The 54,437-nt window shown below is 74.0% G+C and carries 55 protein-coding genes and 1 tRNA gene (2 of these 56 only partly in view); 30 read left to right on the top strand and 26 right to left on the bottom strand.

Annotated features, from left to right (window positions below; all coding sequences use genetic code 11):
* The 4 genes from Sya03_RS01640 to Sya03_RS01655 all read right to left on the bottom strand — a co-directional run.
* Positions 1-561, bottom strand: partial view of a hypothetical protein gene (locus Sya03_RS01640; protein ID WP_203936315.1) — the 5' portion only. Its footprint begins 57 nt before the window's first position; 561 of the gene's 618 nt are visible here — the first part of the coding sequence; its start codon is at positions 559-561; its stop codon lies off the left edge, out of view.
* Positions 558-1,034, bottom strand: coding sequence for a hypothetical protein (locus tag Sya03_RS01645; protein ID WP_203936316.1), 477 nt, complete (start codon positions 1,032-1,034; stop codon positions 558-560). Before Sya03_RS01645 ends, Sya03_RS01640 begins: the two co-directional genes overlap by 4 nt.
* A gap of 80 nt (positions 1,035-1,114) precedes the next feature.
* The gene (locus Sya03_RS01650; RefSeq protein ID WP_203936317.1) at positions 1,115-1,597 is read right to left on the bottom strand and encodes a hypothetical protein; all 483 of its coding nucleotides are present in this window, start codon (positions 1,595-1,597) and stop codon (positions 1,115-1,117) included.
* Positions 1,598-2,230: 633 nt separating this feature from the next.
* Complete coding sequence (locus tag Sya03_RS01655) at positions 2,231-2,824, bottom strand: LysE/ArgO family amino acid transporter (protein ID WP_203936318.1); 594 nt, start codon at positions 2,822-2,824, stop codon at positions 2,231-2,233.
* Positions 2,825-2,892: 68 nt separating this feature from the next.
* Between Sya03_RS01655 and Sya03_RS01660 the strand changes: the two genes are divergently transcribed.
* The gene (locus Sya03_RS01660; RefSeq protein ID WP_203936319.1) at positions 2,893-3,759 is read left to right on the top strand and encodes a LysR family transcriptional regulator ArgP; all 867 of its coding nucleotides are present in this window, start codon (positions 2,893-2,895) and stop codon (positions 3,757-3,759) included.
* Between the two features lie 49 nt (positions 3,760-3,808).
* Positions 3,809-4,447, top strand: a complete 639-nt coding sequence (locus tag Sya03_RS01665; protein ID WP_203936320.1) for a G5 domain-containing protein — start codon at positions 3,809-3,811, stop codon at positions 4,445-4,447.
* 7 nt (positions 4,448-4,454) lie between these two features.
* On the opposite strand, the gene dapD is transcribed toward Sya03_RS01665, so the two are convergent.
* Entirely contained in the window at positions 4,455-5,390 is a 936-nt protein-coding gene (dapD, locus tag Sya03_RS01670) for a 2,3,4,5-tetrahydropyridine-2,6-dicarboxylate N-succinyltransferase (RefSeq protein ID WP_203936405.1), read from the bottom strand.
* A gap of 108 nt (positions 5,391-5,498) precedes the next feature.
* On the opposite strand from dapD, the gene dapE reads away from it, so the two are divergent.
* Positions 5,499-6,584 carry a succinyl-diaminopimelate desuccinylase gene (gene dapE / locus Sya03_RS01675; protein ID WP_203936321.1) on the top strand — a complete coding sequence of 362 codons (1,086 nt, stop codon included), beginning with the start codon at positions 5,499-5,501 and terminating at the stop codon, positions 6,582-6,584.
* Positions 6,585-6,638: 54 nt separating this feature from the next.
* Positions 6,639-6,776, top strand: a complete 138-nt coding sequence (locus Sya03_RS01680; protein WP_203936322.1) for a hypothetical protein — start codon at positions 6,639-6,641, stop codon at positions 6,774-6,776.
* A gap of 271 nt (positions 6,777-7,047) precedes the next feature.
* Here the strand turns inward: Sya03_RS01680 and Sya03_RS01685 are convergent, their stop codons facing one another.
* Positions 7,048-7,197 carry a hypothetical protein gene (locus Sya03_RS01685; protein ID WP_203936323.1) on the bottom strand — a complete coding sequence of 50 codons (150 nt, stop codon included), beginning with the start codon at positions 7,195-7,197 and terminating at the stop codon, positions 7,048-7,050.
* A gap of 189 nt (positions 7,198-7,386) precedes the next feature.
* Between Sya03_RS01685 and Sya03_RS01690 the strand changes: the two genes are divergently transcribed.
* Both Sya03_RS01690 and Sya03_RS01695 read left to right on the top strand, forming a co-directional pair.
* Positions 7,387-8,211, top strand: a complete 825-nt coding sequence (locus tag Sya03_RS01690) for an LOG family protein (protein ID WP_203936324.1) — start codon at positions 7,387-7,389, stop codon at positions 8,209-8,211.
* Positions 8,212-8,793 (top strand): LOG family protein, encoded by a 582-nt coding sequence (locus Sya03_RS01695; protein ID WP_203936325.1) that lies wholly within the window; start codon positions 8,212-8,214, stop codon positions 8,791-8,793.
* A gap of 33 nt (positions 8,794-8,826) precedes the next feature.
* Here the strand turns inward: Sya03_RS01695 and Sya03_RS01700 are convergent, their stop codons facing one another.
* Complete coding sequence (locus tag Sya03_RS01700) at positions 8,827-10,233, bottom strand: glycosyl hydrolase family 18 protein (RefSeq protein ID WP_203936406.1); 1,407 nt, start codon at positions 10,231-10,233, stop codon at positions 8,827-8,829.
* A gap of 195 nt (positions 10,234-10,428) precedes the next feature.
* On the opposite strand from Sya03_RS01700, the gene Sya03_RS01705 reads away from it, so the two are divergent.
* Together Sya03_RS01705 and Sya03_RS01710 are read left to right on the top strand one after the other, a co-directional pair.
* Positions 10,429-14,004: an ATP-dependent helicase gene (locus Sya03_RS01705; RefSeq protein ID WP_203936326.1), complete on the top strand. Its 3,576-nt coding sequence runs from the start codon at positions 10,429-10,431 to the stop codon at positions 14,002-14,004.
* Positions 14,001-17,267, top strand: a complete 3,267-nt coding sequence (locus Sya03_RS01710; protein WP_203936327.1) for an ATP-dependent helicase — start codon at positions 14,001-14,003, stop codon at positions 17,265-17,267. The genes Sya03_RS01705 and Sya03_RS01710 overlap by 4 nt, the downstream gene beginning before the upstream one ends.
* Here the strand turns inward: Sya03_RS01710 and Sya03_RS01715 are convergent.
* Positions 17,264-17,722: a MarR family winged helix-turn-helix transcriptional regulator gene (locus Sya03_RS01715; protein ID WP_203936328.1), complete on the bottom strand. Its 459-nt coding sequence runs from the start codon at positions 17,720-17,722 to the stop codon at positions 17,264-17,266. The genes Sya03_RS01710 and Sya03_RS01715 overlap by 4 nt on opposite strands.
* 40 nt (positions 17,723-17,762) lie before the next feature.
* Positions 17,763-18,170, bottom strand: a complete 408-nt coding sequence (locus Sya03_RS01720; RefSeq protein WP_203936329.1) for a pilus assembly protein CpaE — start codon at positions 18,168-18,170, stop codon at positions 17,763-17,765.
* A gap of 221 nt (positions 18,171-18,391) precedes the next feature.
* On the opposite strand from Sya03_RS01720, the gene cspE reads away from it, so the two are divergent.
* The 3 genes from cspE to Sya03_RS01735 all read left to right on the top strand — a co-directional run bounded on the left by cspE (position 18,392) and on the right by Sya03_RS01735 (position 19,898).
* Positions 18,392-18,595, top strand: a complete 204-nt coding sequence (gene cspE / locus Sya03_RS01725) for a transcription antiterminator/RNA stability regulator CspE (RefSeq protein WP_203936330.1) — start codon at positions 18,392-18,394, stop codon at positions 18,593-18,595.
* A gap of 181 nt (positions 18,596-18,776) precedes the next feature.
* Positions 18,777-18,962: a hypothetical protein gene (locus Sya03_RS01730; RefSeq protein WP_203936331.1), complete on the top strand. Its 186-nt coding sequence runs from the start codon at positions 18,777-18,779 to the stop codon at positions 18,960-18,962.
* A 54-nt stretch (positions 18,963-19,016) separates the two neighbouring features.
* Complete coding sequence (locus tag Sya03_RS01735; RefSeq protein ID WP_203936332.1) at positions 19,017-19,898, top strand: hypothetical protein; 882 nt, start codon at positions 19,017-19,019, stop codon at positions 19,896-19,898.
* On the opposite strand, the gene Sya03_RS01740 is transcribed toward Sya03_RS01735, so the two are convergent.
* Genes Sya03_RS01740 through Sya03_RS01760 form a run of 5 tightly spaced genes read right to left on the bottom strand, consistent with a single transcriptional unit; the run spans position 19,895 to position 23,780 of the window.
* Complete coding sequence (locus Sya03_RS01740; protein WP_203936333.1) at positions 19,895-20,662, bottom strand: TSUP family transporter; 768 nt, start codon at positions 20,660-20,662, stop codon at positions 19,895-19,897. The two genes, Sya03_RS01735 and Sya03_RS01740, sit on opposite strands and share 4 nt — an antisense overlap.
* Positions 20,662-21,561, bottom strand: coding sequence for an ABC transporter permease (locus Sya03_RS01745; RefSeq protein WP_203936334.1), 900 nt, complete (start codon positions 21,559-21,561; stop codon positions 20,662-20,664). Before Sya03_RS01745 ends, Sya03_RS01740 begins: the two co-directional genes overlap by 1 nt.
* Positions 21,551-22,270: an ABC transporter ATP-binding protein gene (locus Sya03_RS01750; RefSeq protein WP_239107052.1), complete on the bottom strand. Its 720-nt coding sequence runs from the start codon at positions 22,268-22,270 to the stop codon at positions 21,551-21,553. Before Sya03_RS01750 ends, Sya03_RS01745 begins: the two co-directional genes overlap by 11 nt.
* Positions 22,271-22,296: 26 nt before the next feature.
* Positions 22,297-23,361, bottom strand: coding sequence for an ABC transporter substrate-binding protein (locus Sya03_RS01755; RefSeq protein ID WP_203936336.1), 1,065 nt, complete (start codon positions 23,359-23,361; stop codon positions 22,297-22,299).
* Positions 23,358-23,780, bottom strand: a complete 423-nt coding sequence (locus Sya03_RS01760) for an RrF2 family transcriptional regulator (protein ID WP_203936407.1) — start codon at positions 23,778-23,780, stop codon at positions 23,358-23,360. The genes Sya03_RS01755 and Sya03_RS01760 overlap by 4 nt, the downstream gene beginning before the upstream one ends.
* 146 nt (positions 23,781-23,926) lie before the next feature.
* On the opposite strand from Sya03_RS01760, the gene Sya03_RS01765 reads away from it, so the two are divergent.
* Genes Sya03_RS01765 through nudC form a run of 3 tightly spaced genes read left to right on the top strand, consistent with a single transcriptional unit; the run spans position 23,927 to position 27,458 of the window.
* Positions 23,927-25,234 carry a M16 family metallopeptidase gene (locus Sya03_RS01765; protein ID WP_203936337.1) on the top strand — a complete coding sequence of 436 codons (1,308 nt, stop codon included), beginning with the start codon at positions 23,927-23,929 and terminating at the stop codon, positions 25,232-25,234.
* The gene (locus Sya03_RS01770; protein ID WP_203936338.1) at positions 25,231-26,538 is read left to right on the top strand and encodes a M16 family metallopeptidase; all 1,308 of its coding nucleotides are present in this window, start codon (positions 25,231-25,233) and stop codon (positions 26,536-26,538) included. Before Sya03_RS01765 ends, Sya03_RS01770 begins: the two co-directional genes overlap by 4 nt.
* Complete coding sequence (gene nudC, locus Sya03_RS01775; RefSeq protein WP_203936339.1) at positions 26,535-27,458, top strand: NAD(+) diphosphatase; 924 nt, start codon at positions 26,535-26,537, stop codon at positions 27,456-27,458. Before Sya03_RS01770 ends, nudC begins: the two co-directional genes overlap by 4 nt.
* Here nudC and Sya03_RS01780 read toward each other — a convergent pair.
* Positions 27,448-27,690 (bottom strand): mycoredoxin, encoded by a 243-nt coding sequence (locus Sya03_RS01780; RefSeq protein WP_203936340.1) that lies wholly within the window; start codon positions 27,688-27,690, stop codon positions 27,448-27,450. The two genes, nudC and Sya03_RS01780, sit on opposite strands and share 11 nt — an antisense overlap.
* Positions 27,691-27,764: 74 nt before the next feature.
* Between Sya03_RS01780 and Sya03_RS01785 the strand changes: the two genes are divergently transcribed.
* The 3 genes from Sya03_RS01785 to Sya03_RS01795 all read left to right on the top strand — a co-directional run bounded on the left by Sya03_RS01785 (position 27,765) and on the right by Sya03_RS01795 (position 30,804).
* Entirely contained in the window at positions 27,765-29,921 is a 2,157-nt protein-coding gene (locus tag Sya03_RS01785; RefSeq protein ID WP_203936408.1) for an ATP-dependent DNA helicase UvrD2, read from the top strand.
* A 135-nt stretch (positions 29,922-30,056) separates the two neighbouring features.
* A complete protein-coding gene (locus Sya03_RS01790; protein WP_239107053.1) occupies positions 30,057-30,323 on the top strand; it encodes a hypothetical protein in 267 nt (88 codons plus the stop codon).
* Between the two features lie 118 nt (positions 30,324-30,441).
* On the top strand, positions 30,442-30,804 hold the full coding sequence (locus Sya03_RS01795) for a WhiB family transcriptional regulator (protein WP_203936341.1): 363 nt from the start codon (positions 30,442-30,444) through the stop codon (positions 30,802-30,804).
* A gap of 279 nt (positions 30,805-31,083) precedes the next feature.
* Here Sya03_RS01795 and Sya03_RS01800 read toward each other — a convergent pair whose 3' ends face one another.
* The 3 genes from Sya03_RS01800 to Sya03_RS01810 all read right to left on the bottom strand — a co-directional run bounded on the left by Sya03_RS01800 (position 31,084) and on the right by Sya03_RS01810 (position 34,254).
* Positions 31,084-32,430 (bottom strand): ABC1 kinase family protein, encoded by a 1,347-nt coding sequence (locus Sya03_RS01800; protein WP_203936342.1) that lies wholly within the window; start codon positions 32,428-32,430, stop codon positions 31,084-31,086.
* Positions 32,431-32,498: 68 nt separating this feature from the next.
* Positions 32,499-33,854: a ThiF family adenylyltransferase gene (locus Sya03_RS01805; protein WP_239107054.1), complete on the bottom strand. Its 1,356-nt coding sequence runs from the start codon at positions 33,852-33,854 to the stop codon at positions 32,499-32,501.
* A 235-nt stretch (positions 33,855-34,089) separates the two neighbouring features.
* Positions 34,090-34,254 carry a DUF5679 domain-containing protein gene (locus Sya03_RS01810; protein ID WP_203936343.1) on the bottom strand — a complete coding sequence of 55 codons (165 nt, stop codon included), beginning with the start codon at positions 34,252-34,254 and terminating at the stop codon, positions 34,090-34,092.
* Between the two features lie 470 nt (positions 34,255-34,724).
* On the opposite strand from Sya03_RS01810, the gene Sya03_RS01815 reads away from it, so the two are divergent.
* A complete protein-coding gene (locus Sya03_RS01815; RefSeq protein ID WP_203936344.1) occupies positions 34,725-35,258 on the top strand; it encodes a M48 metallopeptidase family protein in 534 nt (177 codons plus the stop codon).
* Positions 35,259-35,326: 68 nt separating this feature from the next.
* Complete coding sequence (locus Sya03_RS01820; protein ID WP_203936345.1) at positions 35,327-35,926, top strand: hypothetical protein; 600 nt, start codon at positions 35,327-35,329, stop codon at positions 35,924-35,926.
* Here the strand turns inward: Sya03_RS01820 and Sya03_RS01825 are convergent.
* Positions 35,906-37,090: a zinc-dependent metalloprotease gene (locus tag Sya03_RS01825; RefSeq protein WP_506347054.1), complete on the bottom strand. Its 1,185-nt coding sequence runs from the start codon at positions 37,088-37,090 to the stop codon at positions 35,906-35,908. The genes Sya03_RS01820 and Sya03_RS01825 overlap by 21 nt on opposite strands.
* 158 nt (positions 37,091-37,248) lie before the next feature.
* On the opposite strand from Sya03_RS01825, the gene Sya03_RS01830 reads away from it, so the two are divergent.
* From Sya03_RS01830 to Sya03_RS01845, 4 genes are all read left to right on the top strand, one after another.
* A complete protein-coding gene (locus Sya03_RS01830) occupies positions 37,249-38,274 on the top strand; it encodes a YlbL family protein (RefSeq protein ID WP_203936347.1) in 1,026 nt (341 codons plus the stop codon).
* A gap of 127 nt (positions 38,275-38,401) precedes the next feature.
* Positions 38,402-41,368, top strand: coding sequence for a UPF0182 family membrane protein (locus Sya03_RS01835; protein WP_203936348.1), 2,967 nt, complete (start codon positions 38,402-38,404; stop codon positions 41,366-41,368).
* Positions 41,369-41,501: 133 nt separating this feature from the next.
* Positions 41,502-41,575, top strand: a tRNA-Met gene (locus Sya03_RS01840).
* A gap of 66 nt (positions 41,576-41,641) precedes the next feature.
* On the top strand, positions 41,642-42,106 hold the full coding sequence (locus Sya03_RS01845) for a pyridoxamine 5'-phosphate oxidase family protein (RefSeq protein ID WP_203936349.1): 465 nt from the start codon (positions 41,642-41,644) through the stop codon (positions 42,104-42,106).
* Between the two features lie 10 nt (positions 42,107-42,116).
* Here the strand turns inward: Sya03_RS01845 and Sya03_RS01850 are convergent, their stop codons facing one another.
* The 3 genes from Sya03_RS01850 to Sya03_RS01860 all read right to left on the bottom strand — a co-directional run bounded on the left by Sya03_RS01850 (position 42,117) and on the right by Sya03_RS01860 (position 44,630).
* Positions 42,117-42,662 (bottom strand): hypothetical protein, encoded by a 546-nt coding sequence (locus tag Sya03_RS01850; protein ID WP_203936350.1) that lies wholly within the window; start codon positions 42,660-42,662, stop codon positions 42,117-42,119.
* Positions 42,663-42,776: 114 nt separating this feature from the next.
* Complete coding sequence (locus tag Sya03_RS01855) at positions 42,777-43,649, bottom strand: alpha/beta hydrolase (RefSeq protein WP_203936351.1); 873 nt, start codon at positions 43,647-43,649, stop codon at positions 42,777-42,779.
* 9 nt (positions 43,650-43,658) lie between these two features.
* Entirely contained in the window at positions 43,659-44,630 is a 972-nt protein-coding gene (locus Sya03_RS01860; protein WP_203936352.1) for an IS481 family transposase, read from the bottom strand.
* 131 nt (positions 44,631-44,761) lie between these two features.
* Between Sya03_RS01860 and Sya03_RS01865 the strand changes: the two genes are divergently transcribed.
* Positions 44,762-44,974 (top strand): hypothetical protein, encoded by a 213-nt coding sequence (locus Sya03_RS01865; RefSeq protein WP_203936353.1) that lies wholly within the window; start codon positions 44,762-44,764, stop codon positions 44,972-44,974.
* Here the strand turns inward: Sya03_RS01865 and Sya03_RS01870 are convergent.
* Both Sya03_RS01870 and Sya03_RS01875 read right to left on the bottom strand, forming a co-directional pair.
* Complete coding sequence (locus Sya03_RS01870; protein WP_203936354.1) at positions 44,971-46,215, bottom strand: DUF1501 domain-containing protein; 1,245 nt, start codon at positions 46,213-46,215, stop codon at positions 44,971-44,973. The genes Sya03_RS01865 and Sya03_RS01870 overlap by 4 nt on opposite strands.
* A 2-nt stretch (positions 46,216-46,217) precedes the next feature.
* The gene (locus Sya03_RS01875; protein ID WP_203936355.1) at positions 46,218-47,753 is read right to left on the bottom strand and encodes a DUF1800 domain-containing protein; all 1,536 of its coding nucleotides are present in this window, start codon (positions 47,751-47,753) and stop codon (positions 46,218-46,220) included.
* Positions 47,754-47,862: 109 nt separating this feature from the next.
* Here Sya03_RS01875 and Sya03_RS01880 point away from each other — a divergent pair, with 109 nt between their 5' ends.
* Together Sya03_RS01880 and Sya03_RS01885 are read left to right on the top strand one after the other, a co-directional pair.
* On the top strand, positions 47,863-48,711 hold the full coding sequence (locus tag Sya03_RS01880) for a spermidine synthase (RefSeq protein WP_203936356.1): 849 nt from the start codon (positions 47,863-47,865) through the stop codon (positions 48,709-48,711).
* 172 nt (positions 48,712-48,883) lie between these two features.
* The gene (locus tag Sya03_RS01885; RefSeq protein WP_203936357.1) at positions 48,884-49,600 is read left to right on the top strand and encodes a hypothetical protein; all 717 of its coding nucleotides are present in this window, start codon (positions 48,884-48,886) and stop codon (positions 49,598-49,600) included.
* Here the strand turns inward: Sya03_RS01885 and Sya03_RS01890 are convergent.
* A complete protein-coding gene (locus tag Sya03_RS01890; protein ID WP_203936358.1) occupies positions 49,597-50,160 on the bottom strand; it encodes a hypothetical protein in 564 nt (187 codons plus the stop codon). The genes Sya03_RS01885 and Sya03_RS01890 overlap by 4 nt on opposite strands.
* Positions 50,161-50,563: 403 nt before the next feature.
* Between Sya03_RS01890 and Sya03_RS01895 the strand changes: the two genes are divergently transcribed.
* The 4 genes from Sya03_RS01895 (at position 50,564) to Sya03_RS30740 (ending at position 54,201) form a co-directional block, all read left to right on the top strand.
* Entirely contained in the window at positions 50,564-50,977 is a 414-nt protein-coding gene (locus Sya03_RS01895) for a hypothetical protein (protein WP_203936359.1), read from the top strand.
* A gap of 32 nt (positions 50,978-51,009) precedes the next feature.
* The gene (locus tag Sya03_RS01900) at positions 51,010-51,534 is read left to right on the top strand and encodes a DUF732 domain-containing protein (protein WP_203936360.1); all 525 of its coding nucleotides are present in this window, start codon (positions 51,010-51,012) and stop codon (positions 51,532-51,534) included.
* A gap of 96 nt (positions 51,535-51,630) precedes the next feature.
* Positions 51,631-52,566: a glycoside hydrolase family 16 protein gene (locus Sya03_RS01905; RefSeq protein WP_203936361.1), complete on the top strand. Its 936-nt coding sequence runs from the start codon at positions 51,631-51,633 to the stop codon at positions 52,564-52,566.
* Between the two features lie 201 nt (positions 52,567-52,767).
* Complete coding sequence (locus tag Sya03_RS30740; protein WP_239107055.1) at positions 52,768-54,201, top strand: lamin tail domain-containing protein; 1,434 nt, start codon at positions 52,768-52,770, stop codon at positions 54,199-54,201.
* Between the two features lie 55 nt (positions 54,202-54,256).
* On the opposite strand, the gene Sya03_RS01915 is transcribed toward Sya03_RS30740, so the two are convergent.
* On the bottom strand, positions 54,257-54,437 hold the end of the coding sequence (locus Sya03_RS01915; protein ID WP_203936362.1) for an anti-sigma factor RsbA family regulatory protein. Its footprint extends 752 nt past the window's final position; 181 of the gene's 933 nt are visible here — the last part of the coding sequence; its start codon lies off the right edge, out of view — the gene reads right to left on this strand; the stop codon is at positions 54,257-54,259.

Genomic DNA, 54,437 nt, shown 5'->3' on the forward strand with positions numbered 1-54,437 from the left:
ATCCGCCGCCGTCGGCGACGGCGACGCGACCGGGTCCGGCACGATCGTGGGCGTGGCCGGTGGCGTGTCCTCCTCCGCCGGCTCGGCCGCCGGGGCCGCGGGAGCGGGCACCACCGGGGCCTGCGTGGTGTCGAGCGTCCGGGCCGCCGACGCCGCGATCGTCACCGGCAGGCTGGCCGGCCCGTCGACGCCCTCCCACGTCTCGAAGCGGGTGTGGACGGTGTAGGTCCACGTCCCGGCGGGCACGTTGGCATCCCGGCAGGAGGTGGCGTTGACGGTGCAGACGTGGGCCGGCGGCACACCCGCCCCGTGCCGCGTCACGGAGTAGTACTGCACCCGGACGCCGGGGACGATGTTCTTCGCCGCCCACCTGATCGTCACGTGCCGGCCGTTGGGCGAGACCGTCGCCTCGGGCTGCGCGCCGACGGGGAGGTCGGCGGTCTTGAACCGCATCGTCACCGGGTCGGTGGGCGTCTGCCAGCCCGCCCAGGCGACGGCGCTGCTGACGACGGCGACGACCGCTCCCGCCGCGAGGATTCCGGCGCGGTGGAACGGCTTCATCGCGCGGCCTTCTTCGCGGTGCCGGTCAGCTGGATCGTGAACGTCGTCTTCTGGCACTTCGCGGACGCCCCTTTCGGCATGGCCACGGGGACGGCGCCGACCCGCTGGCGCGCGCCGGCCTTGACGATCAGCGGGAGCTTCCCGGTGAACGGCCGCGTCGTCAGCGTGGCCGGGCCCGGCTTGCAGCGCGGGTTCGACGAGGCGACGACCGCGCCATGCATGCTCTGCACCGCGATGTCGAAGTCGTACGGGTTGGTGAGCGTCACCGTCATGTCCTTGACGACGCCCGGGTAGAGGCCCTTGATCGAGCTGCCGGCCACCGTGAAGGCGAACGGGCCGTAGCCGGTCGTGGTCCCGCGCGCGGTGGTGACCATGATCGTGTCGTCGTCGGGTTCCTGGGGACCGCCGGACGCCCCGGCGACGGCGACGCCGACGACGGCGGCCGCGGCGACGAGGCTGTGCCATCGCTTCACGGCTCTCCTCCTTCTGTCGGTTGCGGCACAACGACGGATGGGCGGGACGCGAAGCCGCGCCCCGCCCATCTCGATCCGACTTAGGCGCTCTCGCCGGTGAAGTTGAACGACAGCGTGAAGGTCGAGTTGGCGCACGTCGAGCTGAGGTTCTGCGCAACGGAGAACGGCACCGTGATGCTCTGGTTTTCGGTGTCCTTCGCGATGGTCGGAGCGGTGTTCGGCAGGGTCACCACGATCGACGACGCGTTCAGCGTGGCCTTGCAGGCGTCGTTGTCCGTGTTGCCCTTGCGGACCGAGATGTTCGTCGGCGTCATGCCGGTGAGGGTCACCGGGAACTCGTTCGGGTTGTCCACCAGGGCCACCGCGTTGGCGGACTTGCCCGGGTAGAGGTTGCCCGCGACGGTGATGTCGGCGCGCATGGGCTTGATCTCCGCGGTGGTGGCGCTCGCGGAGCCGACGCCGGTGACGCCCCAGCCGGTCGCCCAAGCCGCCCCGGCGAGGCCGCCGACCGCGAGGACGGAGGTGGCGACGATGGCGGTGGAGCGCTTGGTCATCTTGCGCATGTGCTGGTTCCTCCTGCGGAACATTTCATGACCCCCGGAACGCCGGGACGCATTCCGGGGGTTTCCAATGAGAGTGGCGCCGAGCCGGTGGAGGCGGTCCGGCGCCGAGCAACAAACTGCCTCATCGGCTGCCGGAAACTGATCAGGAAACCGGCCGCCATTCCCGATGCCGACAAGCGACCGGCGGACGCCGACCGTATTAACCCGTTGGGCGTACGGGCCGGCCGTTATCGGCCCGGCTGGTCGATGAATGCGGTACGGAAATGCGTCGGGCGACAGCGTGGACTCGTCGGCTAACACCCGCGCGGCTTTTAATCAACCCGGCGATGGCGACGGAGGCCGGCCAAGGGGCCGCCGGCCCGCGCAGGCGGTGACTTCGTGACCCGGCTGTGACCTGATTTCAGACTTTTGTCATGAGAACGGACGGCTTCATCACCCGGAGGGATTCAGCCTTTCAGCGTGGCCGCAGCCCTTTCGGATGCCGGGCCGACCACGAAAGGGCGCGCGGCGCCGATTAGTGAGGGCGTCGGCGCCTGTCGGCGACGAAAAGCGATCGGAAATGCGCGGCGCGGCGAAACATTGCACCAGGGCAAAGTTCTGCTATGCCGACGTGACCGCCTATTCGGTGAGCAATCAGCCGGCGATCAGCGTGACGCCCAGCGCCCCCATCGCCACCGCGATGACCCCGTCCACCACCCGCCACGCCGACGGCCGCGACAACACCGGCGCCAGTCGGCTCGCCCCCACTCCGAGCGCCGTGAACCACACCAGACTCGCCGTGGCCGCGCCCGCCCCGAACACCCACCGGTTCGGGTCCTGCTGGGCGACGGCGCCGAGCAGCACGACGGTGTCGAGGTACACGTGCGGGTTGAGGAAGGTGAACGCCAGGCAGGCCAGCACGGTGGCGCGCAGCGGCGCGGGCGGCCGGTCGAGCGGGGTGAGGGTGGACGGGCGCAGGGCGCGGCGGGCCGCGAGGAGCGCGTACCCGAGGAGGAAGGCGGCGCCGCCCCAGCGGGCCGCCGTGAGGGCGGCGGGGGCTGCGGCGACGACGGCGCCGAGGCCGGCGATGCCGGCGGTCATGAGGGCGGCGTCGGCGGCGACGCAGATGGCGACGACCGGCAGGACGTGTTCGCGGCGCAGGCCCTGGCGCAGCACGAACGCGTTCTGCGCGCCGATGGCGACGATGAGGGCGATGGCGAAGCCGAAGCCGGTGAGCGCTGATCCCATGGTTCGACCGTAGGGTTGCGCGCGGCCGCACTCCAGCTAAAGATTCTTCAGTACGGTTAGATGAGCTTATGTCGCTCGACCCGGTGCAGCTGGCCACGTTCCAGGCCGTGGTGGAGCACGGCAGCTTCGAGGCGGCCGCGCGGGCGCTGCACGTCACGCCGTCGGCGGTGAGTCAGCGGGTCAAGGCGCTGGAGCAGGTCGTCGGGCAGGTGCTGGTGCGCCGGGCGAAGCCGTGCGTGCCCACCGACGCCGGGCGGCCGCTGATCCGGCTCACCGGGCAGGTGGCGCTGCTGGAGCGCGAGGCGCTGGAGCAGGCGCGCGGGTCGTTCACCCGGGTGGCGGTCGTGGTGAACGCCGACAGCCTCGCCACCTGGTTCCTGCCGGCGCTGGTGCGGCTGCCGGAGGTGACGTTCGAGCTGCACACCGACGACGAGGGGCACACGGCCGACCTGCTGCGCGACGGCACGGTGATGGCGGCGGTGACCGCGGAGCAGGCCGCCGTGCAGGGGTGCCGGGTGGAGCCGCTCGGGGTGCTGCGGTACGTGGCGGCGGCGACGCCGGAGCTGCACGCGGCGCACTTCGCGGGGCGGGCCGCGGGGGCGGCGTTCGGGGCGGCGCCGATGCTGCGGTTCAACCGCAAGGACCTGCTGCAGCACCGGTTCGCCCGGGCGGTGACCCGGCGCGACGTGGACCCGCCGACGCACTTCGTGCCGGCGTCGGCCGGGTTCATCGACGCGGTGCGGCTGGGGCTCGGGTGGGGGCTCGTGCCGGACTGGATCGCCGCGCCCGACGTGGCGGCGGGCCGCCTGGTCGACCTGGCGCCGGGCCGGCACCTGGACGTGCCGCTGTACTGGCAGTACTGGCGCCTGGAGTCGGCGGTGCTGGCGCGGCTGACGGCGGCGGTGCGGGCGGCGGCCGCCGGGGTGCTGCGCTGAGCCCGCGTGTCGGAGTCGCCGGGCGGCCGGCTGCCCGCACAATGCCCGAGTGTCAAATCAGGACAAAACGTCGCTGACGCTCTTCGTGCTGCGCAAGTCGCCGTGGCAGCGCCTGCCGTTCTGGCTGCGCATGGGCCTCGTGGCGACCGCGCTGCTCGTGCCGCTGGGCGGCGGGGCCGTCGCCGTCGTCGCCGCGCTGCCGGACCAGCCCACGCAGCGCCACGCGGCGGCGGCCGTGGCGCGGGGGACGGCCGGGTTCGCGCCGCCCGTCGCCGCGCCGCAGGCCTCGCCGCCGAGCGCCGGTCTCGGCCGGCGGCCCGAGCCCACCGCGACGGCGGCCCGGCCCACCGGCCGGCCGAAGAACCGGGCGGCCACGCCCGCCGCGCCGAGCGCCCCGGCCAGCCGGCTGCCGGAGAAGGGCAGCGCGGCCGTCCGGACCGTGACGGAGGCGATCCCGTTCCGGCGCGACACCTTCCGCGACCCGTCGCTGCCCCAGGGCACCGAGCGGATCGTGCGGTCCGGCGTGCCCGGCGTGCGCCGGGTCACCTACCGGGTCGGCGAGGACGGGGCGCGCCGGAAGGTGATCGCGTCCGAGGTGGTGCGCGAGCCGGTCAGCGAGATCGTCGCCGTCGGCTCCGGGCGCGGGCGGCCCGACTGCGCCGACGACTGCGGCGCCGGCGAGGACTAGCGGGCCGTCAGTCGTTGGCGTGCAGCGCCGAGTTCAGCTCGATGCCCGTGCCCGTGCGCGGCCGCGCCTCCAGGGCGCCGGTGACCGAGTTGCGCCAGAACAGCAGGTTGTTGACGCCCGACAGCTCGCGCGCCTTGACGACCCGGCCGTCCGGCAGGGTCAGCTTCGAGGCGGCCGTGATGTAGGTGCCCGCCTCGATGACGCAGTCGTCGCCGAGCGAGATGCCCACGCCGGCGTTCGCGCCGAGCAGGCTGCGCTCGCCGATGCTGATCTTCTCCTTGCCGCCGCCGGACAGCGTCCCCATGATCGACGAGCCGCCGCCGATGTCGGAGCCGTCGCCGACCACGACGCCCGCGACGATGCGGCCCTCGACCATCGACGTGCCGAGCGTGCCGGCGTTGAAGTTGACGAACCCCTCGTGCATGACGGTGGTGCCGGCGGCGAGGTGGGCGCCGAGGCGCACCCGGTCGGCGTCGGCGATGCGCACGCCGGCCGGCGTCACGTAGTCGGTCATCCGCGGGAACTTGTCGACCCCGTAGACGGCCAGGTGGCGGCCGGCGGCCCGCTCCGCGAACCGCAGCTCGTCGACCCGGTCCGGCGGGCACGGGCCCGCGGAGGTCCAGGCGTTGTTCGGCAGGACGCCGAAGATGCCGTCGAGGTTCTGCTCGTTCGGCCGCACCAGGCGGTGGGACAGCAGGTGCAGGCGCAGGTACGCGTCCGCGACGTCCTTGATCGGGTCGGCCAGCGAGCCGATCTCGGTGCGCACCACGACCGTCGCCAGGCCGGGCAGCGTGCGCGGGCCGAGCGCGCCCTCCGGCACGGCGGGCGCGTCCGCGGGCACGCCCCCGAGCCCCAGCGAACCGGCCGGGTACCAGGCGTCGAGCACCTGTCCCTCGGCGGTGACGGTGGCCAGGCCGATGCCCCACGCGGGCGACGTCGAGATCTCCACGCCGTGACAGTACTAAAGCCCGCCGGCCCGGTCAGTGCGCCCGGTCACCGCCGTCCACAACTGGCCCGTGCGGCTTCACCCGGGGCCGGTAGGGTGCGCCCTATGGCGAACCCGCTGACCCCGGATGTGCTGGTCGACCCGGTCGAGTTGACCCGCGCGCTGGTCGACATCGAGTCCGTGTCGCGGAACGAGAAGCGCATCGCCGACTGCGTCGAGGAGGTGCTGCGGCAGCTGCCGCACCTGTCCGTCGAGCGGTTCGGCCACACGCTCATGGCCCGCACCGAGCTGGGCCGCGCGCAGCGGGTCGTGCTCGCCGGGCACCTCGACACCGTGCCGCTGAACGACAACTTCCCGTCGACCGTCGTCGACGACCTGATCTACGGGTGCGGCACGTCCGACATGAAGTCCGGCGTGGCGCTCGCCCTGCACCTGGCCGCCACCCTGCCCGACCCCCGGTTCGACCTCACCTACTTCTTCTACGAGGCGGAGGAGATCGAGGGCAAGTACAACGGGCTCAAGCTGGTCGGCGACGCGCACCCCGAGTGGCTCGCCGCCGACTTCGCGGTGCTGCTCGAGCCCACGTACGGGGTGGTCGAGGCCGGCTGCCAGGGCACCCTGCGGGTGCTGGTGCGCACCACCGGCCGGCGGGCGCACTCGGCCCGGTCGTGGCGCGGGGTGAACGCCATCCACGCCGCGGGCGAGGCGCTGAACCGGCTCCAGGCGTACGCGCCGCGCACGGTCACCATCGACGGCTGCACGTACCGCGAGGGGCTGAACGCGGTCCGCATCGCGGGCGGCGTCGCGGGCAACGTCATCCCGGACGCCTGCGAGCTGGAGGTCAACTTCCGGTTCGCGCCGGACCGCGACGAGAAGGGCGCGCTGGAGCACGTCCTCGAGGTGTTCGAGGGTTACGAGGTGGAGCTGACCGACTCCGCCCCGGGCGCCCTGCCGGGCCTGACGGCGGCGCCGGCGCGGGAGTTCCTCGCGGCGGTCGGCGCCGAGCCGGCGGCGAAGCTGGGCTGGACCGACGTGGCCCGGTTCGCGTCCCTGGGCATCCCGGCGATGAACTACGGCCCCGGCGACCCGCTGCTGGCGCACGCGCCCGACGAGCACGTGGAGATCGGCCGGATCCGCGACGGCGCGGCGACCCTGCACCGCTGGCTGGCCCCCGAGGGCACCCAGGACTGACACCTCCGGCGCGACCGTTCGCGCAGCCGGACCGGCCGGCCGATCCACCCGATCATGCTGACCAGCGCCGGCCGGGGCGACGGCGGGATGCAGGACTACGTCGACAGCCAGTCGGGCGGCCGCCTGTGGCTCGGCCAGGGCTCGGTCTCCGGCCGGCACCCGGTGCCGTTCACGACGGCCGAGACGGCGTGACCATCAAGGTCGGCCACGTCGGCGAGACGGCGTCCGTCCGGGTGATGTCGAACACGACCGGGGTCACCCTGTGGGGGCCCAACGCCTGCAAGCAGGGCTTCGTGTGGCGCGCCGCGGGGCGCCTTCGCCGGCGACCGCACGTGCGTGCGGACGGAGCGGCGCGAGCAGGCCCTGGCCGACAACGCGGCGGCCGGCAGCCGGGTGCGGGGCCAGTAGGAGACGCGTGCGCCGGCCGTCGCGGACGGCCGGCGCGCGTGGCGGTGCGCGGTGATCAGGAGAGGGAGTCAGGCCCCGGTTCGGGTTCGGGCTCGGGGATGGACAGTGCCGGGGCGAGGGCGAGCGCCAGCCGGCGCTCCTCGACCGTCGCGCGGATCTTCCGCTGCAGACGTCGCTTGACCTTCAGCCGTTCCATACGGGTCATCACGGTGGCTCCTCTCCGAGCTGCCCGCCGACGACGGGACGCCGTGCTGCCGTGCAGGTACGTATAAGACGCTCCAGCGCTACGTACGGTTGCTCCACCCTGGCAAAAGAGTGACGACGCCGCAATCGTCTTTCGGTATCTGGCCCAATGTCCGTTCCCGTGCCCCTCTGTCCGACTACCGTTGATCGCATGACCGAAGGACGCGAACAACGCCGCGGCACGGCGCCCGAACGCCACCGTGGAGCGGTCACCCTGCGGCGGGAATCGATCCCCCCGAGTACGGCGGACGAGCGGCTGCTCGACTCCCGGCGGCGCGACGACTGGAAAACGAAGGACGCCTGGCGGGCGTTGCGGATCCTGTCGGAGTTCGTCGAGGGCTTCGACACGCTGGCGGACCTGCCCCCGGCGGTGAGCGTGTTCGGCTCCGCCCGCAGCAAACCGGACAGTCCCGAGTGCGCGCTGGCCGCCGACCTGGGCGCCGCGCTGGCCGACGCCGGCTACGCCGTGATCACCGGCGGCGGGCCCGGCGTCATGGAGGCCGCCAACCGCGGCGCCACCGAGGCCGGCGGGACCAGCGTCGGCCTGGGCATCGAGCTGCCGTTCGAGCAGGGCATCAACGACTGGGTCGACATCGGCATCGACTTCCGGTACTTCTTCGCCCGCAAGACCATGTTCGTCAAGTACGCGCAGGCGTTCGTGGTGCTGCCCGGCGGGTTCGGCACGATGGACGAGCTGTTCGAGGCGCTGACGCTGGTGCAGACCCGCAAAGTCACCCGGTTCCCGGTGGTCCTGATGGGCCGGTCGTACTGGCAGGGGCTGCTGGACTGGCTGCGGGACACGATGGAGGCCGACGGCAAGATCGGCCCGGCCGACCTGGAGCTGATCCTCGTCACGGACGACGTGGCCGAGGCGGTCCGGCACATCGTGGAGGCCGACGCGGCGCTCGCCGCCGAGCGCGACGGGCTGCAACAATCGGTCGTGCAGCGGCTGGCGAAGGAAACCGGGGAGAGTTGAGTGGCGGCGGTCCTGGTGTTCTGCGGTTCGTCCACCGCCCTCGACCCGGAGTACCTGGAGCTCGCCGCCGAGACCGGCCGTGAGCTGGCCCGGCGGGGGCACACCCTGGTCTCCGGCGGCGGACGCGTCGGCATGATGGGCGCGGTGGCCGAGGGCGCCCGGTCCGGCGGGGCGCCCACGCTGGGCGTCATCCCGCAGTCGCTGGTGGACCTCGAGGTGGCCGACACGGCCAGCGACGAGCTGCTGATCACCGAGTCGATGAACGAGCGCAAGGACCTGATGCTCGCCAAGTCCGACGCGATCATCACGCTGCCCGGCGGCCTGGGCACCCTCGACGAGCTGTTCGAGGTGTGGACCACCGCCACGCTGGGCGTGCACCGCAAGCCGATCGTCCTGCTCGACCCGGACGGCTTCTACGCGGGCCTGCTGGCCTGGCTGCGGGCGGCGACCGACGCGCGGTTCGTCCGCCCGGCCGCGCTCGACCTGGTGACGCTCGCGACGTCGGTCGGCGCCGCGTTCGACGCCATCGAGGCCCCGGCGCAGCGCCCCGGACCGGACGAGACCGCCGCCGCGAAGGAGTGAGCCCTCGCGGCGGCGGCCGGTGCGTCAGCGGTGTCAGCCGAGGCCGGAGCGCATCGCCCCGATCAGCTCACCGTTGCTGGTGTCGCCGGACAGCTCCCAGAAGAAGGCGCCGCCGAGGCCCTGGTTGCGGGCGTAGGTCATCTTGCCGCCGATCGTGGCCGGGGTGTCGTAGCCCCACCACTGCCCGCCGCAGAAGGCGTACGCCGTGCCGCCGGCCGTGCCCGTCGCCGGGCAGCGGTTCTTCAGCACCTTGTAGTCCTCGATGCCCTGCTCGTACGTGCCGGGCGCGGGGCCGCTCGCCGAGCCGCCCGGGGCGGCCTGGGTGACGCCGGTCCAGCCGCGGCCGTAGAAGCCGATGCCGAGCAGGATCTTGCTCGCCGGGACACCCTTGCTCTTGAGCTTCTGCACCGCCGCGTCGGACCAGAAGCCCTGCGTGGGGATGCCGGGGTACGAGGTCAGCGGCGAGTGCGGGGCCGTCGGGCCCTGGGGGTTGAACGCGCCGTAGTAGTCGTACGTCATCGGCATGACGAAGTCGAGTTTCTGGATGCCGGTGGCGTAGTCGGCGGCGTCGATCTTGCCGCCGTTCGACCCGTCGGCCGTGATCGCCGCGGTCACCAGGTTGCCGGAGCCGAACCGGGTGCGCAGCGCGGAGACGACCGCGTTGAACGAGTTCGGGCCGCTGGAGTCGCAGGTCAGGCCGCAGGCGTTCGGGTACTCCCAGTCGACGTCGATGCCGTCGAAGACGTCGGCCCAGCGCGGGTCCTCGACCATCTGGTAGCAGGACTCGGCGAACGCCGCCGGGTTCTGCGCGGCCTGCGTGAAGCCGCCCGACCAGGTCCAGCCGCCGATGGAGTAGATCACCTTGAGGTGCGGGTGCTTCCTCTTCAGCTTGCGCAGCTGGTTGAACGAGCCGCGCAGCGCCCCGGCGTCCCAGGTGTCGGCGACGCCGTCGACGCTGTTCGCCGCCGTGTACGCCATGTCGTAGTCGGCGTAGGCGTCACCGATGGCGCAGCGGCCGCCGGTGGTGTTGCCGAACGCGTACAGGATGTGGGTCAGCTTGCTCGCGGAGCCGGACGTGTCGATGTTCTTGACGAAGTACTGGCGGCCGTAGACGCCCCACTCGGCGAAGTAGCCGACGATCTTCTTGCCGGCGGGACCGGGCGGCGGGGTCGTCGGGCCGGTCGTGGGCGGGGTCGTCGGGGGAGTGGTCGGCGGGGTGGTCGGGGTCGACGAGCAGGCGCCGTCGTCGCGCCAGACGCCCCACTGGCCGCTGTTGCTGGGGATCTCGTTCTGCGTCCACCACTTCGCGGTGTACTGCCGGCCGTTGTAGGTGACCTGCATGCCGTTGGTGTAGACGGCGGTCGCGCTCCAGGCCGGTGCGGTGCACGCCGCCGCCTGGGCGCTGGTCGCCGGGACCAGGATGGTCAGCGTCCCGGCCATCACCAGTGCGCTGAACGTCGCCAGAAGTCGTCTTGTGATCACGTGGTCACTCCTTCCGTTGACCGCACCGTAAAGAATGTTAACTGTTGAACGGAAGCGCACGAGCGCCATCTGTGAATAGTCCTAAACGCCGATCACGCTCGGCGACGCACAACCGTGCGGAACCTTGTCGTACCTGCGTGGTGTGATAGCGGCGTGCGTGCCCCCGCCTACCGGCTCGTCCGGCGCCCCGCCGACCCGGCGCCGGCGCTCGTCGACGACCCGATCCAGCGGCACGTCGTCGCCCACACCGACGGGCCGCTGCTGGTCGTGGGTGGACCAGGCACCGGCAAGACCACCACCCTGGTCGAGGCCGTCGCCGCGCGCGTCGCCGAGGGCGCCGACCCCGAACGCATCCTCGTGCTCACGTTCGGCCGCCGCGGGGCCGGTGCGTTGCGTGACCGCATCGAGGCCCGCATCGCCGGCACGCCCGGGCGCATCGTCCACGAACCACTCGTGCGCACCTTCCACGCGTACGCGTTCGGGCTGCTGCGCCGCGCCGCCGCCGAGCACGGCGAGCCGTCGCCGCGCCTGCTCACCGGGCCCGAACAGGACCTGATCATCCGCGAGCTGCTCGAGGTCGTCGGCGACGACGAGCCCGACCCGGTCGGCTGGCCGCCCGAGCTGCGCGCCGCCCTGCCCACCCGCGCGTTCGCCCAGCAGCTGCGCGACCTCATGCAGCGCGCCGCCGAGCGCGGCGTCGGCCCCGTCGAGCTGGCCCGCATCGGCGAGCGCGTCGGCCGCGCCGACTGGCCCGCCGCCGCCCGCTTCCTGCGCGAGTACGTCGGCGTGCTGGCGCTGCGCGAGTCCACCAGCCGCGGCTCCACCGCCTACGACCCCGCCGAGCTGGTCCGGGCCGCGTCCGGCCTGCTGCGCGACGACCCCGACCTGCTCGCCGCCGAACGCCGCCGGCTGTCCTGCGTGTACGTCGACGAGCTCGCCGAGACCGACCCGGCGCAGATCGAGCTGCTGCACCTCGTCGCCGGCGGCGGCACGCCGCTCGTGGCGTTCGCCGACCCCGACGCGTCGGTCTACGCGTTCCGCGGCGCCGACCCCGGCATCGTCGGCACGTTCGCGCACCAGTTCCGCACGGCGTCCGGCGCCGTCGCCGAGACCGTCACCCTGCACACCGGCTACCGGGCCGGCTCCGGCCTGCTCGCCGCCACCGCCCGCGTCGCCCGGCGGCTGCGCGGCCCCGCCGGGCACCGGGAGCTGCGGCCCGCCCCCGGCCTGCCCGAGGGCGACGTGCGGGTGCACACGTTCCGCACTGCCACCAGCGAGACCGCCTGGATCGCCCACGTGCTGCGCGAGGCGCACCTGCTGCACGGCGTCCCCTGGTCGCGCATGGCCATCCTGCTCCGCTCCACCGCCCTGCAGCTGCCGCCGCTGCAACGCGCCCTCGGCACCGCCGGCGTCCCCACCGTCACCCTCGCCGAGGACCTGCCGCTGCACCTGCAGCCCGCCGTCGCGCCGCTGCTGCTCCTGCTGCGCTGCGCCCTCGACCCCGACCGGCTCGACGAGGAGGCGGCGGTCGCGCTGCTGCACTCGCCCCTCGGCGGCGCCGACCCGCTCGCCGAGCGGCGGCTGCGCCAGGGCCTGCGCGCCCTCGCCCACGCCGCCGGCGACCGCCGCCCGTCCGCCGAGCTGCTCCTCGACGCCCTGCGCGACCCCGGCGACCTGCTCGCCATCGACCGCCGCTGGGCCGCCCCCGCTCAGGCCGTCGCCCGCCTGCTCGCCACCGCCCGCGAGGCCGCCGCCGCCCCCGGCGCCAACGCCGAACAGGTGCTGTGGGCCGTCTGGCGCGCCAGCGGCCTCGCCGACCGCTGGTTCGGCGCCAGCGCCCGCGGCGCCCAGGCCCCCGTCGGCGAGGAGGCCGGCCACGCCCGCCAGTGGCGCGCCGAGGCCGCCGACCGCGACCTCGACGCCGTGCTCGTCCTGTTCGACGCCGCCGCCCGCTTCGTCGACAGGCTGCCCGGCGCCCGCACCGAGACCTTCCTGGAGCACGTCCTCGGCCAGGAGCTGCCCGCCGACACCATCGCCCCGCACGCCGACCGCGGCGAGGCCGTCCGGCTGCTCACCGCCCACGCCGCCAAGGGCCACGAGTGGGACGTCGTCGTGCTCGCCGGCGTCCAGGAGGGCATCTGGCCCGACCTGCGGCTGCGCGGCAGCCTGCTCGGCTCCGAACGCCTCGTCGACGTCCTCGCCGGCCGCGACCCGGGCGGGCCCGCGGCGCTGGCCGGGCAGACGTCGGCGCTGCTCGTCGAGGAGCGCCGCCTGTTCCACCTGGCCGCGAGCCGGGCCCGGCACCGCCTGGTGGCCACGGCGGTCGCGTCGGCGGGCGTCGGCGGCGCCGACGGCGAGGAACAACCGAGCCGCTTCCTGTACGAGCTGGCCGGCGACGACCCCCTTCCCCCCGACGACCTCGCACCGCCGCCGGACGACGACGGCGGCCCGGACGACGGCGGCCCGGACGGCAACCCGGACGGTGGCGGCCCGGACGGCGGCCCGGACGGTGTACGCGGGCCGGGGGACGGGCGCGGGCCGGAGGACGGCGGCGAGGTCGGCGCCGATGCCGTGCGCGGGATCGAGGGCGGGCGTGGTCTTCGTGAGGAGGGTGACGCCGCGGTCCGGGAGGCCCTCGCCGTCGACGGGTCACCGCTCGACGCCGGGCCGACGGTGCCGGGACGCGCCGTGCCGGAGCCGGTCGTGCCCGCGCCGCGGAGTCCCGACCAGCCCGTCGAGCTGCCCGTCGGGGCGCTGCCGCGGGCGTTGACGCTGCCCGCGCTGGTGGCGGAGCTGCGTACCGTCGTGGTGGCGGAGGACGCCGAACCCGCCCGGCGGCGCGCCGCGGCGGCCGAGCTGGCGCGGCTGGCCGCGGCCGGGGTGCCCGGTGCGCACCCGGACGAGTGGTGGGGGCTGCGCGGGCTGTCCGACGACCGGCCGCTCGCGCTGGCGGGCGAGCCGGTGCGGGTCACGCCGTCGGCGATGGAGAGTGCGCTGCGGTGCAGCCTGCGCTGGCTGCTGGAGCGGCACGGCGGCGCGGCGCCCGCCGGCCCGGCGCAGGGCATCGGCAACCTGGTGCACGCGGCGGCGATGCTGGCCGAGGACGCCAGCGCCGACCGGCAGCAGCTCATCGACTACGTGGCGGGGCGGTTCGACGCGATCGAGCTGGCGGCGCGCTGGCTGGCGGGCACCGAGCAGGCGCGCGCCGAGGGCATGGTGGACAAGCTGCTGCGGTGGCTGGCGGCTAACCCGCGGCGGCTGCTGGCGATCGAGCACGAGTTCGCGGTGCGGCTGGGCGACGAGCAGCGGCCGATCGAGCTGACCGGCCGGGTCGACCGGCTGGAGGTGGACGAGCGCGGGCGGCTGGTCGTCATCGACCTGAAGACCGGCAAGTCCACGGTGGTGGCGGCCGAGGTGGAGGAGCACGCGCAGCTCGCCGGCTACCAGGCGGCGGTCGAGGCGGGCGCGTTCGCGGAGCTGGGCGGCACCGAGGAGAGCGGCGGGGCGGCCCTGGTGCAGCTCGGCACCGGCAAGGAGGCCAAGGAGCAGCTCCAGCTGCCGCTGGCCGACGCCGCGGACGCCGGCTGGGCGCAGGCGATGGTGCGGCGCACCGCCGACACGATGGCGGCGGCGACGTTCTCGGCCGTGGCCAACAGCCGGTGTAGGGTCTGCCCGGTCCGGACCGCCTGCCCCATCTCGGGCAAGGGCCGCCAGGTAGTGGAGCCGTGACCCAGCAGAGCCTGTTCGCCACCAACGCCCCCGCGCCGCGCCGCCGCCCCGACTCCGGGCCCCGCTACACCCCGGTCGAGCTGGCCAGGCTGCTGCGCCTGCACGCGCCCACGCACGAGCAGGCGCAGATCGTGGCGGCGCCGGTCGAGCCGCTGCTGGTGGTCGCCGGGGCCGGGTCGGGCAAGACCGAGACGATGGCCGCGCGGGTGGTGTGGCTGGTCGCCAACGGCTACGCCCGCCCCGACGAGATCCTCGGCCTCACGTTCACCCGCAAGGCGGCCGGGGAGCTGGCGCACCGGGTGCGCACCCGGCTCGGGCAGCTGGTGCGGCGGCTGGGCCGCGACGACGCGTTCGCCGGGGAGCCGACGATCGCCACGTACCACTCGTTCGCGGCGCGGATCGTCACCGAGCACGGGCTGCGGGCCGGGTTCGAGCCGTCGGCGCGGCTGCTCACCGAGGCGGCGCGCTGGCAGATCGTCGACTCGCTCGTGCGGTCGTACACCGGCGACATGAGCGGGCTGAACCGGGCGCCGTCCACGGTGACCGACGACGTGCTGGCGCTATCCGCCGAGCTGAGCGAGCACCTGGTGACCCCGGACGAGCTGGCGTCGTGGACCGGCCGGTTCTTCGCCGACGTGCAGGAGCGGCCGGGCAAGGCGTACGCGGACGTGAAGCAGGTGCTGGCCCGCCAGCAGGGCCGGCTGGCGCTGCTGCCGCTGGTGCGCGCGTACGCCGAGCGCAAGCTGACCCTGGAGGCGATGGACTTCGGCGACCAGCTGGCCCGGGCTGCCGTGGTGGCCCGCGACCACCCGGAGGTCGGGGCGATCGAGCGGGCCCGGTTCCGGGTGGTGCTGCTCGACGAGTACCAGGACACCAGCCACGCGCAGGTGGTGCTGCTGCGGGCGCTGTTCGGCGACGGGCACCCGGTGACGGCGGTCGGCGACCCGTGCCAGTCCATCTACGGCTGGCGCGGCGCGAGCGCGGGCACGCTGGACCGGTTCCCGGCGGAGTTCACCGCGGCCGGCGGCCGGGAGGCGTGGACGCTGACGCTGACGCGCAGCTGGCGCAACCGGCCGGAGATCCTGGGCGTCGCGAACGCCATGTCGGCGCCGCTGCGCGCGGCGGGCGCCACGGTCGCCGAGCTGGTGCCGGCGACGTCGGTGGCGGAGCCGGTGGGCGGGGCGACGGTGCGGTGCGCGCTGCTGCCCACGTACGCCGACGAGGCGGAGTGGATCGCGGACCGCATGCTGACGGCGTGGCGGCTGGCGGCGGGCCTGCCGGAGGCGGCGCCGACGGAGATCCCGGTGGAGCGGCGGCCGACCAGCGCGGTGCTGGTGCGGCTGCGCAGCCAGATCCCGGCGATCGAGGAGGCGCTGCGCGCCCGCGGCGTCCCCGTCGAGGTGGTGGGCCTGGGCGGCCTGCTCGACACGCCCGAGGTGCGCGACGTGGTGTGCACGCTGCGGGTGCTGGCCGACCCGACGGACGGCGCGTCGCTGCTGCGGCTGCTGACCGGCGCCCGGTGGCGCATCGGCCCGCGCGACCTGGTGGCGCTGCACCGCCGGTCGCGGGCGATCGCGGCGGCCCGGTCCACGGAGGAGCCGGAGGCCGTCGGCGACACCCTGGACGACGCCACGCTCGTGGAGGCGCTGGCCGACCTGGGCCCGGCGCAGCTGTTCAGCGCGGAGGGCTACGCCCGGCTCCAGGCGTACGGGGTGGAGCTGGGGCACCTGCGCCGCCGCCTCGACCAGTCCCTGCCGGACCTGATCGCCGACATCGAGCGCACGATCGGCCTGGACGTCGAGGTGGCCGTGCGCGCCGCGGCCGGCGGCGACGCCGGGCTGGCCCGCGGCCACCTGGACGCGCTCGGCGACGTGGCGGCCCGGTACGCGGCCGACACCGACGGCGGCACCCTGGCGGGCTTCCTGGCGTTCCTCACCGCGGCCGAGGAGGAGGAGCGCGGGCTCGCCCCCGGCCAGGTGGACGTGGTGGAGGGCGCGGTGCAGCTGCTCACCGCGCACGCCGCGAAGGGCCTGGAGTGGGACGTCGTCGCGGTGGCCGGGCTGACGAAGGACGTGTGGCCGGGGCCGTCCCGGGCGTCCGACCACTACCTGGGCGGGCTGGGCGTGCTGCCGTTCCCGCTGCGCGGCGACGCGGCCGGGCTGCCCGCGTTCGACCTGTCGGCGGCGGAGGACCAGAAGGACGTGGCGGGGGCGCTGGCGGCGTTCGGCCGGGCGTGGCGGGAGCACGACGAGCGGGAGGAGCGCCGGCTCGCGTACGTGGCGGTGACCCGGCCGCGGCGGCTGCTGCTGTGCTCGGGCTTCTGGTGGGGCGACGGCGTGAAGCGGGCCCGCGGCCCGTCGGTGTTCCTCGACGAGATCCACGAGCGGTGCCGGCTCGGCGACGGCACGGTCGACGTGTGGACGCCGGAGCCGGCGGGCGACGCCGACAACCCGGGCGCGGCGGTCGTGGCGACGGCGGAGTGGCCCGGCGACCCCCTGGGCGCCCGCCGCCCGGCCGTCGCGGCCGCCGCCGACCTGGTGCGCCGGTTCCTGCGCGAGCCGCCGGACGACGCCGCGTCGGAGTGGACCCGCGAGGTGGACCTGCTGCTGGCCGAACGCGACGTGCGGGCGCACCGGGACGGCCCGGTCGAGGTGACGCTGCCCGGGCACCTGTCGGTGTCGCAGCTGGTGGTGCTGCGCCGCGACCCGGAGGCGCTGGCCCGCGCCCTGCGCCGGCCGATGCCGAGCGCGCCGAACCCGTACGCGCGCCGCGGCACCGCCTTCCATGCCTGGCTGGAGCAGCGGTTCGGCGCGGTGCGGCTGCTCGATGTGGACGAGCTGCCCGGCGCGGCGGACGCGGACGCGGCCGGCGACGACGAGCTGACCGAGCTGCAGGAGCGCTGGCTGGCCAGCGAGTGGGCGGGCCGCACCCCGGTCGAGGTGGAGGTCCCGTTCGCGACGGCGGCGGGCGGCGTGGTGCTGCGCGGCCGGATGGACGCCGTGTTCGCCGAGCCGGGCGGCCGCTACGACGTGATCGACTGGAAGACCGGCCGCCCGCCCGCGCCGGCGGAGGCGGCCGCCGCGGCGGTGCAGCTGGCGGCGTACCGGCTGGCCTGGTCGGCGCTGGCGGGGGTGCCGGTGGAGCACGTCCGGGCGGGCTTCCACTACGTGCGCGAGGGCGTGACGGTGCGCCCGGCGGACCTGCTGGACGCCGACGGCCTCGCCGCGCTGATCGGGGCGGTGCCGGAGGTGCCGCGCACCTAGGCCGGGGCGCCGCCCTTGGCGGCCGCGATGACCCGGGTCAGGGCGGCGTGCAGGGTGCGCAGCTCCTCGACGGGCATGCCGAGCCGCTCGACGACGGCGGGCGGGATCTTCTCCGCGTCGGCGCGCAGCCGGCGTCCCGCGTCGGTGAGGGTGACGGCGAGGCTGCGCTCGTCGGCGGGGTCCCGCTCCCGGCGCAGGTAGCCGATGGCCTCCAGCCGCTTGAGCAGCGGCGACAGGGTGCCGGGGTCGAGCTGGAGCAGCCGGCTGAGGTGGCGCACGGACAGCGGGGCGTGCTGCCACAGGGCGAGCATCACCAGGTACTGCGGGTGGGTGAGGCCCATCGGCTCGAGCAGCGGCCGGTAGACGGCGACGACGCCGCGCGCGGCGACCGACAGCGCGAAGCAGACCTGCTCCTCCAGGGCGAGCGGGTCGGCGGCGGTGGTCGCGTCCGGCACGCTGCCAGCGTACCCACCGCCGGGCCGCCCGCCGGGCGGGTCAGTCGCCCGCCGCGCGCAGCAGGTCGAGTAGCGCCAGCCCGTAGGCCTGCTCGGCGGCCGGGGCCTCGAAAGACCGGTCGGTGCCGAGCAGCGTCGTGGACACCCGGAAGCCGTCGTCCGTCCGGGTCAGACCGCGGAACGTGCGGCCGAGCAGCTCACGCAGCTGGTCCTCGCGGGGCAGCCACACCGCCTCGTCCTGCTCCACGTCGTCCATGGCCCACTCGGTGGTGCCGTTGAAGCCGATCACCGGGCCCTCCGGCAGCGTGTGGACCTCGATCGTCATGTCGCTCAGGACGAACACCGAGGAGTCCATGTCGCGGTCCGGGATGACGAACCGATCCCCGGCCGCGGGCTTCCAGACGAGCCCGGCTTCCTGGAGTTCACGGGCAAGTTGCAGTGCGATCACCGGCGGTCGTCCCCATCCGTGGTAGGTTCGCCTTGTTGCAGTGTGGTTCCCAAGTACTCGCGAGCGCCTGTGGGGATTGTGCCCCAGGCGCTCTTTGTCGTAACCGGAGATACCTTCTCCGGCGGGAGATCAGTACGGCGACACGAACCCGCAACGTGTGGGTTCAGTAAGGCTTCTCGGCGATACTCGCCGAGAAGGATCTACCGTCTGAGGAGACGAGCATGGTTACCGGCGTCGTTAAGTGGTTCAACGCTGAAAAGGGCTTTGGGTTCATCACCCCGGACGACGGCGGCGCCGACGTCTTCGCCCACTTCTCGGCCATCCAGTCTTCCGGCTACCGCAGCCTGGACGAGAACCAGCGGGTCGAGTTCGAGGTGACCCAGGGCCAGAAGGGCCCGCAGGCCGCCAACATCCGCCCGCTCTGATCTCAGAGCTGCGCATCTGAAACACCCGGCGCCGGCCCCCGCACCGCGGGGGCCGGCGTTTTTCACACCTTCTTCACAGCGAGGTGCAACCGACCCGACGTCCCACGCGTCTGACAGGTGACTGAGTTCTTCGCCGCGGCGGCGCACGCTGGGCGGCAATCGGGGACGTGGGGGTGGTGACGTGGGAGTCGCGAGAGGCGCACGGCGCGAATGGGCGCTCGTCGTGCTGGTGGCCGTGGCCGGCATCGCGCTGGCGTCGCTGGTGGCCTTCGCGCCCTGGTACGAGCCGGCGCACCTCACCACCGAGGCCGGCCAGGCCGAGCAGGCGACGAACGTCACGAAACTCCTCACCGCGCTGTTCAGCTGACGCCGGTCGGGTGGCCGGGCACCGCCCGCACCCGCCGTGGTGTTCACTGGATCCATGTCCGCGAGCCCGCAGCCCCCGACCCGGCAGCGCCCGGGCGGCCCGTGGGCGGCCGGCGCGGTCACCGTGCTGGGGCCGCCGCCGCCCCCGCTCGCGCCGCCACCCCCGCCGCCCCCGGCGCCCGGCGGCGGCGACCCACGGCGGCAGCTCATGATCTTCGGCGGGATCGCGGCCGCCATCCTGGTGGTGGGCCTGCTGGTCACCGCCGGCCTGGTGTTCTCCGGCGACACGAACCCGCTGCGCGCCCGCGCCGAGCCCGCCACCGACGTGCGGCCGCCGTTGGCCCAGGCCTGCCCGGCGCCCACCGTCATCCCGGAGAACGGCAACGGCGCGCCGCTGCAGCCGCCGCCGGCCGCGAAGCCGGGCGCGCGCACCACCGACGCCGAGGCGGGCATCTCGTACGCCGCGTACGACGCGCCCTGGCAGCCGTGGACCACGGTGTGGCGGGCGGGCACGCTGGAGGTGCCGTACACCCGGGGGCAGCACTTCGTCACCGAGCAGTACTCGGGCGGGTCGTACCACGCCTCGATCCTGTCGGCGGCGGTGCCGGCGGCGGACAACGACGCCGTCAGCCTCGACCTGCAGTGCGTCGGCCGGCAGGTGGCGGCGGACGTGCGCGCCGAGTACTACCCGCAGCCGAACACGATGGACCCGCTGCGCGACGAGCTGACGGACCTGGGCGGGCGCCCGGCGTGGGTGACGTCGTTCCGGCTGCACTTCTCGTCGCCGGGCCTGCGGGCGACGAACGAGCTGGCGGCGGTGGCGGTCATCGACGTGGGCAAGCCGACCGCGGCGGTGCTGTACGTGTCCGTCCCGGGCACCCACCAGCAGTTCGACTGGGTCGTCGAGGACGTGCTGGAGTCGGTCCGCCCGCTCTAGACGACCAGCGCCAGGCGGGTGGCGGCGCCCGCCACCAGCAGCGCCAGGCCGCCGCGCAGCAGCCGGTCCGGCAGCCGGGGCGCCAGCCGCGCGGCGAACGCCGCGCCGAGCAGCCCGCCCGCGCCGAGGGCCAGGCCGAGCGGCCAGTGCGGCGTCTGCACCCGGGTCAGGCCTGCGAGATCCATGACGGTGTACGCCGCCAGCCCGGTCACCGACACGGCGAGGGTGGTGGCCAGCGCCGCGCCGGCGACCCGGTGCACCGGCCGGCCGGTGAGCAGCAGCGCCGCCGGGGCGGCCAGCACGGCGCCGCCGAGGCCGAAGAAGCCGCCCAGCACCCCGCTGAGCAGCCCGGCCACGGTGAGCCACGGGCCGGGCCGGGCGACCCGGGCCTGCCCGGCGGCGGGCCGCGGCAGCAGCAGGCTGAGCGCGACCGCGACCAGCAGCCCGGCCACCAGCACCCGGAACGCGCGGGTGTCGCCGGCGACGGCCACGTTGAGCACGGCCCCGGCGACAGCGCCCGGCACGGCCGCCGCGGTCAGGGTGACCGCCAGCGCCCGGTCGAGATGCCGGGTGCGGGCGATCCCGGCGGGCGTGGAGACGATGTTGAACAGCAGGTTCGTGGCGCTCGCGACGGTGCCGCCCAGCCCGTACACCGTGAGCAGGGCGGGCAGCAGGAGCAGGCCGCCGGAGACGCCGGCGGGGGTGCCGACCGCCGCCGCGGCCGCGCCGAGCGCGGCCGCGGCGAGCAGGTCGAGGGGGCTCATCAGGGCTGCTTGAGGCCCCAGCGGCGGCGCAGGTTGTTGTCCGCCGCGTTGAACAGCACGTCGATGAGGATGCCGATGAGCAGCACCACGATGATCCAGGCGATGAGCAGGGCCGCCTCGTTCAGCTCGCGGGCGCTCTGCAGGCGCACGCCGATCGACAGCGCGCCCGGCACGATGACGAGCAGCTCGCCCGCCATCAGGCTGCGCCACGAGAACGCCCAGCCCTGCTTGAGGCCGGACACGAACGACGGCAGCGACGCGGGCAGGATCAGGTGCCGGTACCGGGCGATGCCGCGCATGCCGAGCACCTGGCCGACCCGCAGCCACGTGCGGGGCACGTAGTCGATGCCGCTGATCAGCCCGTTGGCTACCGACGGCGCGGCGCCGATGATGACCACGAACATGATGGCGCTCTCGCTGAGCTGGAACAGCAGGATGGCCAGCGGGAACCAGATGATCGACGGCATGGTCTGCAGGCCGGTGATGAGCGAGCCGATCGCGGCGCGCAGCGGGGCGAAGGTCGCCACCGCCGCGCCCACCACCGTGCCGATGACGACGGCGAGCAGGAAGCCGATGACGGCGCGGGTCATGGTGAGCCGGACGGCGTCCCAGAACTCGCCGGTGGTGACGATCGCGCCCAGCTCGTCGAAGACCTCGGCCGGGCCGGGCAGCACGTACGCCGGCTTGAGCTCGGCCAGCACGACGGCCTGCCAGGCCGCGATCACGATGGCGACGGCGAGCAGCTTGGGCCACGCGGAGCGCCAGAACCGGGCGGCGAGCCGTTCGCGGTCGGTGGCGCCGCCCAGTTCGAGCGCGTCGAGCCCGGTGACCCGGTCGGCGGCGGCGTTGCGTTCGGCGGCGGCGGGTGCGGCGGGTGCGGCGGGTGCGTCAGTGGGCATGGCGGGAGACCTCCGCGCGGAGCCGGTCGGTGATGGTGGCGGCCAGCTCGGCGACCTCGGCGGAGTCGATGCGCCGGGGCCGCGGGTGGCCGACCTCGAAGTCGGAGATGACGCGGCCGGGGCGGCTGCTGAGCAGGACCACCCGGTCGCCGAGGCGGACGGCCTCGCGGACGTTGTGCGTGACGAACAGGACGGTGAGGTTCTGCTCGCGCCAGATGCGCTCCAGCTCGTCGTGCAGGATGTCGCGGGTCATCGCGTCGAGGGCGCCGAACGGCTCGTCCATGAGCAGCACGTCGGCGTCCTGGGCGAGGGACCGGGCGAGGGCGACGCGCTGGCGCATGCCGCCCGACAGCTCGTGCGGCCGCTTGTCGGCGAAGCCGGTGAGCCGCACCACGTCGAGCAGCTCGGCGGCCCGCCGGCGCCGCTCGGCCCGGCCGACGCCGCGCAGGCGCAGGGCCAGCTCGACGTTGCCGGAGACGGTCAGCCACGGGAACAGCGCCGCCTCCTGGAACATCAGCGAGACCCGGCGCCCGTCGATGTCGAGGGTGCCGCCGGAGATCTCGTCGAGCCCGGCGACCAGCGACAGCAGGGTGCTCTTGCCGCACCCGGAGGCGCCGAGCAGGCAGACGAATTCGCCCTTGTGCACGGCCAGCGAGACCTGGTCGAGGGCGAGCAGGGCGTCCGCCCCGCGGCCGTATCGCTTGGACACGGCCGCGAGGCTGACAACGGGCGCCGTCACGCCGCACCCTCGGCGCTGACCTCCGGCTTGCCCGCCGCCTTGAGCAGCGAGTTCAGCGGGCCCAGCTCGTAGATGCCCTTGAGGTCGACGGGCTTGAGCAGGCCGACCTCCTCGGCGTGCTTGGCGCTGGCGAACAGCGAGGACGACACCGGGTCGACGGTGAAGGTGAGGTTGGCGAAGGACGCGGCGAGGATGTCGTCCTTCAGCGGCTTGCCGGTGAGCGCGGCGATCTGCTCATTGGCGGCCTTCTGGCCGGCGGCCTTGTCGGTGGTGACCAGGTCGACCGCGGCGATGTGGCCCTGCAGCAGCTTGGTGACGGTGGCCGGGTGCTTCTTGAGGAAGTCCTGGCTGACGATCAGGTGGGTGGTGACGAACTGGCCGTTCGGCCACAGGGTCTTCTCGTCGAGCAGCACCTTGCCGCCGGACTCGCTGACCAGCCGGCTGACGTGCGGCTCCGGCACCCACGCGCCGTCGATGGCGCCCTGGGCGAAGGCCTGCAGCGCGGTGGCGTTCTCCTGCGGCAGGATCGACACGTCGCCGCCGCCCTGCTGGTCGGCGTTGAGGCCCTGCTCCTTCAGGTAATGCCGCAGCGCCACGTCCTGGGTGTTGCCGAGCTGCGGGGTGGCGATCTTCTTGCCCTTGAGGTCGGCGACCGAGGTGATGCCCGGCTTGACGACCAGCGCCGCGCCGCCGGACGTCGTCCCGGCGATGATCTTCAGGGCGGCGCCCTTCGACTGCGCCCAGCCGTTGATGGCGGGGTTCGGGCCGATGTAGGTGGCGTCGATGGCGCCGGAGAACAGCGCCTCGATCGCGGCCGGGCCGGCGTTGAAGGTCTTCGTCTCCAGCTTGGTGCCGGCGCCGAGCGCGTCCGCGAAGAGGTTGTTCTTCACCCCCACCAGCGCGGGCGCGTGGGTGATGTTGGGGAAGTACCCGAGGCGCAGCGTGGCGGCCTCGCTGGTGGCGCCGCCCTCGGCCTCGTCGTTGCCGCAGGCGCTCAGGCCGGTGGTGACCAGGACGGCCGTGGCGGCCAGGGCCGCCGCGCGCAGGAATCGGGGGGTCATGCGGTCTCCTCGATGGATGCTGGGTGATGGGCGAGTTCGGCGAGCGTGGTGTTGTCCACGACGCCCTCGATGGCGTGTTCGACGGCGAGCCACACGTCCCGCAGGCCGGTGGCCACCCCGTGGTAGGTGGCGTTGCCGGTGGGCAGCCCGCGCACGGTGGTGAGCGCGCCGCCGACCGCCCGGACGACGTCGCCGACGGTGATGTCGGCGGCGGGCCGCGCGAGGGCGTAGCCCCCGTCGACGCCCCGGTGGCTGTGCAGCAGGCCGGCCCGGCGCAGGTCGAGCAGGATGCCCTGCAGGAAGCTGAGCGGGATGTCCTGCGCGCCGGCCAGCCCCGCCGCCTTCACCAGGTGCGGGTGATCGGCGGCGACGGCGAGCATGGCGCGCACGGCGTAGTCGGTGCGGGCGGAGACGTACACGAGAATCATTCCCTGCTTTGTCTACCTGTTTGATGGGAACAGTGGACCGCGTAGGCGCATCCCGTCAAGTCCGATCCAACAGATGGGAATTGACTCTTTCGGCCACTGAGCGCGAGAGTCCCGGCGCGGCGCGCTAGATTCGCACCGTGGTGCGACCGACGAAGATCCCCGCGACCAAGTACCCGGTGGAACGGCTCACCCTCGGCAACGGGCTGCGGGTGGTCCTCTCACCCGACCGCAGCGCCAGCGTCGTGGGCGTCGCCGTCGTGTACGACGTCGGCATCCGTTCCGAGCCCGAGGGGCGCACCGGCTTCGCGCACCTCTTCGAGCACCTGATGTTCCAGGGCTCCGAGAACCTCGAGAAGCTGGCCCACTTCCGGCACGTCCAGGGCGCCGGCGGCACCTTCAACGGCTCCACCCACCTCGACTACACCGACTACTTCGAGGCGCTGCCCGGCAACGCCCTCGAACGGGCGCTGTTCCTCGAGGCCGACCGCATGCGCGGCCCCCGGCTCACCGACGAGAACCTGCGCAACCAGGTCGACGTCGTCAAGGAGGAGATCCGGGTCAACGTGCTGAACCGGCCCTACGGCGGGTTCCCGTGGCTCAAGCTGCCGCCCGTCATGTTCGACACGTTCCCCAACGCCCACGACGGCTACGGCTCCTTCGTGGACCTGGATAGCGCCACCGTCGACGAGGCCGCCGAGTTCTTCCAGCGCTACTACGCCAGCGGCAACGCCGTCCTCGCCGTCGCCGGCGACCTCGACGTGGCCGAGGCCCAGGCGCTCGTCGAGCGGCACTTCGGCGACGTGCCCGAGCGGCCCGCCCCGCAGCGCCCGTCGTTCGCCGAGCCCGACCTGACCGCCGAGCGGCGCGCCCAGTACACCGACCCGCTCGCCCCGCTGCCCGCCGTCGCCGCCGCGTGGCGGGTGCCCGACCCGGGCGCCGACCTCACCGCCTACCTGCCGTACGTGGTGCTGGCCGAGGTGCTCACCGACGGCGACGCGTCCCGGCTCGTCGAGCGGCTCATCCTGCGCGACCGCAGCGCCACCAGCGTCGGCGGCTACATCGGCGCCATGGGCGAGCCGTGGGAGGTGCGCGACCCCACCGTGCTGATCCTGCAGGCGTTCCTGCCGCCCGGCGGCAGCGTCGACAAGGTGCTGCGCACCGTCGACGAGGAGCTCGACCGCATCGCCACCGGCGGCCTGGCGCCCGGTGAGCTCGCCCGCACCCAGGCCCGGATGGCCACCCACCTGCTGCGCGAGAGCGACCCGGTGATCAGCCGGGCGCTGCGGATGGCCGTCCTCGAACAGCAGCGCGGCAGACCCGAGCTGCTCAACGAGCTGCCCCGGCTGGTCGCCTCCGTCACCGCCGAGCAGGTCGTCGCCGCCGCCGCCACGCTGCGCCCCGAGCGCCGCGCCAGCCTCGAGGTCATCCCGGGAGTGCAGGCATGAGAGAGCTGCCGGCCCTCGGGCCGAACCGCAAGCTGAAGCTGCCCAAGCAGGCCGAGCAGACGCTCGACAACGGGCTCACCGTCATCGCGATCCGGCGCTCCGCGGTGCCGCTGGTCGAGCTGCGCCTGCGGGTGCCGTTCGGGCGCGCGCCGCTGGCCCGGGCGATGCTGCTGTCGCAGACCCTGTTCTCCGGCACCAGCACCATGTCCACCACCGACATCGCGGCCGGGCTGCAGACCGTCGGCGGCGCGCTCGACGCCGGGCACGACCCCGACCGCCTGCTCATCAGCGGCAACGCCCTGGTCACCGGCCTCGACCGGATGCTGGAGATCCTGGCCGGCGTCCTCACCGACGCGACGTACCCGACGGACGAGGTCGCCACCGAGCGCGAGGTGCTCGTCGACCACCTCCAGGTCGCCCAGCAGCAGCCCGCCCACCTCGTGCGGGTGGCGCTGCTCAAGCGCATGTACGGCCGGCACCCGTACGCCGTCCAGACGCCCGAGCCCGGCCAGGTCAAGGGCGTGCGCCCCGGCCAGCTGCGGGCCCTGCACGCCGACCGGGTCCGCCCCGACGGCGCCACCCTCGTCATCGTCGGCGACCTGCCGCCCGAGCGGGCCATCGAGGCCGCCGCCAAGGCGCTCGACGGCTGGACCGGCCTGGCCCGCGACGCCGTCGTGCCGCCCGTGCCGCCGCTGGAGACCGGACCGCTGGTGCTCGTCGACCGGCCCGGCTCGGTGCAGTCGTCGCTGCGCATCGCGCTGCCCGGCCTGCCCCGCCAGCACCCCGACCACGCCGCGCTGCAGCTGGCCAACCTCGTCTTCGGCGGCTACTTCTCGTCGCGCTGGACCGAGAACATCCGCGAGGACAAGGGCTACACGTACGGGCCGCACTCCGGCATCGAGCACTCCGTCGCGGGGTCCGCGCTGATCGCGTCCGCCGAGGTCGCCACCGAGGTGACCGGCCCGGCGCTGCTGGAGACCCGGTACGAGCTGGGCCGCCTCGCCAGCCTGCCGGTCGAGGCCGAGGAGCTGGAGCAGGCCCGCCGGTACGCCCTCGGCTCGCTGCAGCTCGGCATCTCCACCCAGGCGGGCCTCGCCACCCACGCCGCCGAGTACGCCGGTTACGGGCTGCGCCTGGACTACCTGGCCGAGCACGCCGCCAAGCTGGCCGCGGCGACCCGCGAGGACGTGTTCACGGCGGCGCAGCAGTACCTGGCCCCCGCGCGGGCGGTCACGGTCGTGCTGGGCGACGCGGCGGCCGTTGAGGGCCAGCTCGCGGCGCTCACCGAGGTGCAGCGGGCGTGAGACCGGCCCCTCCGCTGGCGCGGACCACCCTCGACCGGGCGGCCCACCGCCGGCGCGACCCGGCCTGGCTCGCCGAGGCGTGGACGGCCGCCCGGGTGCTGGTCGTCGACGCGCGCGGGCGGGCCCTCGCGCGCGGGCCGCGGCTCGTGCTGGTGCCGGCCGCGGACGCGCCGGCCGTGCCCGAGGCGGAGCGGATGTTCCTCGGCGTCGAGCCCGACGGCACGCCGTACTTCACCGTCGCCGCCGACCTGCCCGCCGTCGACGGTGCCGAGGCGGTCAACCTGCGCGACGTCGGCCACCTGCTCGACGACCGCGACGCCGGTCTGTTCACGGCCGCCGCGGCGCTGATCAACTGGCACGCCGTCCACGGCTTCTCGCCGCGCACCGGCCACCCGACGCACCCCGTCGACGGCGGCTGGGCCCGCAGCGACGCCGACGGCCGCCTCATGTGGCCGCGCACCGACCCGGCCATGATCGTGCTGGTCCACGACGGGGCGCCCGGCCCGGACGGGCGCTGCCTGCTCGGCCACAACGTGGCCTGGCCGGCCGTCGAGGGCGAACGCCGGTTCTCCTGCCTCGCCGGCTACGTCGAGCCCGGCGAGTCCGCCGAGGCCGCCGTCGTGCGGGAGGTCGCCGAGGAGGTCGGGGCCGCCGTCAGCGCCATCCGGTACGAGGGCAGCCAGGCGTGGCCGTTCCCCGGCTCGCTCATGCTGGGCTTCTCCGCGGTGGCCGACCCGGACCTGCCGGTGCGGGTCGACCCCGAGGAGATCGACGAGGCGCGCTGGCTCACCCGCACCCAGATCGCCGCCATGGTCGACGGCGGCTGGACCGACCCGGACACCGGGCTGGCGCTGATGCTGCCCATGCGCGCCTCGATCGCGTTCTTCCTGATCGAGACGTGGCTGACCGCTACGCCGTGAGCGTGGCCAGCTTCTCCTTGACCTGGATGATCGACGGGTTCGTCAGCGCCGTGCCGTCGTCGAAGCGCATCGTCGGCACCGTCTGGTTGCCGCCGTTGACGCTCATCACGAACTCGGCCGCCGCCGGGTCCTGCTCGATGTCGACCACCTCGTACGCGATGCCCTCCCGGTCGAGCTGGGACTTCAGGCGGTAGCAGTAGCCGCACCAGGGCGTCGAGTACATGGTCAGCATCGGTCGGAGTCTCCTCGGTCAGGCGGATGTCCACAGGCTGTCCGGTAGAACGTCACCGGGTGGTGCCATGATTCCTGGCTGTGGGCAGCGACGTGGGACAGGTTCTGGCGGGGCTCGATCCCGAGCAGCGTACGGCCGTCACCGCCCCGGCCGGGCCGGTCTGCATCCTGGCCGGCGCGGGCACCGGCAAGACCCGGGCCATCACCCACCGCATCGCCTACCGGGCGCTGACCGGCGACGTGTCGCCGCGGCACGTGCTGGCCGTCACGTTCACCGCCCGGGCCGCCGCCGAGATGCGCGCCCGGCTCGCCCAGCTCGGCGCGGGCGGCGTGCAGGCCCGCACGTTCCACGCGGCGGCGCTGCGCCAGCTGCGCTACTTCGCGCCCCGGCTGTTCGACGGCCGGGCCATGCCCGAGCTGATGGAGAGCAAGATCCGGCTCATCGGCCTCGCCGCGGCCAAGGCGGGCGTCCGGGCCGGCGACCGGGCCGCCGCGCGCGACCTGGCGAGCGAGATCGAATGGGCGAAGTCGTCCATGGTCGAGCCGGGGGAGTACCCGGTCGCCGCCGCCAAGGCCCGCCGCGAGCCGCCGCACGAGGCCGCCAAGGTCGCCGAGGTGTTCGCCGCCTACGAGGTGCTCAAGCGCCGCCAGGGGGTCATCGACTTCGAGGACATGCTGCGCGCCGCCGTCTGGGCCATCGAGGAGCACGGCGACGTCGCCGAGCAGATCCGCAACCAGTACCGGCACTTCGTCGTCGACGAGTACCAGGACGTCAACCCGCTCCAGCAGCGCCTGCTCGACGCCTGGCTCGGCGGCCGCGACGACCTCACCGTGGTCGGCGACGCCAGCCAGACGATCTACTCGTTCACCGGCGCCACGTCCGGCTACCTGATCGACTTCCCGCGCCGGCGCCGCGACGCCGTCGTCGTCCGGCTGGTCCGCGACTACCGCTCCACCCCGCAGGTCGTCGGCCTGGCGAACGCCGTCATCCGGCAGGCCCGCGGCACCGAGGCGAAGCTGCGCCTCGAACTGCACGGCCAGCGCCCGCCCGGCCCCGAGCCCGAGCTGAAGATCTTCCCCGACGAGCCCGGCGAGGCCGCCGCCGTCGCCCGCCGCTGCGCCGAGCTCATCGCCGGCGGGCTGGCCGCCAGCGAGATCGCCGTGCTGTTCCGCACCAACGCGCAGTCCGAGTCGTACGAGGCCGCCCTCGCCGAGGCCGAGGTGCCGTACGTGGTGCGCGGCGCCGAACGCTTCTTCGAGCGGCCCGAGGTGCGCCAGGCGATGATCGCCCTGCGCTCCGCCACCCGCACCACGCCCGGCGAGACCCCGCTCGTCGAGGCCGTCGTCGACGCCCTCGCCGCCACCGGCTGGGTCCGCGAGCGGCCCCCGGCCGGTGGGCAGGCCCGCGAGCAGTGGGAGGCGCTGTCCGCGATCGTCACCCTCGCCGAGGAGTACGCCCGCAGCCCCGTGCTCGTGCCCCTGGGCGAGCCGGCCACCGTCCAGCGCGACGTGTCCCTCGCCGACTTCGCCGCCGAGCTGGGCCGCCGCGCCGAGCACCAGCACGCCCCCGTCGTCGAGGGCGTCACCCTGGCCTCCCTGCACGCCGCCAAGGGCCTGGAGTGGGACGCCGTGTTCCTCGTCGGGCTCGCCGAGGGCACCCTGCCCACCACGTACGCGCGCACGCCCGAGCAGCTGGAGGAGGAGCGCCGCCTGCTCTACGTGGGGGTGACCCGCGCCCGCGAGTGGCTGTGGCTGTCGTACGGCCAGGCCCGGTCCCCGGGCGGCCGCCCGCGCCGCCCGTCACGCTTCCTGCCCCAGCTCGGCGGCGCCGGGGGTGGCACCGAACGCGCCGCCCCCATCCCGGCGAGTCGGAAACCCGACCGGCGCACCCGCGTGGTGTCCTGCCGCGCCTGCGGCACCACCCTGCTCGCCGGCGCCGACCGCAAGCTCGGCCGCTGCCCCACCTGCCCGTCGGACCTCGACGAGGACCTGCACGCCCGCCTGCTGGAGTGGCGCGGCCGGGTCGCCGCGTCGCAGAAAGTCCCTGCGTACGTGGTGTTCACCGACGCCACCATCGAGGCCCTCGCCGAGCGCCGCCCCACCGAGCCCGCGGGCCTGCTGGCCATCGCCGGCATCGGCGCCCGCAAGCTGCGCCAGTACGGCGACGACGTGGTCGCGCTCGTCGGCGGCGCCAGCCCCGACGAACTCGTGGCAGAAAAACTTGAAAACTAGGCCGTTAATTCGTTTGCGTGGCCCCGTGGCGGGGGCTTAGCCTCAGTTCACACCTCGACGAGCACGCACGTCAGTGCTGCTCAGAGGGGTTGCCGAAGCAGTTCACTGGGAGCAGTTGAGAGGGAGGTGGCCACGGTGGAGATCTACACGACTCAGCGTCCGTCGCTGCTGCCTGTCTTCTGCCTGCCCACGTCCGGCGCCGCCTATGGCGTGCGGGCTCAGCTTCCGCAGGTGCACCAGGTCCAGATCCAGTCCGAGCTGGTTCGCGACCTCGTGCCCGCCCTGCGCGGAAGCAACGGGACCACTGGGTTCCGTGGCAGCGAGGGCGTCAAGGCCGCCAAGCCGGCGACCGCATGGATGACGGATGCCCGCGGTGTTCCACCTCGAGGAAGGCCGGTCTGAGAACCCCTCAGACCACCGGCTCACCTCGAGGCCGCGGAACCCGTAACCGGGATCCGCGGCCTCAATTTTTTGCGCGATGACAAGAGCAAGATCGAATCAGAGAGAGGTGACCGGGCGTATGAGTCTGGCGCTGGCTTCCCTCGACGCGAACGTCGAGCTGGAGGCGAACCTGCCCTGTCGGAAGTTCGACCCTGACCTGTGGTTCTCCGACTCCCCGGCCCAGCTGGAGCTGGCCAAGTCGCTCTGCGGGGACTGCCCGCTGCGCGTCGAGTGCCTCGCCGGCGCGGTGGACCGCGCGGAGCCGTGGGGCGTCTGGGGCGGCGAGATCTTCGAGCGTGGCGCGGTCGTCCCGCGCAAGCGGCCCCGTGGCCGTCCGCGCAAGGAGGACCTCGCTCGCGACGTCACCCTGCAGGCCGAGGTCCAGGAGCGGCTCGCGGCCAACGGCCTCGACTCGCGCAGCGCTGTCCGACTGGCGGCCTGACATGTACCCGATCAGCACTGCCGGCCCGGCGCCGGCCATCCAGAGCACCGACATCACCGCTGTCCCGAACGGAGCCCCGAAGGTGAAACTCATCCAACAAGCGTTGTCACGAGCACGAATGCGACGGCCTCAGGCCGTAATTCCGAGCTCTGAGGCGTACCGTCCCGCCCGCCAGATCGCGATGCAGGCCCGCCGCCAGGCGGCCCGCGAGCAGGGCATCCTTTAGAAGAACACGTTTCCCGGGCCCGGCGAGCACCGCTCGCCGGGCCCGCTCCCTGCTCACGTCACGGGGGCGAAGCCCGGGAGCCAGCGCTCCACGATCGCGCGGTAGTGCGCGCGGGCCTCCAGCTGGCACAGCACGCCGATCGAGCCCAGCGTGACCCGGTGGATCAGCAGGTAGCTCGGCGGCAGGTTCAGCTTGCGGCTCAGCTGGTACGCCGGCGACTTCGGGCTGCCGAGCCGGGTCGCCTCGCTGCGCAGCCACGCCCGGGTGAACTGGAACTCGTCGTGGGCGATCGGCTCCACCAGCGGCAGCAGGAAGTCGAGGATGCCCTGGGCGTCGATGTCGTCGCCGGGCTTGATGAAGCCCTCGTCGCGCAGGCCGTCGACGACCCCGTCCGCGTCGTTCGCCAGCGCCAGCCGCACCAGCCGCCCGATCGGCTCCGGGTGCCCGCCGGGCAGCCGCGCCACCGCCCCGAAGTCGATCACGCCGAGCCGCCCGTCCGGCAGGATCCGGAAGTTGCCCGGGTGCGGGTCGGCGTGCAGCAGCTCCGCCCGCGCCGGCGCCGAGAAATGCAGGGTCGCCATCAGCCGTCCGGCCTCGTCGCGCTCCGCCTGAGTACCGTCGGCGATCACCTTCGACAGCGGGGTGCCCTCGACCCACTCCGTCACCAGCACCCGCGGCGCCGACCCCACCACCCGCGGCACGAAGATCTCCGGGTCGTCGGCGAACGCCGCCCGGAACGTGCGCTGGCTCGTCGCCTCCAGCTCGTAGTCCAGCTCCTCCGTGATCCGGTCCCGCAGCTCCGTGAGCAGCGGCTTCATGTCGATGCCGGGCTGCACCACCTTGAACATGCCGGCCAGCCGCGACAGCTGCTTCAGGTCCGACAGCAGGGCGTCGCCCGCACCCGGGTACTGCACCTTCACCGCGACGTCGAGCAGCTTCGGCTTCGCGCCCTTGCGGCTCGGCGGCAACTTCCACACCGCCCGGTGCACCTGCCCGATGCTGGCGGCCGCCGCCGGGCTCTCGTCGAACTCGGCGAACCGCTCCCGCCAGTCGTCGCCGAGCTGCTCCGCCAGCACCCTGTGCACGCTGGCGGCGGGCAGCGGCGGCGCCGCCTCCTGCAACTTCGTCAGCGCCTGCCGGTACGGCCCGGCCATCTCCTCCGGCAACGCCGCCTCGAACACGCTCAGCGCCTGCCCGAACTTCATCGCGCCGCCCTTGAGCTGGCCGAGAACGCTGAACAGCTGCTCAGCGGTGCGCTGCTGGATGTCGGCGGAGATGACGTCGGACGCGAGCCCGGTCACCCGCTTGCCGAACCCGAGCACCGTCCGCCCGGCGAAGCCGAGCGGCAGGGCGGCAAGCTTGGCTGTGCGGGACGCCGCACGACGCGGGATGTCGGTCACGCTGCCCATTGTTACCGACTTCGCGCCCGTCGACCGCCCAGCCGACGCGCCAATGCGATCTAGTACGGTCACCGCCGCCCCCGCGGCGCCCCGCACCCGCACCCCGGATGCCGTGGCCACGACCGGCGGCGCAACCGCCCCGCCCCGCGCACGTCGACCGTCGCGCCGGCCGTCTCCGGCCGCCCACCCTCCACGAACTGCAGGATCTCCGCCACCGCGAACGCCGCGGCCGCCACCAGCGTCGTCACCGCACACGGCTCCGCCCCCGACCCCGGCCCCACCGGCGGGGCGGCCGGGTCCCGATCGCGGCGGTGCGAATCGATGCAGTGCAGGCACGGCGTCCGCCCCGGCACGGTCAACGGCCCGACCACCGGCGTGCCCTCCTGCACGGCGACCGCCAGGTACGGCTGCCGGCGCTGCGCGTGCCCCGCCGCCACCAGCGCCACCGGCTCGTCGTGCCCCAGCTGCACCACGAGGGTGGCGTGCCCCCGCTGCACCGGCCGGGTCACCGTGGCCGGGGCAGCCCGTCCGACCGCCTCGGCGATCGCCTCCCGGCGGGGGCGGCCGACGTCGTCCCCGCTCAGCGGCGTGCCGGCCAGCTCCTCGGGGGTCACGGAGCCGCCGACGTCGGCGAAGACGTGGCCGACGCCGGCGGCAGCGAGCAGGACGGCGATCGGCGCGGCCAGCCGGCCGCGGCCGGCGAGGACAACGCGGGCGGCGGCCCGCCGCCGCAGGCGGGTGGCCGGGGTGGGGACGCTCCGGGCCTCCGCGGGCCGCGGGGCTTTCGGCCTTCGCGGGTGGCCGCGGTCCGCGCCGCCTGCGCGGTCGTGGCCTGCGTGGTCGTGGCGTGCGTTGTCGCGGTCCGCGAGGTCCGCGTGGTTGCGGTGCTTGGTGTCCGAGAGGCCGTGGCTCGCGTGGTCGTGGTCCGCGGGTCCGTCAAGGCCGTGAGCGGCGTGGTCAGCGGCGGCGGCGCGGTCGGCACCGGCTGCGTGGTTCGGGGGTGAGGCCGGGCTCGGTAAGGGTGAGGCCGGGCTCGGTGGGAGTGAGGCCGGGGACAGGACGGACCGGCCCGGTGGGGGAGTGTGGAAGGCCAGGGCCGTGGCCTCGCTCAGCAGGCGCCGTCGGGTGTCGGCCGTCAGGTGCGGTGGCACGAGCGCCGGGGACGCCCACACCAGCCCCGCCGTGTGCAGGGCCGTGAGGAGTGTCCGGGCGTCGGCGGCGGTGAGGCCGTGGTGGCGGGCCGCGGTGAGGACGGCGCGTTCGGAGCGGGTGCCGTCGAGGAGGTCGAGCAGGACGGCGGCGCGGGGGTCCGGCAGGTCCAGGAGCAGGGCGCGGGAGGGGTCGAGGCCCAGCTGGAGGGTGTGCGGGTCGCGCCAGGTGCGGGCGAGGCCGGGCAGGAGCACGGGCCGGAGCACAGGTGCCATACGTGACAGCGTGTCACCACGCCGGTCGAACTCGGTCACCGTTGTCCACAGGCCGGGTACGCGTACAGACAGGGTTATCCACAGGCTCAGGGCAGTTGTCCACAGCTGTGGGCAACGCCGGGAACGGCCCCGCGATAACACAACGTGTGCGGGTGGCTACGGGTTACGGCGTACCGGGCAGGAAAAATGCGGAAGGGGCGGCCGGCACCGGCCGCCCCTTCCCGCTCGTCGGTGCTCAGGCCTTTGCAGTGGCCTTGCCGAGGATGCGGTTGATCGTCGTGCCGCAGACCGGGCACTTGCCCTTGGCCATGTTCATGCCCGTCTTCGACACCTCGACGTTGCCCTCGAAGTCCCGCTTCTCCTTGCACTTGACGCAGTAGCCGTTGTACGTGGTGGCCACGGTTCCTCCTCGTCGTTTCGTCGGCCGGTCGGTGCTCCGCCTCCGACCGTGACCGGGGTGGGTCACGAGCGGCGCCGGGCCGAACCGTTGCCACTTCCGGTGTGGCCGTCAGCCGCGGGTTCCGTACCCAGCTCCGGCCGCTTCCATGTCAGCTCCGAGCGGTGAACCCGGTGCCGAGGTGAAGTGTGCCCGTCCTGTTCGTCGGGTTTGGGTGTTTTGATGCGGACACGCCGAACGGAATGCCATGATCGGGCTGGAATGGCATGGACGGGGTCGTTCTGGCGCTCGGAAGGGATCGGTTACGGTGGCGGGCAGTCGGGCGGCTTCACCCCACTGCGAACTTTTTTCCGGATTCCCCTGGGCAAATTTCGCGATTCCGGCGCGTGTCGCGGCCGCGACTCTTGCGGTGACCTGGGATCCAACCATTAGCGTGCCAACGTGAACCCCACTCCGGGCGTCCTGGGCTGATCATGGCCAGGACGCGGAAACCCGTCGTCGAGGTGCGGCGCAGTCAGCGCCGCCGCCGGACGGTGTCCGCGTACCGGGACGGCGAGCGCATCGTCGTCCTGATCCCGGACCAGTTCAGCCGGGCGGAAGAGACCGAGTGGGTGGCGCGGATGCTGGCCCGCCTCGAGGCGCGCGAGGAACGCATCCGGCGCACCGACGACGAACTGCACGCCCGCGCGCGGCGCCTGATCGCCCGCTACCTGCCCGACCACGCCCGCACCGCGGTGCCCGAGAGCGTGCGCTGGGTCAACAACCAGAACGGCCGGTGGGGCTCCTGCACGCCCGCCGACCGCAGCATCCGCATCTCGCACCGGATCCAGGAGATGCCCGACTGGGTCATCGACTACGTGCTGCTGCACGAGCTGGCGCACCTGGTCGTGCCGAGCCACAGCACCGCGTTCTGGAACCTGGTGGCCCGCTACCCGAAGGCCGAGCGCGCCCGCGGCTACCTGGAGGGCGTCTCGGCCGCCGCCGGCCTGGTGATGGCGGAGGACTGACGCCGCCGGCGTGCGGGCCCCGCCGCCCGGCCGCCACGACCCGTGGCGTGTCCGGCTAGCCTCGCCGGGTGAGGCGTGTCGTGGTGGCCCTGCTCGTGCCCGTGCCGTGGAGCCCGCCCGGTGTCGACCCCGGCGCGTGGCGGGCCGCGCTCGCCGAGGACGTCGTCGACCTGCTGGCCATGATGGCCGAGGTGGAACCGGCGATCGCCGCCACCGCCGCCGACCGGGCCCTCGCCGAGGCCATCGCCTGGCCGGGCATGCCGATCTACGAGGTGCCCGCCGCCACCACGGGGCCGGTGTTCGCCGCGGCGGCCGCGGACGGGTTCGAGCAGGCGGCCGTGCTGGCCGCCGACGCGGCCGACGTGCCCGGCCTGACGCTCGGCAAGCTGCTGCGCCCGCTCACCACCCGGCCGGCCGCCGTGGCGACGGCCGGGCCGGACGGCGGGCTGCTGGGGGTGGCGGCGCGGCTGCCCGCGCCCGGCTGGCTGCCGGACGCCGACCTCGACGCGACGAGCACCGCGGAGCTGCGCCGGGCCGCGCCGACGCCGGGCGACGTGGCGGCGGCCCCGGCGTGGCGGCGGCTGCGCGGGCCCGCCGACCTGGCCACCCTGGACCCGGCCGTGGAGGGCTGGGACACGACCAGGGCGCTACTGTCCGGCGGGTCCTGACTCCGACGGCCCCGGGCCGTCCAGGCCGTCCAGCTCGCTGATGTCCCACGACGACTCCGCGCGGGCGAACGCCGCCGGGTCGGCGAAGTCCTCCTCGGTCGGCAGCAGGTCGGGGTGGCCCCACAGGGCGTCGCGGCCGGCGACGCCGCGCGCCTCGGTCAGCGCCGCCCACAGCGCGGCGGCCTCGCGCAGCCGGCGCGGGCGCAGTTCGAGCCCGACCAGCGCGGCGAACGTCTGCTCGGCGGGCCCGCCGGCCGCCCGGCGGCGCCGGAACGCCTCGCCGAGCTGCACCGACGAGGGCAGCCGGTCGGCGACCGCGGTGTCCACCACGTGCCCGACCCAGCCCTCGACGAGCGCGAGCGCCGTCTCCAGCCGGTTGAGGGCGGCCTGCTGCTGCGGCGTGTCCTCGGGGGTGAAGATGCCCTCCAGCGCCATCGCCTGCATCGACTCGGGGTCGGCCGGGTCGACCCGCGACATGGCCTCCTCGATCGCCTCGCGGTTGACCGTGATGCCGTTGGCGTACGTCTCGACGGCGTGCAGCACGTGCGCGCGCAGCCACGGGACGTGCTCGAACAGCCGCTGGTGGGCGGCCTCGCGCAGCGCCACGTACAGCCGCACCTGATCCTCGGGCAGTTCGAGGCCCTCGCCGTACGCCCGGATGTTGGCCGGGATGAGCGCGGCCTGGCCGGCCGGGCCCAGCGGCAGGCCGATGTCGCCGGCGGAGAGCACCTCGGCGGCGAGGCTGCCGAGCGCCTGGCCGAGCTGGCCGCCGAACAGCGCGCCGCCGAGCGTGGCGACCATCGACTGCATGGGGCCGAGCTGGGCGCGGGCCTCCTCGGGCACCAGGTCGCCCATGGCGCCGACCATGCGGCCCGCGACGGGGTTGCACAGCTTCTTCCACACGTCGAGCGTGTTGTAGATCCACTGGTTGCGGTTCCAGGCGATGGGCTGGCGGATGCCGGACGGCAGCGCCGACGCGGGCTCCAGCCACAGGTCGGCGAGGCGCAGCGCCTCGGTCACCGCGTGGTGCTCGTGGGGGGACACCGTCGGGTCGCCCTGGGCGCTGAGCTGGCTCGCCGCGACCTGGCGGGCCAGGTCCCAGTTGACCGGGCCGTCGCCCGGGGCCGTGAACAGCTGCTGCAGCTGGGCCATGAACTGCTGCATCTGCTGCGGGTCGGAGGGATCGGGCGGCTGGGCGCCCGGCAGGGAGAAGCCGAACGGGATATCAGGCACCCGTCCACCGTACGCGCGTGCGACACCCGTCGGCTGGCTCCGGCGATCAGCTCAGAGAGAACTCAGGGTGGGTCGGTACGCTCACGCGCATGAAACGTCGTGGTCTCACCGTGCTGCTCGGCGCGCTCCTGACGGCGCTGCTCGCGGTCGGGGTGATGACCGTGCCCATGCCGTACGTGGTGCTGAAGCCCGGCCCGACCGTGAACACGCTCGGCGTGGAGAACGGCAAGGAAGTCATCAAGATCACGGGCACCGACACGTCCACGTCCACGGGGCAGCTCCGCCTGACCACGGTGGGGGTGCAGCCCGACGTCGAGCTGGTGTGGGCGATCGAGGGCTGGTTCTCCGGCGACGAGGCCGTGGTGCCGCGCGAGCTGATCTACCCGCCCGACCAGACGCAGGACGAGGTCGAGGAGCGCAACGCCGAGGACTTCGAGCGCTCCCAGTTCAGCGCCGAGACCGCCGCGCTGTCCGAGCTGGGCTACCCGGTGCGCGTCACGGTCGAGAAGCTCACCGCCGGCGGCGCCGCCGAGAACGTGCTGAAGGTGGGCGACGTCATCACCGCCGTCGACGGCGCGCCGGTCACCACCACCGCCGCACTCACCGAGGCGATCACGGCGAAGCCGGCCGGCACCGCGTTCGCCATCGCCTACGAGCGGGCCGGCAAGGCCGCCACCGTCTCGATCACCTCGAAGGCGGGCGAGGGCGGCCGGCCGCTCATCGGCGTGCAGGTCGAGCCGAAGCAGGAGCACGCGTTCACGCTCGACATCGAGCTGGACGAGATCGGCGGGCCCAGCGCGGGCCTCATGTTCAGCCTGGGCATCATCGACAAGCTGCGCCCCGAGGACCTCACCGGCGGCAAGGTCATCGCCGGCACCGGCACCATCGACGACGCGGGCGCGGTCGGCCCGATCGGCGGCATCGCCCAGAAGCTGCGCGGCGCCAAGTCCGCCGGCGCGACCGCGTTCCTGGTGCCCGAGGCCAACTGCGCCGAGGCCGTCCGCAACGCCGTCGACGGGCTGACCATGGCGAAGGTCGGCACCCTCAAGGAGGCGCTGACCGCGCTGGAGACCCTGCGCGACGGCGGCACCCCGACCCCGTGCCCGGCGTCATGAACCCCGCCCCAGGCGTCGATCGGGTCGCATTGTGCGGGCAAGCCCCGGAGCGTACGGACACGCGCCGTAGTCTTCAACCAGCGACTGTCAAGCGGACGATACCGAGTGTTCGGAGCCGATAGTGGTCATGCGTAATACCCCCCTTCCGAGGATGAGCCGGCGCGGCCGCGTCACGATCGGCGTCCTCGTCGGGGTGTTCCTGCTCTTCACCCTGCTCAGCTGGGGCGTCGACGCGTGGACGGACTGGCTGTGGTTCGAGGAGGTCGACTACACCGGCGTCTTCACCGGCGTGCTCGTCACCCGGCTGCTGCTGTTCCTGTCGGTCGGCCTGGCCATGGCGCTCGTCGTCGGCGGCAACCTCTACCTGGCGTACCGGCTGCGCCCGCTGCTGCGCCCGCACTCCGCCGAGCAGGCCACGCTCGAGCGGTACCGGATGGCGCTCACCCCGCGGCTGGGCGCCTGGATCGGCATCGTCTCCGTCCTGATCGGCTTCTTCGCCGGGCTCTCCGCCCAGGGCCGCTGGCAGGACTGGCTGCTGTTCCAGAACTCGACGCCGTTCGGCGTGCGCGACCCTGAGTTCAACGTGGATGTGGGCTTCTACGTCTTCGACTACCCGATGCTGCGCTACTTCCTCGGCGTCGGGTTCACCGCGATCGTGCTGTCGGTCCTCGGCGCGCTCGCCGTGCACTACGTCTTCGGCGGGGTGCGGCTGCAGGGCATCGGCGACCGCATGACCACCGCCGCCCGCGCCCACCTGACCTCGCTGGTCGCGGTGTTCGTGCTGCTCAAGGCCGTGGCCTACATCCTCGACCGGCGGGCGCTGCTGCTCGCCTACAACGAGGGCACCGGCCTCTACGGCGCCGGCTACACCGACGTGAACGCGTTGCTGCCCGCCAAGGAGATCCTCGCCTACATCTCCATCGTGGTCGCCATCGCGATCATCATCTTCTCGAACGCCTGGATGCGGAACCTCGTGTGGCCGGGCGTCTCGCTCGCCCTGCTCGGCATCTCCGCCGTCGCCATCGGCGGCATCTACCCGCTGGCCGTGCAGACCTTCGAGGTCAAGCCGAGCCTGCGGGACAAGGAGGCGCAGTACATCGACCGCTCGATCAAGGCCACCCGGACGGCGTTCGGCCTCGACAAGGCCAAGATGCAGGGGTACGGGGCGACGAACCTGACCCCGCCCGCCGACCTGGCCACCGAGCCCAACGCCACCAACGTGCGGCTGGTCGACCCGAGCCTGGTGGCGCAGGCGTACACCCTGCGCCAGCAGGTCCGGCCGTTCTACGACTTCGGCGAGAAGCTCGACATCGACCGCTACGAGGTCGACGGCAAGGTGCAGGACTACGTCGTCGGCCTGCGCGAGATCAACGACGCCGAGCTGACCACCCAGCAGCGCAACTGGCTCAACCGGCACACCGTCTTCACCCACGGCTACGGCCTGGTGGCCGCGCCGACGAACCGGATCTGCGACGGCTTCCCGTTCTTCGTCTCCGGCTTCCTCGGCAACCAGAACCAGCAGCAGGGCTGCTCGTCGGCGGGCGAGCAGATCGAGGTCAAGCAGCCGCGCGTGTACTTCGGCGAGAAGACCACCGAGTACGCCATCGTCGGCGCCGGCGACCCCGACCGCAACGTCGAGTTCGACCGCCCGATCGGCGCCAGCGAGGGCCAGGAGCAGTACTACACGTACACCGGCACCGGCGGCGTCGAGATCGGCGCCTTCCACCGCCGGCTGCTGTTCGCCATCAAGAACGCCGAGAGCAACTTCCTGCTCTCCGACGCGGTGAACGAGAACTCCAAGCTCATGTACGTGCGTGACCCGCGCTCGCGCGTCGAGAAGGTCGCGCCGTTCCTCACCATCGACGGCGACCCGTACCCGGCGGCCATCGACGGCCGGATCAAGTGGATCCTGGACGGCTACACGACCGCGGCGACCTACCCGTACGCGCAGCGCATCAACCTGCAGTCCGAGACCACCGACGAGCTCACCAACCGGGGCACCTTCGCCCTGGCCGGCGACAACGTCAACTACATGCGCAACTCGGTGAAGGCGACCGTCGACGCGTACGACGGCACCGTCGAGCTGTACGAGTGGGACGACACCGACCCGGTCCTCAAGAGCTGGAACAAGGCGTTCGACGGCCTCGTCACGCCGAAGGCGCAGATCCCCGAGTCGCTGACGGAGCACTTCCGCTACCCGGCCGACCTGTTCAAGGTGCAGCGCAACCTGCTCGCCCAGTTCCACGTCACCAGCCCGGAGGAGTACTTCTCGGGCCAGGACTTCTGGCAGGTCCCCAACGTTCCGGACGCCCCGGACACCGGCGTCAAGCAGCCGCCGTTCTACCTGAACACGAAGCTGCCCGGCCAGAACGAGACCCGCTTCCAGCTCACCTCCGCGGTCACCCCGCGCGGCCGGGAGAACCTGGCGGCGATCGTCTCCGGCAGCTACGTGGGCGGCCAGCCCAGCCTGGAGGTGCTGGAACTGCCCGACCAGACGGCCGTCCTCGGCCCCGGGCAGGTCCACCAGACCATGACGAACGCGGCCGCCGTCCGGCAGGAACTCACCCTGCTGCAGAGCAACCAGGCGCAGGTCCAGTACGGCAACCTGCTCTCGCTGCCCGTCGGCGACGGCATGCTCTACGTCGAACCGGTGTACGTGCGCAGCAACCAGGCGAACGCCGTACCCCTGCTCCAGAAGGTCCTCATGTCCTACGGCGACGGCCGCTACGTGGTCCTCGCCAACGACCTGAGCTCCGGCCTGAAGCAACTCGTCGACCAGAGCAAGCAGGCGGCCCCGCCGCCACCGGCCACCGGCACCCCGCCGCCCCCGGCCGGCCAGCCCACCCCGACACCCACCACGACCACACCGGCCCCACCGCCGCCGCTCGGCGACACCAGCCTGGCGGCCGCGGCCGCCCGGGTCGACGCGGCCATCAACGAGGTCAAGGCCGCCCAGGCGTCGGGCGACTTCGCCCGCTACGGCCAGGCCCTGAACAACCTCCAGACCGCGATGGCGGACTTCCAGGCCGCCCAGCGCGCCGCCGGCGGCACCCCCGCACCCACCGGGGCACCCGCACCGACACCCAGCGGCTGACCCCGCTGCCCCGACGGGCCCGGCACCGAATCCTGGTGCCGGGCCCGTTTTGGCTGGTCAGGGCGGTGTGGGCTGGGTTACGGCGGGGCGTTTTGCAGGCGGAGGACCGGGTGCGCTAGTGTTAACGAGCCGACGCGGGGTGGAGCAGCTCGGTAGCTCGCTGGGCTCATAACCCAGAGGTCGCAGGTTCAAATCCTGTCCCCGCTACAAAGGGAAACGGCCCTTCAGGGAAACCTGAGGGGCCGTTTTCGCGTCCCGGGCTAGGTTGGGCGGATGACGCCTGAGACCGCTGCCGCGGACCCCGGCCCGCTCGCCCGCGCCCTCGTCGCCGACAACTCGTACCTCACGCTGGCGACCGCCGGCGCCGACGGGACGCCGTGGGCCACCCCGGTCTGGTACGCCGCCCGCGACCTCGCCGAGTTCGTGTGGGCGTCGAAGCCGGGCGCGCGGCACTCCCGCAACATCGCGGAGAACCCGCGGGTGTCGCTCGTGGTCTTCGACTCCGGCAAGGCGCCGGGCGAGGGCAGCGCCCTGTACGTCGCCGCGGACGCCGCCCTCGTCGACGATGCCACCTTCGCGGACGCGCTCGCCGTCTACAGTGGCCGGTCGGTCGAGCGCGGGCTGGGCGGGTGGGACGCGGCGCGGCTGCGGGAGCCCGCCCGGCACCGGCTGTACCGGGCGGTGGTGCGGGAGGCGTACGTGCTCGACGACCACGACGAGCGGATCAGGGTGCCGTGACCCGGGCGGGTCAGTCCAGTGTGTACTCGGTGTACACCTCGTAGCCCGCGGTCACCTTCAGGTGGAACGTCATCGGGTTGAGGTCGGTGCCGTCGCCCCACACGCCCGTGCCGCGGCACGTCAGCAGGACGGGGTCGGGGCCACCGGCGACGGGGAAGCGGTAGTCGGCGCGGCCGTCGTGGACGAGCTGCAGCTCCTGCACCGTCAGCAGGTAGCGGTCGACGTCGGACTGCACCAGGGTCTGCTCGGCGGCGTCCCAGCCGAGGTGCCGGCAGTCGTAGCGTCTGACGAGGTCGCGGGCGGTCGCCTCCGTCGGCGTGCTGCCCGGCGCGTGCGGGCCGACGCGCAGGTCGATCCGCGGCGGCAGCGCGGCCATGAACCGCTCCTGCCGCGCGATGTACGGGTCGACGCTCGTGACCCGGACCTCGGACCGTCCCGCCAGCGCGGCGCCCATCGCGCACGCCCCGCCGGCGACGACCGCGGCCAGGCCGGCCGCGAGCAGCCGGCCGAACCGGCGGTCGGGGGCCGCCGGGGGCGGTGCGATGTCGTCGGTCATGCGAACGCCTCGGCCGGGGAGGAGGGCAACCCCTCCGACGTTAGGGCGACCGGGTTGCGGGCGCGGTGCCCGGCGGTGGCGGCTCGGTGGCGGCGACGGTGTGGCCGCGGATCGTCACGAGGGGCGCAGGTGGGCGACGATCGCCGCGCGGGCCTCGCGGGCCTCGGGGACGGGGAGCAGCGGGTAGGCGTGGATGGCGTCCTGCTGTTCGTGGTAGGTCAGCCTGGTGTCCGCCGGGAGGCGGTCGCGCAGGGCGCGGCAGTCGGCCAGGGTGATGTCGCGGGTGCCCACGAGCAGGTGCAGCGGCGGCAGGTCGCGCAGGTCGCCGTAGAGGGGGCTGATGCGCGGGTCCGTCAGGGGCAGGCCGTTCGCCCAGGCGGCGGCCATCGGGCGCAGGCCCGGGCGGGACAGCCACGGGTCGTGGGGTTCGAGGGCGTCGATCTCCGGGTTGGTCATCGACAGGTCGAGCCAGGGGGCGATGAGGGTCAGGCTCGCGACGGGGGTGGCCTGGGCGGTGGCCTGGGCGGTGGCCAGGGCCAGGCCGCCGCCGGCGGAGTCGCCGACGAGGTGGCAGCGGCGGCCGGCGGTGGACAGCTCGGCGACCAGGGTGGTGACGAAGGCCAGGGCGCGCAGGCCGTCGTGGTGCGGGGCCAGGCCGTACAGGGCGACGTGCACCTCGCGGCCGCTGCGGTCGGCGAGGTGGGCGGCCAGGTCCCAGTGCTGGCGGACGATCTCGCTGACGTAGGCGCCGCCGTGCAGGTAGACGATCGGGTCGCCGGACGGTGGGGCCGTGCGCGGGCGGACCGCGTACACGTCGAAGCCGTCGACCTGGCGGCGGACGCAGCGGGGGCGCAGCGACCGGGGTGGGGCCGACGGGCCCTTCGGCAGGGCCAGGCGGGCCCGGCCGGCGGCCTCCGTGGCGAACCGGCGCCGGTAGGCGAGCCGGGTGAACAGGGCGACGCCTCGCATCTGCCAGCTCGCGGTCATCCGCCCACCCTAGGTGTAGGGATCAGGACCGTTGTTGACGCGGGTGATGGGTGGTTGGCCGGCGAGGGCGGTGTGTGCGCGGTGGTGGTTGTAGGTATGCAACCAGATCGGTAGGGCGTCGGCGCGGTCCTGGTTGTTGGCGAACGGGCGGGAGTAGATCCATTCGTCGCACATGGTGCGGTTGAAGCGTTCGGCTTTGCCGTTGGTCTGGGGCCGGTAGTGGCGGGTGAAGCGGGCTTGGGCGCCGAGGTCGTGCAGGGCTTGGTGCCAGGCGCGGCCGCGCCGGTAGGCCAGGGCGTTGTCGGTCATGACCCGTTCGATGTGGGCGATGCCGTGGGCGGCGAAGTGGGCGGCGGCGCGGCGTAGGAACCCGGCGCAGGTGGCGGTTTTCTCGTCGGGGTGGATTTCGGCGTAGGCGAGACGGGTGTGGTCGTCGATCGAGGCGTGGACGTATTCGTAGCCGACCCTGACGGCGTCGCGGGCGCGGCGGCGTTGCAGGCTGTCGCGGCCGTGGACTCGCCAGCCGCCGCCGTCGCGGAGCCGGCCGATTTTCTTGACGTCGACGTGGACCAGTTCGCCGGGCCGGTCGCGTTCGTAACGCCGGATCGGGGTGCCGGTGGGCCGGTCAAGCCAGGCCAGCCGGTGCAGGCCGTGCCGGACCAGCACGGCGTGCACCGTGGAAGCGGGCATACCGAGCAGCGGCGCGAGCCGGCGCGGCCCGAGTTTGCGCTGCGTGCGCAGCGCGCAGATCCGCGCCTCCACCCCGACCGGGGTCTTACCGGGCAGCCGTCGGGCGTTGCTGGGCCGGTCCTGCAAGCCCGGATCGCCCTCGGCCCGCCACCTGGCCAACCACTTGTAACCCGTCGCGCGTGAGCAGCCCAGCTCCTTGACGACGTGTGCGACCGGTCTGCCGTCACCCACGACACGCGCGATGAGCAACCGACGGCCGTGCACGGTCAGACGGGCGTTACGGTGGGCCATAGAGACCTCCGGTTCGGTGAAAGCGTCGCAACTTCCACCTCGCCGGAGGTCTCTCTCACATCTCAAGCCACCACGCCGCTGTCAACAACGCTCATGGGCACTACACCTAGGCGGCGCGTACCGTGGCCGGCATGTGGTCCTACCTGGTGTACGCGCTCGCGCTCGGCGCCCTGGCCGCCGGGCTGCGCGCCCTCGGCACCCGGGTGCGGCGGCGGGGCATCGGCGGGACGCTGATGAACCCCGTCGACGAGATCTGGCGGCCCACGGCGCACCACTTCCGCGCCGAGACCGCAGTCCACGACCAGCGGCTCGCGCCGCGGGCCGGCGCCGACGACAAGCCCTAGCGGGAAGCCACCAGGCCGAGCGCGGAGGCGCGCACCCCGGGGAAGACGTTGCCGACGGCGGACACCCGGCAGCGCTTCTGCAGGATCTCGCCGATGACCGCGCGGTAGTCGGTGGTGACGGCGAGGTCGCCGGCGACCAGGCGGGCCGGGTTGAGGGTGGGCCAGCGGCCGTACACCCGGCCGCCGTGCACGCCGCCGCCGAGCACCAGCATCGCGTTGCCGTAGCCGTGGTCGAGGCCCTTGGAGCCGTTCTCGGCGACGCGGCGCCCGAACTCGCTGACCGTGACGAGGGTGACGCGGTTCAGGTCGGCGCCCAGGTCGGCGGCGAACGCGGCCAGGGCCAGCGCCAGGCTGTGCAGGCGGTCGTACATGCGCTGGCCGGCCACCGCCAGGCCGAGGTTCTCGTGCAGGTCCCAGTCGCCGGTGTCCACGCACGCCGTCATCAGGCCCACGTCACCCTTGATCATGCGGGCGACGTCGCGCAGCGCGCCGCCCAGCGGGGTGCCGGGGTAGGCGGCGCCGTTGGCCGGGGCGTAGCCGGCGGTCGCCATCCGGGACGTGGTGTCGACGGCGGTGGTGAGCTGCTGGGCGGGGGTGCGCAGGACGGCCGGCGCGTTGGCGTACAGGGCGTTGAGGGTGCTGCTGATCGGGCGGTGCCCGTCGTCGCTGGTGAGCTGGAAGCCGTCCACCGACATCAGGCCCAGGTCCGGCGACGGGCCGACGAGGGTGCGCTGCGGCTGGGCGGTGCCGACGGAGACGCCGTTGAACGGGCTGGAGGCGCCGTTGACGCCGAGCAGGCGGTCGAGCCAGCCGGTGCGCAGGCTGGTGCCGGGCGCCGCGCGCTCCAGCTCCTCCATCGCGGAGAAGTGCGAGCGGTTCGGGGCGGCCTGGCCGACGGCGTGCACGGCGGCCAGCTTGCGGTTCGCCCACAGCGGCAGCAGCGGGCGCAGCGCCGGGTTGAGGCCGAAGCCGCCGACGTTGCCGATGGTGCGGGTGCGGGGCACGCCGATCGTCGGCCGGGCCCGGTAGTAGTAGGGGTCGCCGTACGGGACGACGGCGGACAGGCCGTCGAAGCCGCCGCGCAGCGACAGCACGACGAGCACGTCACCGGTGTACGTGGTGTCGGCGGCGAAGGCGAGCTGGGTGGCGAGCTGGTCGCCGGCGAGGCCGCCGAAGACGCCCGCGGCCAGCGCCGCGCCGAGGGCCTTGCGGCGGGTGGTGCCGCAGCACGAAGCAGACATGATCACCGGACCTGGAAGTAGGGCGAGTCGAGCATGACGCCGACGAGGTAGGGGAACAGCCAGCCGACCGCGGGGTGGTTGCTGCGCAGGGTGCTCGCGGGCGTCTTGCCGAAGAACTGGGTCAGCGCCTCGGTGTGCTCGGCGCGCAGGGTGCGGCCGAACAGGCGCTGGGCGACCGCGTCGACGAGGCCGCCGTACGTGGCGGGGCGGGCGCCGACGAGGGTGGCGAACAGGTCCGGGCGGACCAGCTCCTTCGGGTACCAGCCCTGGACGATGTTGAGGTGCACGTTCCACCGGGTGAGGTAGCCCGACGGGGACGCCCACGCGGCGGCGGTGTCGGGGTAGCCGTTCGGCGGGGCCCACGCCAGCGGCAGCTGGCCGGCCTTCTCCAGGCTCCAGTACAGGGCCTGGACGCTGGCGGTGCCGGACGGCTCCGGCCGGTGGCCGAGGGCGCGGACGGTGGCGCACACGTCCTCGTACGGGGTGCGCACCTTCTGCCCCACGGACGCGGCGAACTCCGCGGACGTGAACAGGGCGCGCAGCACCGGCACGATGGCGGTGCGGTTCGCCAGGTACACCTGGGCGAGCCGGTTGACCAGCGACGCCGGCGGGTCGTCGGAGACGAACCGGACGCACAGCTTGGTGGCGATGCGGCGGGCGGTCGCCGGGTGCATGGCCAGGTAGTCGAGCATCGCCATGATGGCCGCGCCGCCGCCGTAGTCGGTGCGGTTGGCGTGCTGGAAGCCCAGCACCCGCACCGCGCCGACGGCGTGCTTGCGGCGGTCGAACATGGAGTAGCCGGTGGCCGGGTTCACCGTCAGGCCGGTGAGCAGGCGGGCGGCGTACTTCACGTCGGCCTCGCTGTAGCCCAGCCCGACGGTGTGCAGTTCGAGCAGCTCGCGGCCGTAGTTCTCGTTCGGCGCCAGCCGGGTGGAGTAGCGGTTGTCCAGGTAGCTGAGCATCGCCGGGTGCCGGGCGCTCGCCTTGAGCATGTCGGCGAAGCGGCCCATCGCATGCCGGCGGATCACCAGGCGGTCGTAGTCCTGGCGGCTGTCCCAGCAGTCGCTGGACGGGCAGGTGACGTTGAGGTGGTTGCTCCAGAACTCGCACATCACCTCGTACAGCTGGCGGTTGCTCCAGACGGCGCGGGTGAGCGTCGCGTACCCGGTCTGTCGCATGACGTCCCAGGTGTGCTTCTTCAGCGAGCCGTTGCGCACCTTGGCGTGCACGCCGGCGATGGACAGGTTGATCAGCGGGAACCGGGCCACGACGGCGTCGCACTCGGTGTCGGCGAGGGTGCCGGGGCTGAGCTGGCGCTCCAGCCAGGCGGACGCGCCGAGCGAGGTGATCTCGGCGATCGAGGCGGGGGAGGGGCCGTAGGTCGCGCGCCGCAGCAGGTGCAGCAGCGGGTCGGCGGAAACGAGGTCGGCGCCGGTGAGCTCGGCGGGGTCGGCGGCGGAGGCTGCGGTCGCGGGGGTGACCACCGCGGCCGCGACGCCGGCCACGGCTGCGGCCTGCACGACGCGACGGCGGGTCATCGAGGGGGATGTGTCTGTGGCCGTCATCTCCCGTCCGTCGTCTGCAGAATGCAGCGGCTTCGGGTTTCCGCGCGCGGACAACCGATCGGCAACCGGCATACTCCTCGCCGTGGGCAGGCGAGGGGAGTCCCGGCGGGTCGAGACCGTCGGCAGCGGCGTGGCGGAGCTGGTCACCGACCCGGACCGGCCGTCCGGGGTGACGCTGCTGCTGGACGGCGCGCCGCAGTCGCACGTCGACCTGGCCGACCCCACCCACCTCGAGTTCGAGTACGTGCGCCGGATGGCCGCCGCGATCGACCTGCTCGCCCCGCCGTCGCTGCCCCTGCGGGTGCTGCACCTGGGCGGCGGCGCGCTGACCCTGCCCCGGTACGTGGCGGCGACCCGGCCGACGTCGACGCAGCGGGTCGTCGAGGTCGACGGCCGGCTGGTCGAGCTGGTGCGCCGCGAGCTGCCGTGGGACCGGCGGGCGTCCGTCCGGGTGCGGGTGGGCGACGCGCGCGAGGTGGTGGCGGGCACCCCGGACGCCGCGTACGACCTGGTGGTGGCCGACGTGTTCGCGGGCGCGCGCACCCCGGCGCACCTGACGACGCTGGAGTTCGCCGCCGACGTGGCGCGGGTGCTGCGCCCGGCCGGCTGGTACCTGGCGAACGTGGCCGACGGCCCGCCGCTGGCGTACGCGCGGGCGCAGGTGGCCACGATCCGCCGGGTGCTGCCGGAGGCGCTGCTGGTCGCCGACGCGGCCGTGCTGCGCGGGCGCCGCTTCGGCAACGTGGTCGTCCTGGCGGGCCGCACCGCCCCGCCGGTGGCGGAGCTGAGCCGGCGGGCGGCCGGCGACTGGTTCCCCGGCCGCGTCGAGGCGGACCTGGAGCGGTGGGCGGCCGGCGCCGTCCCGGTGCTGGACACGGCGGCCGAGCCGTCGCCCGCGCCGCCGCCCGGGCTGTTCTCGGGACGGTCCTGACCCGGGGAGTACGGACACGGAGCGTCAACGGTTCACCGGTGCCGCCCCTCGTTCCGCCATCCGGGGAAAGGGGGTGCCCGTCCTTGTCCGCGCCCGCATCCGCGTCTTTGAATGCGTCCGGGTGCGGCGGACCGGGTCGCGCCCGGCAGGGCACCGGATCGGGGGCGCACCCATGTACCACTACTCGCACTTCCTCACCGTCGACGAGGCCGACCCGGCCGCCGAGCTGGTGCCGCTGGCCGGCGGCGAGCGGGTGCTGTGGCGCGGCCGCGCCGCCCTGGCGGAGTACCCGGGCCCGGGCATGCCGGCCGGGTCGCCGCCCAACTGGACGCTCCCGACCAGCACCGACGTGGTGGTGACGGACCGGCGGCTGGCCTTCGCGCACGCCGTCAAGCCGGTCACCGTGGGGGCGCCGCAGGTGTGGCCGCCGTACCAGGTGCTGAGCCCGACGTCCGCGCCGGAGGGCGCGGTGGCGCGCGGCGAGCTGCGCTGGCAGTGGCCGTCGCTGATCGCGGTGCGGCCGGGCGAGCGGCCGCGCGACACCGACCGGACGCTGGCGGCGGCCCCGGCCAGCCCGACCCGGGTGGGCCTGGTGTGCGGCAACCGCGAGGGGCAGCCGACGCTCGTGCTCGCCGGTGGCGATCTGACCACGGTCGGTGACGCCGACCATCTCGGCAACGTGCTGCGCCGGGCCGTCGTGCAGTTCCGGCTCGACCACGCCGCGATGCTGGGCCTGCCGGTGCCCCGGGCACGGATGCTGGCCCGGCTGCTCATCGACCCCGAGTTCGCCAACCACCCGGGCGGGCCCGGGCTGTCGGTGGAGCTGCCCGGCGCGGTGCGGATGGTCGCCCAGGTGCGGCGCATCCCGCAGCTCGCCGCGGCCGGTTAGGCCTGCGCCTCCCAGCGCAGCGTCAGCCCGGCGGTCTTGTTCGCCGCGTTGTTGTCCGCCGCGAGCGACCAGCTGATCCGGTACGCCTTCGTCTGCCCGGCCGCCGTCGGCGACCACGAGCCGAACCCTGCCGCCCAGTTCGGGCGGGCCGCGGCCAGGGCGCTCATCGTCGCCGCCGGCGCCGTGGTGTCGGGGACGAACGACGCGCAGCTCGCCGACGAGCCGCCGGCGCCCTGCTCCAGCACGACGTTGACGTACGGCCCCAGCGTGCCCGTGAGGCTCTGCACGTGCAGGCGCACCGAGGCGGTCGCGTTGCCGGTGTAGGTGACGAGGATGCACTTCGAGCCGGTGTCGCCCGGCTGGACGTTCGTGGCGCTGAACAGCGCAGCGCCGCCGTCGTCGTCCGAGATCGCGACGGTGCCGGCCGCCCAGTTGCTCGCGGGACTCGCGGTGCTGGCGCTGAAGGCGGCGCCGGTGGCGTCCCAGATCAGCGCCCCGCTGAGCAGCATCCCGGCGAACAGGGCGGCCAGCAGCTGCAGCTTCGCGGCGGTCCGGGACACGGCGGGGCCACGACCGCGCGTCGCGCGCCTGACCGCCATCCCGCCTCCTCGCCCGCACCGGGTTTCCCGCAGTGTCCATCGGCGGGGGCGCGGCGAACGGCAAGGCTTGTGGCGGGGCGCACGTGGGGCATGCCGGCGCGCACGACCTGTCCACCGCTCCGCCACCACGGCGCCACGGGTGAGGCCGACGCGACGTATCGGCCGGCCGCGCACCCACCTGAGGGCGGCGTGCATGCGTTCCGTAACGAGTCGGGCGGGCCGGCGACGATGCTGCCGCACTTCTCGCCGGCGCACGTTCTGGGTGTGACGCAGCGGACAGCCCGCGCCCGGCCGATCCATAGGGTCCCCACAGGTTCGTCACTCACGGTGAGGTGACCGACGAACCGAACCGCTGGAGGCCCCCGTGTTCCGTCCGACCCGCCGCTCGACCGCCCTCGCCGCCCTGGGCCTGCTCGGCGTCGGCGGCGCCCTCGCCGTGTCGCTCGCCGACCGGGCCGTCGAGCCCGCCCCGCCCGTGCCGCCCGCACCGGGCCCGGCGCGGCCCGCGCGCGAGCCGAAGGCCGCCCGGCGCGCCCGCCGGCGCCGCGCCGCGCTGGCCGCCGGCCTCGCCCGGGAGCTGCGGATGGACGCCGCCGAGGTGCGGGCGGCCCTGGAGCGGTTCGACGTGGACGCCGCGCACGAGGCCCGGGCCCGCGCCCGCGCCGCCCTCAAGACCCGCCTCGACGCGGCCGTCGCCGCGGGCGAGCTGGGCGCGCCCGACGGCGCGGCCGTCATGCGGGCCGTCGACGCCGGCATCCTGGAGCCGGCGGAGCACTGAAGTCCGGGCGGCGCCTGCCGATGACGTCTCGCATGTCGCCCCGGCCCGCCCGCTTCCTCGCCGCCCTCGCCGCGCTCGTGATCGCGGCGACCCTCCTGCCGGCCGGTCCGGCCGAGGCGGCCGCCCGCCGGTACGCCTCGTGCGCGGCGCTGCAGAAGACGTACGCCAACGGCGTCGCCACGTCGAAGAGGGCGGCCGCCGCGCCGGCGATCCACCCGCCGAAGGTCAGCGCGTCGCTGTACGCGGCCAACCGCACCCTCGACCGGGACCGCGACGGCGTCGTCTGCGAGCGCGCCCGTCCGACGAAGGACCAGGTCTTCGCGGCCGCCATGGCCGACGCCGGCAACCCGGACGCCGCCCTCTACCGCGGCGCCGACCCGGCGGCGCTCGGCCGCTACGGCGCGGCGGTGTGCGCGCTCGTCGCGGCGAAGAAGGGCAACCTGCCCGCGACGCTGACGGCGATGTGGCAGCGGTCCGCGCCGCCGGTCACCGACCGCGGGGACGCCTTCACCCTCGGCGCCGCCGTCACCGTGTACTGCCCGAAGTACCTTCCCTGAGCTGGTCTTATTACCAAAGCTCGATAGATTGACATGGATGTTGCCGGGGTCGTTGATTGAGGCGAGAGCGTTCTCTCGACCTCAGGAGGCGACCCCATGGTGCGTGGTTCCCGATCCCGGCGGGCGGCGCTCGCCGGCGCCCTCGCCGTGGTGCTCGCCGGTGGCCTGACGGCCGTGCAGCGGGAGGCGTCGGCCGCCGTGCCCGCCACGCCCGCCGGCTACACGCTGCGGTTCAGCGACGACTTCACCGGGCCCGCGTGGTCGTCCGTCGACACCACCAAGTGGCAGTTCGCGACGGGCACCGGCTACCCCGGCGGCGCCGCCAACTGGGGCACCGGCGAGATCGAGACGATGACCAGCAGCATCGCCAACGCCCACCTCAGCGGCAGCAGCGGCTCGCTGGGCATCATCCCGCTGCGCGACTCCGCCGGGCGCTGGACGTCCGCCCGCCTGGAGACCCGGCGCACCGACTTCGCCGCCCCGCGCGGCGGCAAGCTCAAGGTCGACGCCCGGATCAAGCTGCCGGACGTCAGCGGCGCCCAGGCCGCCGGCTACTGGCCCGCCTTCTGGATGCTCGGGGCGGCCGCCCGGCCCGTCGGCGCCACGAACTGGCCGGGCGTCGGCGAGATCGACATCATGGAGAACGCGAACGGGCGCGACAGCTGGATCGGCACCCTGCACTGCGGCGCCGCCCCGGGCGGGCCCTGCAACGAGTTCTCCGGGCTCAGCAGCGGCGAGAAGGCGTGCAACGGGTGCAAGTCCGCGTACCACCGCTACACGGTCCTGTTCGACCGCAGCGTCGCGCCGGAGCGCCTGGCCTGGTACCTCGACGGCGTCAACGTGCACAACGTCTACCAGAACCAGGTGCCGGCGGCGACCTGGGCGGCGGCGCTGCACCACGGGTTCTTCATCATCCTCAACGTGGCGATCGGCGGCGGCTTCCCGAACGCCTTCGGCGGCGGGCCCACGGCGGCCACCCGGCCGGGCGCGCCCATGCTCGTCGACTACGTGGCGGTCTGGACCTCGCCCTGACCATTGGTGACGCTGTGTGAGGGCGGTGAGAATGACGTTCCGTGATCTCGTCTCTCGTACTTGCGGTCAAAAGGTGCGGACCGGCTCGGCGATGATCGCCCAGAGTCACGACACGTAGGCTTCAGTGGTCGCTCAGCGTATCCCTCCATGGTTGCGCAGGGTCGACTACCGCCACCGTCGAGACCCGAAGGCAGCCCTCACATGCAGCTACGACCCGCCGTGCCGGCGTACCAGCCGGCCGCCCCGGCGCCGTCCCATGCGCTGGAACCGCTACCCCCCACCGGCGCGATGAGCCTGCGTCCGCCGACGCTCGTCGCCGCGCTGGCCGCGGTCGCCCTCGGCGCGTCCGCCGCGGTGTTCGCCTTCGCGGACCCGGCGGCCGCCGCCCCGCCGACCATCACCGTGACCCCGAGCCCGGCCATCGGCTGGAGCGTCGTCACGATCTCCGGCACCGCCGACCCGCGGACGCTGGTGCAGCTCAACGAGGGCGCCTACTACTTCGGCCGCAGCGAGATGGCCCCGTCCCGGCACTGGGCCGGCGACCCGAACCCGGACGTCGCCGAGCCGACCTCCGCCATGTCCGACGACAACGGCCGCTACTCGATCCGCCGGGTCGTCGACAGCGGGTTCTTCTTCTCGGTCACCGCGAACGAGGAGACCTCCCCGATCGTCGAGATGCCCATGCAGGCCGTGCCCGTGGTCAACACCCTCACGTCTACCGCGGCGAACACCGTCGACATCGACATGTTCGCCAGCCCCGGGCAGCCGCACCTGCCCGTGCAGATCCTGCGCCGCAGCGGCACCGGCTGGCTCACCGTCAACTCCGGATACACCGACGAGGAGGTCGTCGGCGGCACCGTCCGCAACGGCGACTACGACCGGTCGATCACCGGCGAGCCGTCCGGCACCCAGACCTACCGGGTGTACGTCGGCGCGGACCCGCTGAACCTGCTGCTCGGCGGCTACTCGCACCAGATGACCCTCACCGTGGCCGGCACCGGCAGCGGCACCAACGTGGGCACCCCGCACACCGAGAACCCCACCCCCGGCACGACGACGCCCGCCCCGGGCACCACCACGCCGGCCCCCGGCACCACGACCCCCGCGCCCGGCACGACCACGCCCGCCCCGGGCACGACCACGCCGGCCCCCGGCACGACCACGCCGCCCCCGGGCGAGCCCGGCGTCCCGCCGGTGCGCGACCCCGACACCCCGCCGACCCCGCCGGTCGTCAAGCCGGTCCCGCCGAAGCAGCCGGGCCTCGGCTCGGTCCAGTTCAGCCGGATCAACTACGACGCCCCCGGCAAGGACCGCAAGACCAAGAAGAGCCTGAACGGCGAGTGGGTGCGGCTCACCAACCGCACCGGCACGACGATCAACCTGAAGAACTGGACGATCCGCGACGTCGGCGGCCACGTCTACACCTTCCGCGGCAACGCCTACCTGGTCGCGGGCCGCAGCGTCACGGTCCACACCGGCCCCGGCACCAACGGCCGGCCGTCGCTGCACCGCTACTGGGGCGCCTGGAACCACGTGTGGAACAACGGTGGAGACACCGCCACGCTGCGCAACAGCGCCGGCAAGACCATCGACACGTGCCGGTGGACGTCCAACCGGAGGTACACCGAGTGCTGACCCGCTGAGCGACGCGGCCCCCGGACCTGTCACAGGTCCGGGGGCCGCCTGCCGTTCAGCGGTCGACGGCGAACCGGACCCGGGTGACGCCGCCGGCGGCGACGATCTCGACCGCGTCGCACACCTGGCGGACCAGCCACAGCCCCATGCCGCCGATGGCGCCCCGGCGCGGCGGCAGGTAGCCGGCCAGGGGGTCGAGCGGGGCGCCGCCGCCGTCGGTGACCTCGCAGACGACC

Origin of the sequence: Spirilliplanes yamanashiensis (genome assembly GCF_016863475.1) — a bacterium.
GTDB classification, from domain to species: Bacteria; Actinomycetota; Actinomycetes; order Mycobacteriales; family Micromonosporaceae; genus Spirilliplanes; species Spirilliplanes yamanashiensis.

What these genes read in the sequence shown, in the direction of transcription:
- Sya03_RS01835 (WP_203936348.1), top strand. Translation starts at nt 38,402, where the DNA reads ATGCGTAATACCCCCCTTCCGAGGATGAGCCGGCGCGGCCGCGTCACG.
- Sya03_RS01770 (WP_203936338.1), top strand. Translation starts at nt 25,231, where the DNA reads ATGAGAGAGCTGCCGGCCCTCGGGCCGAACCGCAAGCTGAAGCTGCCC.
- Sya03_RS01815 (WP_203936344.1), top strand. Translation starts at nt 34,725, where the DNA reads ATGGCCAGGACGCGGAAACCCGTCGTCGAGGTGCGGCGCAGTCAGCGC.
- Sya03_RS01825 (WP_506347054.1), bottom strand. Translation starts at nt 37,090, where the DNA reads ATGCAGCAGTTCATGGCCCAGCTGCAGCAGCTGTTCACGGCCCCGGGC.
- Sya03_RS01685 (WP_203936323.1), bottom strand. Translation starts at nt 7,197, where the DNA reads ATGACCCGTATGGAACGGCTGAAGGTCAAGCGACGTCTGCAGCGGAAG.
- Sya03_RS30740 (WP_239107055.1), top strand. Translation starts at nt 52,768, where the DNA reads ATGCAGCTACGACCCGCCGTGCCGGCGTACCAGCCGGCCGCCCCGGCG.
- Sya03_RS01850 (WP_203936350.1), bottom strand. Translation starts at nt 42,662, where the DNA reads ATGACCGACGACATCGCACCGCCCCCGGCGGCCCCCGACCGCCGGTTC.
- Sya03_RS01680 (WP_203936322.1), top strand. Translation starts at nt 6,639, where the DNA reads ATGCTGACCAGCGCCGGCCGGGGCGACGGCGGGATGCAGGACTACGTC.
- Sya03_RS01650 (WP_203936317.1), bottom strand. Translation starts at nt 1,597, where the DNA reads ATGCGCAAGATGACCAAGCGCTCCACCGCCATCGTCGCCACCTCCGTC.
- Sya03_RS01795 (WP_203936341.1), top strand. Translation starts at nt 30,442, where the DNA reads ATGAGTCTGGCGCTGGCTTCCCTCGACGCGAACGTCGAGCTGGAGGCG.
- Sya03_RS01870 (WP_203936354.1), bottom strand. Translation starts at nt 46,215, where the DNA reads ATGTCTGCTTCGTGCTGCGGCACCACCCGCCGCAAGGCCCTCGGCGCG.
- Sya03_RS01845 (WP_203936349.1), top strand. Translation starts at nt 41,642, where the DNA reads ATGACGCCTGAGACCGCTGCCGCGGACCCCGGCCCGCTCGCCCGCGCC.
- Sya03_RS01905 (WP_203936361.1), top strand. Translation starts at nt 51,631, where the DNA reads ATGGTGCGTGGTTCCCGATCCCGGCGGGCGGCGCTCGCCGGCGCCCTC.
- Sya03_RS01885 (WP_203936357.1), top strand. Translation starts at nt 48,884, where the DNA reads ATGTACCACTACTCGCACTTCCTCACCGTCGACGAGGCCGACCCGGCC.
- Sya03_RS01660 (WP_203936319.1), top strand. Translation starts at nt 2,893, where the DNA reads ATGTCGCTCGACCCGGTGCAGCTGGCCACGTTCCAGGCCGTGGTGGAG.
- Sya03_RS01780 (WP_203936340.1), bottom strand. Translation starts at nt 27,690, where the DNA reads ATGCTGACCATGTACTCGACGCCCTGGTGCGGCTACTGCTACCGCCTG.
- Sya03_RS01860 (WP_203936352.1), bottom strand. Translation starts at nt 44,630, where the DNA reads ATGGCCCACCGTAACGCCCGTCTGACCGTGCACGGCCGTCGGTTGCTC.
- dapE (WP_203936321.1), top strand. Translation starts at nt 5,499, where the DNA reads ATGGCGAACCCGCTGACCCCGGATGTGCTGGTCGACCCGGTCGAGTTG.
- Sya03_RS01755 (WP_203936336.1), bottom strand. Translation starts at nt 23,361, where the DNA reads ATGACCCCCCGATTCCTGCGCGCGGCGGCCCTGGCCGCCACGGCCGTC.
- cspE (WP_203936330.1), top strand. Translation starts at nt 18,392, where the DNA reads ATGGTTACCGGCGTCGTTAAGTGGTTCAACGCTGAAAAGGGCTTTGGG.
- Sya03_RS01735 (WP_203936332.1), top strand. Translation starts at nt 19,017, where the DNA reads ATGTCCGCGAGCCCGCAGCCCCCGACCCGGCAGCGCCCGGGCGGCCCG.
- Sya03_RS01855 (WP_203936351.1), bottom strand. Translation starts at nt 43,649, where the DNA reads ATGACCGCGAGCTGGCAGATGCGAGGCGTCGCCCTGTTCACCCGGCTC.
- Sya03_RS01830 (WP_203936347.1), top strand. Translation starts at nt 37,249, where the DNA reads ATGAAACGTCGTGGTCTCACCGTGCTGCTCGGCGCGCTCCTGACGGCG.
- Sya03_RS01865 (WP_203936353.1), top strand. Translation starts at nt 44,762, where the DNA reads ATGTGGTCCTACCTGGTGTACGCGCTCGCGCTCGGCGCCCTGGCCGCC.
- Sya03_RS01805 (WP_239107054.1), bottom strand. Translation starts at nt 33,854, where the DNA reads ATGGCACCTGTGCTCCGGCCCGTGCTCCTGCCCGGCCTCGCCCGCACC.
- Sya03_RS01655 (WP_203936318.1), bottom strand. Translation starts at nt 2,824, where the DNA reads ATGGGATCAGCGCTCACCGGCTTCGGCTTCGCCATCGCCCTCATCGTC.
- Sya03_RS01875 (WP_203936355.1), bottom strand. Translation starts at nt 47,753, where the DNA reads ATGACCCGCCGTCGCGTCGTGCAGGCCGCAGCCGTGGCCGGCGTCGCG.
- Sya03_RS01690 (WP_203936324.1), top strand. Translation starts at nt 7,387, where the DNA reads ATGACCGAAGGACGCGAACAACGCCGCGGCACGGCGCCCGAACGCCAC.
- Sya03_RS01700 (WP_203936406.1), bottom strand. Translation starts at nt 10,233, where the DNA reads ATGGCCGGGACGCTGACCATCCTGGTCCCGGCGACCAGCGCCCAGGCG.
- Sya03_RS01745 (WP_203936334.1), bottom strand. Translation starts at nt 21,561, where the DNA reads ATGCCCACTGACGCACCCGCCGCACCCGCCGCACCCGCCGCCGCCGAA.
- Sya03_RS01740 (WP_203936333.1), bottom strand. Translation starts at nt 20,662, where the DNA reads ATGAGCCCCCTCGACCTGCTCGCCGCGGCCGCGCTCGGCGCGGCCGCG.
- Sya03_RS01900 (WP_203936360.1), top strand. Translation starts at nt 51,010, where the DNA reads ATGTCGCCCCGGCCCGCCCGCTTCCTCGCCGCCCTCGCCGCGCTCGTG.